This window comes from Methanosarcina sp. 1.H.A.2.2 (assembly GCF_000979975.1).
Classification (GTDB): Archaea; Halobacteriota; Methanosarcinia; order Methanosarcinales; family Methanosarcinaceae; genus Methanosarcina.
Genome location: NZ_JJQL01000007.1, coordinates 57,672 through 114,603, shown reverse-complemented (window position 1 = coordinate 114,603; position 56,932 = coordinate 57,672). Strand labels below are relative to the sequence as shown.

58 protein-coding genes (1 of these 58 running past the window's edge) are annotated in these 56,932 nt (G+C 45.3%); 25 read left to right on the top strand and 33 right to left on the bottom strand.

Translation table 11 applies throughout. The features are described from left to right. Window positions 1-435: 435 nt before the first annotated feature. A complete protein-coding gene (thiC, locus tag EO93_RS01605) occupies window positions 436-1,722 on the top strand; it encodes a phosphomethylpyrimidine synthase ThiC (protein ID WP_048131560.1) in 1,287 nt (428 codons plus the stop codon). 199 nt (window positions 1,723-1,921) lie between these two features. Here the strand turns inward: thiC and EO93_RS01600 are convergent, their stop codons facing one another. The 3 genes from EO93_RS01600 to EO93_RS01590 form a co-directional block, all read right to left on the bottom strand. Beyond that, a complete protein-coding gene (locus tag EO93_RS01600; RefSeq protein ID WP_082107529.1) occupies window positions 1,922-3,148 on the bottom strand; it encodes a DUF4367 domain-containing protein in 1,227 nt (408 codons plus the stop codon). A gap of 59 nt (window positions 3,149-3,207) precedes the next feature. After that, window positions 3,208-4,311, bottom strand: coding sequence for an outer membrane lipoprotein-sorting protein (locus EO93_RS01595; RefSeq protein ID WP_048160888.1), 1,104 nt, complete (start codon window positions 4,309-4,311; stop codon window positions 3,208-3,210). Between the two features lie 101 nt (window positions 4,312-4,412). Beyond that, a complete protein-coding gene (locus EO93_RS01590) occupies window positions 4,413-5,330 on the bottom strand; it encodes an outer membrane lipoprotein carrier protein LolA (RefSeq protein ID WP_048160810.1) in 918 nt (305 codons plus the stop codon). A gap of 246 nt (window positions 5,331-5,576) precedes the next feature. Between EO93_RS01590 and EO93_RS01585 the strand changes: the two genes are divergently transcribed. Next, window positions 5,577-6,053: a methylated-DNA--[protein]-cysteine S-methyltransferase gene (locus tag EO93_RS01585; protein WP_048131556.1), complete on the top strand. Its 477-nt coding sequence runs from the start codon at window positions 5,577-5,579 to the stop codon at window positions 6,051-6,053. A gap of 109 nt (window positions 6,054-6,162) precedes the next feature. Here the strand turns inward: EO93_RS01585 and EO93_RS01580 are convergent, their stop codons facing one another. Further along, window positions 6,163-6,675: a DUF1616 domain-containing protein gene (locus tag EO93_RS01580; RefSeq protein ID WP_048160886.1), complete on the bottom strand. Its 513-nt coding sequence runs from the start codon at window positions 6,673-6,675 to the stop codon at window positions 6,163-6,165. 121 nt (window positions 6,676-6,796) lie between these two features. Between EO93_RS01580 and EO93_RS01575 the strand changes: the two genes are divergently transcribed. Both EO93_RS01575 and EO93_RS01570 read left to right on the top strand, forming a co-directional pair. Next, window positions 6,797-7,585 carry an S-adenosyl-l-methionine hydroxide adenosyltransferase family protein gene (locus EO93_RS01575; RefSeq protein WP_048160807.1) on the top strand — a complete coding sequence of 263 codons (789 nt, stop codon included), beginning with the start codon at window positions 6,797-6,799 and terminating at the stop codon, window positions 7,583-7,585. A 64-nt stretch (window positions 7,586-7,649) separates the two neighbouring features. Beyond that, window positions 7,650-9,146: a HEAT repeat domain-containing protein gene (locus tag EO93_RS01570; RefSeq protein ID WP_048160805.1), complete on the top strand. Its 1,497-nt coding sequence runs from the start codon at window positions 7,650-7,652 to the stop codon at window positions 9,144-9,146. 163 nt (window positions 9,147-9,309) lie between these two features. Here the strand turns inward: EO93_RS01570 and EO93_RS01565 are convergent, their stop codons facing one another. The 11 genes from EO93_RS01565 to EO93_RS01520 all read right to left on the bottom strand — a co-directional run bounded on the left by EO93_RS01565 (window position 9,310) and on the right by EO93_RS01520 (window position 18,398). Next, complete coding sequence (locus EO93_RS01565; protein ID WP_200898069.1) at window positions 9,310-10,302, bottom strand: radical SAM protein; 993 nt, start codon at window positions 10,300-10,302, stop codon at window positions 9,310-9,312. Between the two features lie 448 nt (window positions 10,303-10,750). After that, entirely contained in the window at window positions 10,751-11,059 is a 309-nt protein-coding gene (gene rpl12p / locus EO93_RS01560) for a 50S ribosomal protein P1 (protein ID WP_048131553.1), read from the bottom strand. A 50-nt stretch (window positions 11,060-11,109) separates the two neighbouring features. Continuing rightward, the gene (locus tag EO93_RS01555) at window positions 11,110-12,147 is read right to left on the bottom strand and encodes a 50S ribosomal protein L10 (protein WP_048131552.1); all 1,038 of its coding nucleotides are present in this window, start codon (window positions 12,145-12,147) and stop codon (window positions 11,110-11,112) included. Next, a complete protein-coding gene (locus tag EO93_RS01550) occupies window positions 12,148-12,789 on the bottom strand; it encodes a 50S ribosomal protein L1 (protein WP_048131550.1) in 642 nt (213 codons plus the stop codon). Between the two features lie 234 nt (window positions 12,790-13,023). After that, a complete protein-coding gene (locus tag EO93_RS01545) occupies window positions 13,024-13,509 on the bottom strand; it encodes a 50S ribosomal protein L11 (protein ID WP_048131549.1) in 486 nt (161 codons plus the stop codon). 122 nt (window positions 13,510-13,631) lie between these two features. Continuing rightward, window positions 13,632-14,090, bottom strand: coding sequence for a transcription elongation factor Spt5 (locus tag EO93_RS01540; protein WP_048131548.1), 459 nt, complete (start codon window positions 14,088-14,090; stop codon window positions 13,632-13,634). Next, a complete protein-coding gene (locus tag EO93_RS01535) occupies window positions 14,087-14,302 on the bottom strand; it encodes a protein translocase SEC61 complex subunit gamma (RefSeq protein WP_048131547.1) in 216 nt (71 codons plus the stop codon). Before EO93_RS01535 ends, EO93_RS01540 begins: the two co-directional genes overlap by 4 nt. Window positions 14,303-14,729: 427 nt before the next feature. After that, on the bottom strand, window positions 14,730-15,854 hold the full coding sequence (gene ftsZ / locus EO93_RS01530; protein WP_048131542.1) for a cell division protein FtsZ: 1,125 nt from the start codon (window positions 15,852-15,854) through the stop codon (window positions 14,730-14,732). Between the two features lie 270 nt (window positions 15,855-16,124). Then, window positions 16,125-16,280, bottom strand: a complete 156-nt coding sequence (locus EO93_RS17155; RefSeq protein ID WP_156161199.1) for a hypothetical protein — start codon at window positions 16,278-16,280, stop codon at window positions 16,125-16,127. Between the two features lie 63 nt (window positions 16,281-16,343). After that, window positions 16,344-16,934 carry a DUF99 family protein gene (locus EO93_RS01525; protein WP_048131540.1) on the bottom strand — a complete coding sequence of 197 codons (591 nt, stop codon included), beginning with the start codon at window positions 16,932-16,934 and terminating at the stop codon, window positions 16,344-16,346. Between the two features lie 138 nt (window positions 16,935-17,072). Beyond that, window positions 17,073-18,398, bottom strand: a complete 1,326-nt coding sequence (locus tag EO93_RS01520; RefSeq protein ID WP_394297231.1) for a proteasome-activating nucleotidase — start codon at window positions 18,396-18,398, stop codon at window positions 17,073-17,075. A 30-nt stretch (window positions 18,399-18,428) separates the two neighbouring features. On the opposite strand from EO93_RS01520, the gene EO93_RS01515 reads away from it, so the two are divergent. Beyond that, on the top strand, window positions 18,429-18,914 hold the full coding sequence (locus tag EO93_RS01515) for a multiprotein bridging factor aMBF1 (protein WP_048160799.1): 486 nt from the start codon (window positions 18,429-18,431) through the stop codon (window positions 18,912-18,914). 188 nt (window positions 18,915-19,102) lie between these two features. On the opposite strand, the gene EO93_RS01510 is transcribed toward EO93_RS01515, so the two are convergent. Next, the gene (locus EO93_RS01510; protein ID WP_048131537.1) at window positions 19,103-19,945 is read right to left on the bottom strand and encodes a TatD family hydrolase; all 843 of its coding nucleotides are present in this window, start codon (window positions 19,943-19,945) and stop codon (window positions 19,103-19,105) included. A gap of 523 nt (window positions 19,946-20,468) precedes the next feature. Here EO93_RS01510 and EO93_RS01505 point away from each other — a divergent pair. Next, window positions 20,469-21,497: an isocitrate/isopropylmalate dehydrogenase family protein gene (locus EO93_RS01505; RefSeq protein WP_048160797.1), complete on the top strand. Its 1,029-nt coding sequence runs from the start codon at window positions 20,469-20,471 to the stop codon at window positions 21,495-21,497. Between the two features lie 223 nt (window positions 21,498-21,720). Here EO93_RS01505 and EO93_RS01500 read toward each other — a convergent pair whose 3' ends face one another. Next, on the bottom strand, window positions 21,721-23,043 hold the full coding sequence (locus EO93_RS01500) for an isopropylmalate synthase (RefSeq protein WP_048160795.1): 1,323 nt from the start codon (window positions 23,041-23,043) through the stop codon (window positions 21,721-21,723). Window positions 23,044-23,840: 797 nt separating this feature from the next. Between EO93_RS01500 and cbiT the strand changes: the two genes are divergently transcribed. From cbiT to EO93_RS17150, 8 genes are all read left to right on the top strand, one after another. Next, window positions 23,841-24,395: a precorrin-6Y C5,15-methyltransferase (decarboxylating) subunit CbiT gene (cbiT, locus tag EO93_RS01495; RefSeq protein ID WP_048131534.1), complete on the top strand. Its 555-nt coding sequence runs from the start codon at window positions 23,841-23,843 to the stop codon at window positions 24,393-24,395. Between the two features lie 78 nt (window positions 24,396-24,473). Beyond that, window positions 24,474-25,082, top strand: a complete 609-nt coding sequence (locus tag EO93_RS01490) for a cobalt-factor II C(20)-methyltransferase (protein WP_048131533.1) — start codon at window positions 24,474-24,476, stop codon at window positions 25,080-25,082. Between the two features lie 115 nt (window positions 25,083-25,197). After that, window positions 25,198-25,926 carry a cobalt-precorrin-4/precorrin-4 C(11)-methyltransferase gene (locus EO93_RS01485; RefSeq protein ID WP_048131532.1) on the top strand — a complete coding sequence of 243 codons (729 nt, stop codon included), beginning with the start codon at window positions 25,198-25,200 and terminating at the stop codon, window positions 25,924-25,926. An 80-nt stretch (window positions 25,927-26,006) separates the two neighbouring features. Continuing rightward, window positions 26,007-26,465 carry a cobalamin biosynthesis protein CbiG gene (locus tag EO93_RS01480; protein ID WP_235282814.1) on the top strand — a complete coding sequence of 153 codons (459 nt, stop codon included), beginning with the start codon at window positions 26,007-26,009 and terminating at the stop codon, window positions 26,463-26,465. 66 nt (window positions 26,466-26,531) lie between these two features. Next, window positions 26,532-26,885, top strand: a complete 354-nt coding sequence (locus EO93_RS01475; protein WP_048131530.1) for a cobalamin biosynthesis protein — start codon at window positions 26,532-26,534, stop codon at window positions 26,883-26,885. Then, window positions 26,854-27,654 (top strand): precorrin-3B C(17)-methyltransferase, encoded by an 801-nt coding sequence (gene cobJ, locus EO93_RS01470; RefSeq protein ID WP_048160793.1) that lies wholly within the window; start codon window positions 26,854-26,856, stop codon window positions 27,652-27,654. Before EO93_RS01475 ends, cobJ begins: the two co-directional genes overlap by 32 nt. Beyond that, entirely contained in the window at window positions 27,644-28,375 is a 732-nt protein-coding gene (locus EO93_RS01465) for a precorrin-8X methylmutase (protein WP_048160791.1), read from the top strand. The genes cobJ and EO93_RS01465 overlap by 11 nt, the downstream gene beginning before the upstream one ends. A gap of 145 nt (window positions 28,376-28,520) precedes the next feature. Next, window positions 28,521-28,658 carry a hypothetical protein gene (locus EO93_RS17150; protein ID WP_200898068.1) on the top strand — a complete coding sequence of 46 codons (138 nt, stop codon included), beginning with the start codon at window positions 28,521-28,523 and terminating at the stop codon, window positions 28,656-28,658. Between the two features lie 85 nt (window positions 28,659-28,743). Here the strand turns inward: EO93_RS17150 and EO93_RS01460 are convergent, their stop codons facing one another. The 4 genes from EO93_RS01460 to EO93_RS01445 form a co-directional block, all read right to left on the bottom strand. Next, entirely contained in the window at window positions 28,744-29,394 is a 651-nt protein-coding gene (locus EO93_RS01460) for a cytochrome c biogenesis CcdA family protein (protein ID WP_048160789.1), read from the bottom strand. Between the two features lie 170 nt (window positions 29,395-29,564). Beyond that, window positions 29,565-30,068 carry a co-chaperone YbbN gene (locus tag EO93_RS01455; protein ID WP_048160787.1) on the bottom strand — a complete coding sequence of 168 codons (504 nt, stop codon included), beginning with the start codon at window positions 30,066-30,068 and terminating at the stop codon, window positions 29,565-29,567. 404 nt (window positions 30,069-30,472) lie between these two features. Continuing rightward, window positions 30,473-31,315, bottom strand: a complete 843-nt coding sequence (locus EO93_RS01450) for an Mrp/NBP35 family ATP-binding protein (protein ID WP_048160785.1) — start codon at window positions 31,313-31,315, stop codon at window positions 30,473-30,475. Between the two features lie 61 nt (window positions 31,316-31,376). Continuing rightward, on the bottom strand, window positions 31,377-31,715 hold the full coding sequence (locus tag EO93_RS01445) for a DUF134 domain-containing protein (protein WP_048160783.1): 339 nt from the start codon (window positions 31,713-31,715) through the stop codon (window positions 31,377-31,379). A 215-nt stretch (window positions 31,716-31,930) separates the two neighbouring features. On the opposite strand from EO93_RS01445, the gene EO93_RS01440 reads away from it, so the two are divergent. The 7 genes from EO93_RS01440 to EO93_RS01410 all read left to right on the top strand — a co-directional run bounded on the left by EO93_RS01440 (window position 31,931) and on the right by EO93_RS01410 (window position 36,822). Beyond that, window positions 31,931-32,302: a NifB/NifX family molybdenum-iron cluster-binding protein gene (locus EO93_RS01440; protein WP_048131522.1), complete on the top strand. Its 372-nt coding sequence runs from the start codon at window positions 31,931-31,933 to the stop codon at window positions 32,300-32,302. 220 nt (window positions 32,303-32,522) lie between these two features. Next, a complete protein-coding gene (locus EO93_RS01435) occupies window positions 32,523-32,888 on the top strand; it encodes a NifB/NifX family molybdenum-iron cluster-binding protein (RefSeq protein WP_048131521.1) in 366 nt (121 codons plus the stop codon). Between the two features lie 44 nt (window positions 32,889-32,932). Further along, a complete protein-coding gene (locus tag EO93_RS01430; protein WP_048160782.1) occupies window positions 32,933-33,790 on the top strand; it encodes an ATP-binding protein in 858 nt (285 codons plus the stop codon). Beyond that, entirely contained in the window at window positions 33,787-34,731 is a 945-nt protein-coding gene (locus EO93_RS01425; protein WP_048160781.1) for an ATP-binding protein, read from the top strand. Before EO93_RS01430 ends, EO93_RS01425 begins: the two co-directional genes overlap by 4 nt. Before the next feature lie 165 nt (window positions 34,732-34,896). Beyond that, on the top strand, window positions 34,897-35,595 hold the full coding sequence (locus tag EO93_RS01420) for a DUF169 domain-containing protein (protein WP_048160780.1): 699 nt from the start codon (window positions 34,897-34,899) through the stop codon (window positions 35,593-35,595). 221 nt (window positions 35,596-35,816) lie between these two features. Beyond that, window positions 35,817-36,317, top strand: a complete 501-nt coding sequence (locus tag EO93_RS01415) for a DUF1847 domain-containing protein (RefSeq protein ID WP_235284069.1) — start codon at window positions 35,817-35,819, stop codon at window positions 36,315-36,317. Window positions 36,318-36,369: 52 nt separating this feature from the next. Continuing rightward, window positions 36,370-36,822 carry a DUF1284 domain-containing protein gene (locus EO93_RS01410; protein ID WP_048160778.1) on the top strand — a complete coding sequence of 151 codons (453 nt, stop codon included), beginning with the start codon at window positions 36,370-36,372 and terminating at the stop codon, window positions 36,820-36,822. A gap of 111 nt (window positions 36,823-36,933) precedes the next feature. Here the strand turns inward: EO93_RS01410 and hdrB are convergent, their stop codons facing one another. The 3 genes from hdrB to npdG form a co-directional block, all read right to left on the bottom strand. Then, entirely contained in the window at window positions 36,934-37,836 is a 903-nt protein-coding gene (gene hdrB, locus EO93_RS01405) for a CoB--CoM heterodisulfide reductase subunit B (RefSeq protein WP_048160777.1), read from the bottom strand. Between the two features lie 14 nt (window positions 37,837-37,850). Beyond that, complete coding sequence (gene hdrC, locus EO93_RS01400) at window positions 37,851-38,336, bottom strand: CoB--CoM heterodisulfide reductase subunit C (protein WP_048160776.1); 486 nt, start codon at window positions 38,334-38,336, stop codon at window positions 37,851-37,853. A gap of 616 nt (window positions 38,337-38,952) precedes the next feature. Further along, a complete protein-coding gene (npdG, locus tag EO93_RS01390) occupies window positions 38,953-39,660 on the bottom strand; it encodes an NADPH-dependent F420 reductase (protein ID WP_052734440.1) in 708 nt (235 codons plus the stop codon). Between the two features lie 539 nt (window positions 39,661-40,199). Here npdG and EO93_RS01385 point away from each other — a divergent pair. Then, complete coding sequence (locus tag EO93_RS01385) at window positions 40,200-41,852, top strand: S8 family serine peptidase (protein WP_052735355.1); 1,653 nt, start codon at window positions 40,200-40,202, stop codon at window positions 41,850-41,852. Window positions 41,853-41,966: 114 nt separating this feature from the next. Here the strand turns inward: EO93_RS01385 and EO93_RS01380 are convergent, their stop codons facing one another. Next, window positions 41,967-42,503, bottom strand: a complete 537-nt coding sequence (locus EO93_RS01380) for a DUF2284 domain-containing protein (protein ID WP_048135667.1) — start codon at window positions 42,501-42,503, stop codon at window positions 41,967-41,969. A gap of 155 nt (window positions 42,504-42,658) precedes the next feature. Here EO93_RS01380 and EO93_RS01375 point away from each other — a divergent pair, with 155 nt between their 5' ends. Then, the gene (locus tag EO93_RS01375) at window positions 42,659-43,879 is read left to right on the top strand and encodes a Xaa-Pro peptidase family protein (protein ID WP_048160773.1); all 1,221 of its coding nucleotides are present in this window, start codon (window positions 42,659-42,661) and stop codon (window positions 43,877-43,879) included. Window positions 43,880-43,955: 76 nt separating this feature from the next. Here EO93_RS01375 and EO93_RS01370 read toward each other — a convergent pair whose 3' ends face one another. From EO93_RS01370 to glnA, 5 genes are all read right to left on the bottom strand, one after another. Beyond that, complete coding sequence (locus tag EO93_RS01370; protein WP_048160770.1) at window positions 43,956-44,990, bottom strand: Coenzyme F420 hydrogenase/dehydrogenase, beta subunit C-terminal domain; 1,035 nt, start codon at window positions 44,988-44,990, stop codon at window positions 43,956-43,958. A gap of 6 nt (window positions 44,991-44,996) precedes the next feature. Beyond that, window positions 44,997-45,740, bottom strand: a complete 744-nt coding sequence (locus EO93_RS01365) for a hypothetical protein (protein WP_048135674.1) — start codon at window positions 45,738-45,740, stop codon at window positions 44,997-44,999. Between the two features lie 2 nt (window positions 45,741-45,742). Then, window positions 45,743-47,254 carry a glutamate synthase-related protein gene (locus EO93_RS01360; protein ID WP_048160768.1) on the bottom strand — a complete coding sequence of 504 codons (1,512 nt, stop codon included), beginning with the start codon at window positions 47,252-47,254 and terminating at the stop codon, window positions 45,743-45,745. Then, window positions 47,251-48,303, bottom strand: coding sequence for a glutamine amidotransferase family protein (locus EO93_RS01355; RefSeq protein WP_048160766.1), 1,053 nt, complete (start codon window positions 48,301-48,303; stop codon window positions 47,251-47,253). Before EO93_RS01355 ends, EO93_RS01360 begins: the two co-directional genes overlap by 4 nt. 915 nt (window positions 48,304-49,218) lie before the next feature. After that, window positions 49,219-50,562 carry a type I glutamate--ammonia ligase gene (gene glnA, locus EO93_RS01350; protein WP_048138014.1) on the bottom strand — a complete coding sequence of 448 codons (1,344 nt, stop codon included), beginning with the start codon at window positions 50,560-50,562 and terminating at the stop codon, window positions 49,219-49,221. A gap of 343 nt (window positions 50,563-50,905) precedes the next feature. On the opposite strand from glnA, the gene EO93_RS01345 reads away from it, so the two are divergent. Continuing rightward, window positions 50,906-51,385, top strand: coding sequence for a TspO/MBR family protein (locus tag EO93_RS01345; protein ID WP_048136052.1), 480 nt, complete (start codon window positions 50,906-50,908; stop codon window positions 51,383-51,385). A gap of 184 nt (window positions 51,386-51,569) precedes the next feature. Here the strand turns inward: EO93_RS01345 and EO93_RS01340 are convergent, their stop codons facing one another. Together EO93_RS01340 and tnpB are read right to left on the bottom strand one after the other, a co-directional pair. After that, entirely contained in the window at window positions 51,570-51,779 is a 210-nt protein-coding gene (locus EO93_RS01340; protein ID WP_048136050.1) for a DUF1059 domain-containing protein, read from the bottom strand. Window positions 51,780-51,941: 162 nt separating this feature from the next. Continuing rightward, window positions 51,942-53,057: an IS200/IS605 family element RNA-guided endonuclease TnpB gene (tnpB, locus tag EO93_RS01335; RefSeq protein ID WP_048160764.1), complete on the bottom strand. Its 1,116-nt coding sequence runs from the start codon at window positions 53,055-53,057 to the stop codon at window positions 51,942-51,944. Window positions 53,058-53,633: 576 nt separating this feature from the next. Here tnpB and EO93_RS01330 point away from each other — a divergent pair. Continuing rightward, the gene (locus EO93_RS01330) at window positions 53,634-55,190 is read left to right on the top strand and encodes a dicarboxylate/amino acid:cation symporter (protein ID WP_082105957.1); all 1,557 of its coding nucleotides are present in this window, start codon (window positions 53,634-53,636) and stop codon (window positions 55,188-55,190) included. A gap of 178 nt (window positions 55,191-55,368) precedes the next feature. On the opposite strand, the gene EO93_RS01325 is transcribed toward EO93_RS01330, so the two are convergent. Continuing rightward, window positions 55,369-56,932, bottom strand: partial view of an aldehyde ferredoxin oxidoreductase family protein gene (locus tag EO93_RS01325; RefSeq protein ID WP_048160762.1) — the 3' portion only. It continues 200 nt past the right edge of the window; only the last 1,564 of its 1,764 coding nucleotides appear in the window; its start codon lies beyond the right edge, outside the window — the gene reads right to left on this strand; it ends in the stop codon at window positions 55,369-55,371.

Here is a 56,932-nt window from a genome sequence, read left to right as displayed (position 1 = left end):
AATCTCTGTGTTTTCTGATCGCTGCACATTTTTTAAGCATTCTACAGGTCTTTTCCTGTACTTATTTTTTCTTCGGATCTACTTTTTCATCTCATTTTTCATCCTCATTTTTCATCCTCATTTTTCATCCTCATTTTTCATCTCATTTTTCAAGTTTCTTCTACTATTACTCTCTCCTCAACTCAACTTTACTTGTTATCTACTCAAAACAACTTTTAATAATTCTCTATGATATACTTATTTTTATCCGATGCTATCTATTTTCGGCATCTCTCTACAGCTAAGTAAAGTAAAGTTGATTAAGGTTAAAGTTAGTTTTTTAAATAGTGTTATATATAATTACTAGCCTTTTAGGATCTAACTCACAATCCCTTTACTTACTTATGAATCTTGCATGATGATCTTACAGATAAATGAAAGCTTGAGGTACTAAATATGACAATTGTGGAAGATGCACAAAAAGGAATTATCACTGAAGAGATGAAGATCGTTGCAAAGGACGAAGGACTTGACCCTGAATTTGTCCGCCGTGGCGTTGCAGCCGGAAGAATCGTTATTCCAACCTCTCCCTACAGACAGGTAAAGATTTGCGGTATTGGAGAAGGGCTCAGGACCAAGGTCAATGCCTCCATTGGTGTATCCTCAGACATTGTTGATCCAGAGATGGAAGTCCAAAAGGCAATCGCTGCAGAAAAAGCAGGCGCCGACACCCTCATGGAGCTCGGGACCGGTGGAGACTTCCTCGCAATCAGGAAAAAAGTCATTGACAGCATCTCCCTTTCAGTTGGTTCAGTGCCTCTTTACCAGGCTTTCATTGAAGCTGCAAGGAAGTACGGTTCAATCGTGCACATGACTGAAGACGAGCTCTTCAACGCAACCGAAGCCCAGGCAAAGCTCGGAACCAACTTCATGGCAATCCACACTGGTATCAACAACATTACCCTTGACAGGCTTAAAGCCCACGGCAGGTACGGCGGTCTCTGCTCCCGTGGCGGCGCCTTCATGAGCTCCTGGATGCTCCACAACGAAAAGGAAAACCCACTTTTCGCAAACTTCGACTACCTCGTTGAAATCCTCAAGGAACACGAAGTTGTCCTCTCCACCGGAAATGGAATGCGTGCAGGTGCAATCCACGACGCAACCGACCGCGCCCAGATCCAGGAATTGATTATCAACTCCGAGATGGCTGACAGGGCACACAAGCAGGGCCTGCAGGTCATTGTCGAAGGTCCTGGCCACGTCCCCCTCGACCAGATCGAAACCAACGTAAAGCTCATGAAGGAAATGAGCGGCCACAAGCCCTTCTACATGCTCGGTCCTCTCGTTACTGACATCGCCCCCGGCTACGACCACATCGTAACCGCAATCGGCGCATCCGTATCCGCATCATGCGGCTGTGACTTCCTCTGCTATGTGACTCCTGCAGAGCACCTTGCCCTCCCGAACCTCGAAGACGTCATAACCGGAGTCAAGACCTCCAGAATTGCAGCTCACGTCGGCGACATGATAAAGTACCCCGAAAGAGCAAGACAGTGGGACCTTGACATGGGCAGAGCAAGAAGAGAACTCGACTGGGAAAAGATGTACTCCCTTGCAATCGACCCCGAACACGCAAGAGCAGTCAGGACCAGCAGGGCACCCGAAGACACCGACGCATGCACAATGTGCGGCAACTACTGCGCCCTGAAGATCGTCAACCAGAGCTACAACCTCGCAAAATAAGCAAGTAGTCTCGCAAAAAAAGTAAGGCCTTTGGCCTTTACTTTCTTTTCTTTTCTTTTGTTTTTGTTTTTGTTTTTGTTATTTTCTGTTTTTTCTGTTTTTTCTGTTTTTGTTATTTTTAGTTTTTGTTGTTTTTCAGTTTTTTAGTTTTTCTATTTTTTCCCTGGGTTTTTTCCTGTATTTTTTGTGAATTCCGGATTTATGCTTTTTCCGAAATTGACTCCGCAATTTTCAGCAGTTCGTCTTTTTCGATGTAGGCTAAGAAGTTCAGTTCAACGTCCCCAATTTTCCAGCTTAACCGCTTAGTCCCTCTCTCCGGGTCTCCAGGTTCTTCATAATACTTCCCTTCTTTTCCGTTGATGGTGATATCTTCGGCCCCTTTCGTGAGCGTGGATTCCCTGAGCTCTCCTTCGTACACCTTTTCCGTAAGTACCATGACTTCGTCTTCTTCCCTATTAACATATGTCAGGGTGACCGTTTCGTAAACCTGTCCGTTAGGTGCTGCTTTCCCATTATTCCTTGACATTGAATGGCTGAAGGCATAGCCTTCGGGCAGGTATTCCGGGACCAGAGGTTCAAAACCGGCATGCTCTTTGATTTCTTCCAGGGGAACTTCTCCCGGTTTTTCCGGATCCTCCGTGAGCACTATCGGGGCCGATTCCACGGTAATTATTTCTGTCCCTTCAGGGATCTCGAACTCAAATTCGGAGTCCGGAATCCCCGTATTGATTTCCAGGTCAAGGATTTCTATTTTCTGCACCAGGTTTCCGTTGCTGTCATATGTTTCATACTTTAAAGGCATCCACATTTCTTTATCTATCCAGATTTTTGTCGGACCAAGGGAGATCTCTTCATTTTCATCTTCATTTTCATCTTCAGTTGCTTCTCCATCTTCATTTTCATCTTCATTTTCATCTTCAGTTGCTTCTCCATCTCCCAATTTCGGAACTGCCTCAAGCAGGTACGCAGGTCTACCGGCAACTGCCTCTTCACCTAACAGCGTAACCTCAGTCTGATTAAGGAAATACTCTATGCCGCTTATGTAGTCAGATTTCGTTTGCTCTTCGTATTCCGGGAGTTTTACTTTGTAAACCGTGTTTGTCTCCGGCATGTAGTCCCAGCTGAATTCTCCGTCCGAAACCGTAAGCTGTTCACCGTCTCCCCCTCCAATATTTTTTGAATAGGTCTTCATCATCCCCGGTTTTTTATACATAATTTCTATCTGACCTTCCCATTGGTTTTCCAATGTCTCTTCTCCGGCGCAGGAGGTGATGTACATGGTATACGAGTAATCCTGGATGCTGGCTTCTTTTTGCTGCATCTGTTCTGCGATATCTTCCACATTAAGTTCCTGTTCCTGACATCCAGACACAAAAAGGGTCATAGTTATGAGGAGCAGTACCGTCAGTACTTTTCTTGATGTCATTTTCATCATCGCCTGATTTTCATGTTTTTTCCTTATTTTTTTATTTATCAGGGCGTTTTTCAAGCATTTTCCCGTACGGATTCCGCAATTTTCAGCAATTCTTCTCTTTCCAGGGAGGTGGTAAGGCTCAGGTCAATATCCCCTATCTTCCAGCTCAGGATATTCATGTCCCCCAGGTCAAGGTACTTCCCTTCCATCCCGTTAATAGAAACTTCTTCTGCAGAATTCATGATTGAAGCTTCCGGGGCCTCGTTTTCGTGTACGGTTTCCGAAAGGAAAATATTATCTTCCTCCTCGTTTTCGTATCTCAGAAAAACAGTCTCAGAGGCCTGCCCTTCAGGGGCTATCAAGCTGTTGTTGGAGACCGTAGAATAGTTGAAGGCATACCCTTCGGGGAGGTATTCCGGAACCAGGATTTCAAATCCCGCAGATTCTCTGGCTTCTTCGAGGGTCATTTCCTCGAGAATTAATGAGTCAAAATTCAAGGTCTTTACCGTTGCCCCTTCCGGGACCTCGAATACAAACTCGGAGTCCGGGATCCCCTGATTGATTTCCAGGTCGCGGATCTCGAGTTCCATCATCAGGTTTCCGCTGCTGTCATACATTTCATACCTCAGAGGCATCCATGTCTCTTTGTCCACCCAGAGTTTCATCCCGTCTACAAACAGGAGTCCCTCTCCTTCCTCCTTCGGGTTTGCCTCCAGCAAGTATGCGGGCCTTCCGTCGATTTCCTCCATACCAAGCAGAGATACATCCGTTTTGTTCAGGAACTCGCCAATAATTCCTGCGGAATCTAACTCCCCCAATATAGGGGTATCCGGCATTTCCATTTTCATGACCGTATTTGTTTTCGGGTCATAGGTCCACATAAATTCCCCGTCCGAAACCACAATTGTTCCTGCTTCTTCTTCAGGTTTTATTATAACGGTTTTTGTCTTGTCTGGTTTCTTCTGCAGGGTCTGGATCTCACTTTCTCGTGTCTGATTTCCAATGTATGAGGTTATTTGCATCGTATACGAGTAATCCTGGATGCTGGCTTCTTTTTCCTGCATCTGTTCTGCGATCTCTTCCGCACTGAGTTCCCCGGTACAGCCCGATACAAAAAGGACCGGAACCAGCAGAACCAGTAATGTAAATTCTGTAAGTATTTTCCTGTCTGTCATTTTCTCCACCACTCTATTTCCCGGGTTTTTTGAATTCTTCCCATCCCATTGAAAGTTGAATCCTATTCTTCCTCCCTATTTTCCACCGTTGCCCCTTCTCTTCAGGGGCAAAGACCTATGATGAAACCTGAGGCAATCTGCCTGTCCCCATCAGGGCCTGTCAGGTTTTCAGGAGGATAGTATTTCCCGAACTCTCTGGTTTCTATCGTTGTCCCTTCCGGCACCTCGAATTCAAATTCGGAGTCCTGGATGCCCGTGTTGATTTTCAGATCTTGTATTTCATATTTTACTGTCAGGTTTTCGCTGCTGTCATATGTCTCATACCGGAGAAGCGTCCCTGTCTCTTTATCTATCCAGAACTTTTCCCTATATCCTGGCTGGTCTCCTCCTTCTTCTACATCTGCCTCTTTCTCTCCACCTTTTTCGTCCTCTGCCTCTCTTTTTTCCTCTCCTTTTTCTTCGGAGTTCTTTCCCAGCAGGTATGCGGGCCTGCCGTCTATCTCTTCTGTCCCGAGAAGGGATACACCGCTGTCATTCAGGAGGCCTTCAATGAACCCGGTACCACTGTTTTCTCCAGACTCTTTCTCTGCAGATTCTTTTTCCTCGGAATCTTTTTCTTCGGGTCCGGAAGTTTCAGGCAGTTTTACTTTTATGGTGGTGTTTTTCCAGGGGTAATAGGTCCACATGTACTCTCCGTCCGAGACCTCTTCTTTTTCAGTTTCTTCTCCCGGCTTTTTCGTTAGTATTCTGTACATGCCCGGTTTCTTGCACATGACCTCATATTCCCTTTCCAGGGCTTCCCCCTCAAAAAATAAGTTCAGGTGTATTGTACATGAGTAATCTTTGATATTGCCCTCTTTTTGCTGTATCTGTGCTGCAATTTCTTCTACTGTATGTCCATCCTCTTCTGTAAGTTCCTTTTCTACAGTGAGTTTCTCCCCGCAGCCCGAGGTAAATAGGGCAAGTGTCGTTGCGATAAGTACGACGATAAGTACGGGCAGTATTGTCTTTGTTTTCATTTTCTCCAACCTCCAGTTTTTTATTTACGTTTTCCTTTTGTTTTCTGGATCTTTTTTCTGTTTTCAGGCCAGTACTTCAAATTTTAAAGTTTGTTTATGATAAATCTTTCGAAAAAATATTATAAAATATATGTCTTAATTGTGAAATTTCTGCCTATTCATTGGAGAATTTTACAGGCCCTGCACTGAATAGGCATTTCTACCATAAACGATAGAACTACCTGTAACCGGCAGGAGAAAATAGAAATGTATTACCACATAATTGAATCCCCAATTGGCCCAATACTTCTGGCAGGAGACGAAGAAGGCCTGAAATACGTAAATCTCCGAAAAGGCAAAAAGAAAATCGAAGTTCCGGATAGCTGGGTGGAAAATGAGGATTTTTTCAGGGAAATTTCAGGGCAGCTTGAAGCTTATTTTGCAGGGGAACTCAAATCCTTTGACGTAAAGCTGGCTCCCGAAGGCACGGAGTTTCAGAAATCCGTCTGGAAGGCTTTATGTGAAATTCCTTATGGGGAAACCAGGACTTACGGGGAGATTGCAAAAAGCATTGGAAATCCGAAGGCTTCCCAGGCTGTGGGGCTTTCAAACAATCGGAACCCGATTTCGATAATTGTTCCCTGCCACAGGGTCATCGGGGCAAACGGAAAACTTACGGGCTATGCAAGCGGGCTGGATGTCAAGGAATTTTTATTGAAACTTGAAGAAAACAATTTGAAATAAGAAAACACAAAGATTATACTTCATTTCTCTGTAAATCCTGTTTAGCGATTTTAATCATTTCAGCTTTTTCTGGAAAGGCGGAATCTATGTTGAATTTCAGCCCAGCTGCTTATATCTCCGTTAACGGGGTTGAAACGTTTTCCGAGAGATTCTGCGATACGTTTATCCATAGACGAAGGTCTCTATAAGGCACGCTGATACCCTCTTCAAGTACATTCTTCTCGTCCTCATTGTAGAGAGAAAATCCAAGCGTCATATCCTTTCCCTCAAATGGGGGAGTTATGGTTACTGCTTTTTCCCAGGTCTCGTTGTCCCCGAGAGTTATATACTGCTGATCAGGGGGTAAAGGCAGAGCCGTGTTTTCAAGCTTAACTTCCATTGTATAATTGACTGGCTTCTGCTCATGGTTTACAATTCCCACTATTACAGTCCCGTTCTCTCCAAGTACGTAATCTGTTGGATAGTTTTCAGCCGTACCTTCAGGCCCCAGGATATAGAATTCGGTAAAAGGTTTCTGTAAAGATTCTGTCATCTGTTCGTCGTTCTTTTTTTCCTCGCACCCGGATGCAAGAAGAGCCAGGCTTATGAGAATCAGTATGAATAATATTTTTGTATGTTTCATTTTCTCCACGCTTTTTCTATTTCCCTCTATATTTTCCAATGTAGGACTGTATCTTCTCACATCTTAATATTATTTTTCAATCCGCCATAGTGTAAAATAGCAAAAAAGCCGAATAATATTCATGTCTGTCATCACCCTTACCACTGATTTTGGGGACCTCTACCCTGCAGCCATGAAAGCCGTGGTCCTGCGTATCAACCCCGACGCGAAAATCGTTGACATAACTCATTCGATCTCAAGGGCCGGTATCCGGGAAGGCGCTTTTGCCCTTTACTCCCTTGTCCCTTATTTTCCGGTAAAAACCGTGCATGTGGCAGTTGTCGACCCCGGGGTCGGGACTTTCCGCCGCGCCCTTGCCATAAAAGCCGGAGAGACTGGCCGTGAGCAGTTTTTTGTGGGGCCTGACAACGGGCTCCTGATCCCTGCAGCTCGCTGCCTGGGGGAGATGGAAGTGTATGAAATTACAAACAGGGACCTGCTGCTCAAATCCGGGATTTCCGCGACATTCCACGGCAGGGACATCTTTGCACCTGTGGGAGCCCACCTCTCAAAAGGTATGCCAATCGAGGGTGTCGGGCATAGAGTCTCGGATTTTGTGGACCTTGATTTCGGATATTTTGGAGTTGACGGGCCTTTTCTTATGGGGAAAGTTGTTTTTGCTGACAGTTTCGGAAATGTGATTACGAATATCCCGGAAGATGCCATTCTGCAATTCTGCACTTTTGGCTCGAAGGTAGAAGTAAACGGCCGAAAAGTCCCCTTTGTCCGGAGTTATGGTTTTGTCGGACAGGAAGATGCACTTGCACTTATAGGCAGCCACGGTTTTCTGGAAATTGCGATAAACCAGGGAAGTGCTGCGCTTCAGTTCGGGCTCAGAGGCGGGGACCCCGTGGCAATTAAAATTTTATAAGTAGCCTCGCCTTCAGGCGGGTGAATATTTATAGAATATTCTTTATACAAACTGCCCGTTAAGTATGAAATTAACTGATGTAAAAACGTACAAACTGGAATTCTTTTTCTTTTCTATTCTGATTGTTCTGAGCTATGTCGCTCTTTCCGGAAATGATCCCGGAGCCAGGGCCGGAAGTATGAATAATTACTTCTGGATGCCCTCTGCAGTTATGCAGTCTATAGCTGCAGTATATGCCGTGTTTATTGCCATTTTTGCGCTGTCTCTGCAGAGGAACCAGGACAGCATCCATTCGATTGCAAACCGGTTAAAGCCTCCTCTGAAAATCGTATCCTACGCGGCTGCCGGGAGTATATATCTCAACGGGCTGATGCTTATCATTTTCAGCTTATATTCTCCCCCGGAAGCGAAGATAAAACTCATGCTTTTCACTTCTCTGTTTTCATTAGTAGCCTCCCTTGTCGCCATCGTTTATCTGTCCCTTGAGATGTTAAGTGATGTTTCCGGGCTAAAAACTTCCTCCGAAAAATTTGCTCACCTTTCTAATCTCCTTCGGGAGCTTGAGGGCTGGGGCTCTTCAGGGCAAGTGGAACTCAGTGCCGAGGATATGGAGTTCTGCATCCAGGCCCTTGAAGATGAAAAACCGGATGTCCGGATGGTTGCGGCTCAGCTTCTGGGCTTGTTGGGGGATGAACAGGCAGCAGATGCACTCTTAAGAAAATTGGCAGATAAAAACTCCCGGGTCAGGGAAGCTGCAGTTGAGGCTCTCGGTCGTGTTGGGGGTGAAAAAACCGTCGATGTGCTTGTTGAAAAGTTTGAAGATAAAGATCCTGACTTCAGGCTGCATTCCATCCGGGCGCTTGCCAGGCTCGGAGATGAAAGGGCAGTTTACCCTCTTGCCAGAAGGTTGGACGATAAAGTCCTTGAGGTCAGGGTCGCTGCAGCCGAAGCTCTCGGAAACCTTGGGAGCCGGAACGCGGTAGATGCCCTTCTCAAAAAGCTGGAAGACCCTCAGATGGCAGGCACTCCCGTAGAACTTCAAAAACATATCATGGTCGCTCTTGGGAAAATCGGGGATAAAAAAGCCCTGGAAGCCATTCTTTCCAGATTGGATTCTCCCTACCCGGAAATCAGAAAGCATGCCGCAGAAGCTCTTGGAAACCTGGGGGACGAGAGGGCGGTTTCCCACCTGGTCAAAAAACTGGCTGATCTCAGCCCTGAAGTAAGAAACGCTTCTGCATACGCCTTGGGAAAACTCGGAGACAAACGTGCGGTTGAGCCTCTCATCGGAATACTTGAAGAAACCGACCCCGAACTCAGGATTACTGCCGTATATGCACTTGGAAACCTCAGAGTTCCGCAGGCAGTAAGCTCTCTTATCAAAATGCTGGATGACGATAATCCTTGGGTAAGAAAATGTGCCGCCGAAGCCCTCGGAAAAAGTGGAGATAAAAGAGCAATCGAAGTCCTCCTCACAAAATTAAATGACATGGACCCCGAGATCAGGAGAATTGCAGCCGGAGCCCTTGGAATTATTTCCGAAAACCAGGATTTCAGGTGAAAAATGATCAAAGGGACAAGAAACATTTTGTACGGTATTCCGGTTGCCCTGTTTTTCATTCCCTATGCCCACACTGTTTTTTCGTCCTCTTGAGGGAGCGCAGCGACCGAAAAGGACACCGCCCTCCCGAGGCGGGACTCGGGCGAGACGGAAATCGGGCATTTCACATCCACTCGTAATGCATCAAAACTTCAGGATTGAAGCTCTGCATCAGGCTATTTTCAGTATACCCAAAAAAGAGGCAGCCCTCGCAATTCTGCACTATTTCTTTCCTGCGCTGTGTAGAATCTTCCCATACTTTTTCAAATCCGTCCTTCATAACGTTCCCGAGAGGTTCATGCTGTACCCGGCAGGTCTCGGCAGTCCCGTCATGCGTGACATTGATAATAATGCCGCTTGCCCTGCATCTGTAATCCATTTTTCCATCCCTTACCATTTTGAGGTAGGTTTTGGAGTTAATAATGGGGAAGCCCTCTTTTTTCAGCTCGATTATTCTGTCCACAACCCGGCGGAATTTTTCTTTGTCACGGATTCCTATTTCGCTCCAGATCTCTTCGCTGATTCCGGGAAACTCGTGTACAGGCTCAAATGATATTTTTACACCCAGTTTTTTCGCAAGCAAAATAAGGGTTTCAATGTCGTCCAGATTTTTTCCTGTGAGTACGCAGTTCAGCAGGATTGGATTTTTCTGTTTCTGGTGTTTCCTTACCTCGATAGCCTTTTTTAAGCCTTTCAGCAGGGTTTCAAAATCCATTCTCCGGATTTCTTTATAGCTTTTTATCCCATCTACTGAAACCGAAAGGAAATCCACATCTTCAAGCTCTTCTACTCTTTCGTAGAGCAGCTTTCCGTTTGTGACCATGGATGTGACCATCCCGAGTCCCTTTGCGTGAGCCATTATCAGGGGCAGGTCCTTTCTGAGAAGGGGTTCAGTCGTCCAGGCATTATAAACTCCTATTCCGAATTTTTTCGCATCATCGAGCAGCTTGAAGACCTCTTCTCTTTTTGGTTCTTTTCCGGGCTCTTTCCAGTATTCACAGAACTTGCAGCTCATATTGCAGCTGGCATTTACGCCGTGAGAGATGACAAAAGGGCGCTTTTTAATCCTTATCTGCCAGAGGGCTTTTGAAGCCAGAATGGGGTCGAATCGGGACATAGAGATCTCTTTCTGTTTTTTACAATAGCAGTTTTTCCATTCAAGATTAATTCCTCTATTCATGAGCTTTTTTATTATAACTTTTTTGTAAGAGAAGCTGAATAGCAGGAGAACTAAAGAGATTAAAATGTTTAAGAGAAGGTAAGAAAATAATCACTTAATTGGCCAGAAACATAATCTTAAACGTTAGTATGGAAAAACAGCTTGGAGAAGTAACCTTAAAAATAGCTGAACATTGAATATCTGAACAGGGAAACAGTTAAGCCTTAACCAAATCCGAACTATGGGAATATTTATTAGAAATACTAATTCTTGTTTTCAAAACGATTATTTTTCAAAACGATTATTTTTTAAAACGATTATTTTTTAAAACCACTAAAAATACTTTGAAAGTTTTGAACTCCAAAAAAAAGAATGCTCGCCATGAGGCGAGCTATGGGTATTGAAATCACCCGAAGAGGGCGCCGAGACCGGCCATTCCGTCTTCTTCGGAGGTGTCTTCTTCTTCTGGTTCCTCAACAGCAGCTTCTGCTGCTGCAGGGGCTGCTGCTGCTGGAGCTGCTGCTGCTGCGGGGGCTGCGAATGCGGCCTTTGCGATTGCTTCTTCGATGTCCACGCCGTCAAGGGCTGCGACAAGGGCTTTTGCCCTGGCTTCGTTTACTTCTACACCAGCTGCCTGAAGAACGGCAGTGATTGCTTCTTCGGAAATTGCTTTACCTGCGTTGTGCAATAAGAGAGCTGCATATATATATTCCATCATTGATCACCTAATTTTCTATTATCGTAAATTGTAAATCGTAAATTTGTTTATCCGAAAAGGGCGCCGAGTCCGGCCATTCCGTCTTCTTCGGCATGGTCTTCTTCTTCCTCTTCAGGTTCTTCTTCCTTCTTTTCTTCTGCTGCTGCTGCCGGAGCTGCTGCTGCGGCTGCGCTTGCGGCTGCTCCGAGAACTTCCCTCAGATCTTCATCCACAGCAGCTGCGTCCTTATCTGCAGCTTCGGATGCAACAGAGGTCATCTGGACATGTGCTTTTGCCAGCAGGGCGTCCATGACTCCCGGTTCAAGGATAACAGCATTGACACCAAGGTTCTTTGATTCTGCATGTGCTTTTGCCAGCAGGGTGCCGATTGTTGCGCTTGTCGGGTATGCAGTGTTGACTGAGAGGTTGAAAGCATTCTGAACTGCACTGATAATGTCAGAGAAGTACTTGCCTTCATCAATTGCAAGGAGTTCCGGCCCGTAAATTGTCCCTTCATCGTAGGCGGCTCTCATGTCAAGCCCTACAATGAGTGGGAATATTTCCAGCTTTGCGAGCATGGTGGCAAGCTTCTGCGGGACTGCCTCGCCTGCTTTACAGACAACCTTAGTTTCCTTTATTGCTACTTTCCCGGCTTCTATTGAGGCGGGAATCCCTGCGCTCTGGAATTCACCCAGAATCGGACCAGGTGGGAAACTGGTGGGGCCCTTCTGGACAATTATATCCACAGGAGCTATTGCGCCTCCTTTTATTGGAGAAGGTGTCTTTGTCTGCTCAAGCAATTTGTAAAGCTTGAAGGGACTTTCATTGGTAAATACCAGAGCAGTCTGTTTGTCAAGGTATTTATTCATCTCGGGAATGGTTTCCCCGAGCTGGTTTAAAGCCCGCTCTGTGAGGGTGTTCCTGGAGACTTTGAGCACCGCAACGTCCTTAAGGTCCCGGCGAATCTTCTGGATCTTGGTTGCAAGAATGCCTTCGATCCCTACCATCCCGAAAACTTTGTGGGACTGGATGAGTTCCTTTATGTTTTCTATTTCATCCTTTTTCCACTGCGGGACGTGCTCGGTGTGATGCCTTTCTTCTGCCATTTACACCACCCTCTCTGATTTCCCCATGGTTGTCGTGACATAGACCGTTCTGAGGTTGTGCTTGCCCTTATCGAGGACACGCTCAAGCCTGGCCATAATAGTCTCAATATTCTCGGCAAGGTCATCAGGATTCATAGTCCTTCTGCCGACAGCCACGTGGAAGGTAAGTCTGTCTTTTGACCTGAGCTTGACTGCATTTTGCTTGCTCTGGATCAGTTCGCCTATATCCTTGTTCGGCATGAGTGGGATAGGCATCTTGCCTCTGGGTCCCAGAACAATACCAAGGTTCTTACCGATTATCGGCATGAACTGAGTTTCTGCAATAAAAAGGTCACATTCGTTTGCAAGAGTTCTGGCTCTGTTTTTGTCAGCTACCAGCTCTTCGAGCTCAACATCAGAAATAACATACGCAGCACCGGCAGCTTTTGCCTTCAGGCCAACGTCACCCTTTGCAAAAACACCGATCTTCAGCTCTTTTCCGAGCCCGTGCGGAAGAATTACTTCTTCATCGACTCTGTTCTTCGGTTGGTTCATGTCAAGGTTCTTTAAGTTAATCGCCAGATCCACGCTTTCCGAAAAATTGCGTTTTGGCGACTCCTCAATAACTTTCTTGACAGCTTCCAGTATAGTCTTTTCTACCATCTTGTTCCTCCCCGTAGTGTTTGAACTTAATGTCCAGACAGCCACTCCGGCTTACTACGGTGGTTGTAGGGGCTCCCATCCGGGTCTGTTACTCTTAACAGTAAGCCACCAATAACTTTCTCTAAGCTATTCCAGTAGAACACTGTTCAAGGCTCTTGTGCTATTAGTGGTATCCAATTTAAAACTATTGGTGTGTAGCAGACCACGGATTAAAAGGTAAAGGGAGAAGAAGGTTTACCATTCCTCGCTTGCAAGCAAATCGTCAAATTTGCCTTCATCGAGTGCTTTCTGGCAGTCCTTAGCCTTCATGCCTTCTACGTTCACGCCCATAGGGACACAGGTGCCCATTACCTCTTTCATTGTGGCTTTGAGGTCATAAGCAAGCACGTCTTCCTTTTTCATACGGGCGATCTTTGCAACCTGCGGGATGGTTAGGTTTCCAACAACCTCGCTTCCTGCATTTCCTGACCCTTTCTGGATCCCCAGTTCTTTCATGACCAGGGATGCGGTCGGGGGAGTGCCTACCTCGATCTCGACGTTTTTCTTGTCGTCAACAATTATCTTCACAGGGACCTGCATTCCATTGTAGTCCCTTGTTTTTGCATTGATCTTTTCGACCACGTCTTTTATATTGACCCCGAGCGGACCAAGTGCCGGACCTAATGGTGGTCCGGGATTCGCTTTTCCTCCGGGGACAAGTGCTTCAACAATACTTGTCATCTGAGTCTCACCGGTTTTTATAGTATCAATTTTGTAGATTTGTTTCAATCCACTCTGAGTACTGGTGATTTTTGTTTATTAATAAGCTGGAATGTTTCAGGCGTTTCCATCCGATTTCTGGCTTAGTCTTTCTCTTTTTTGAGTATTCTGACGGTGTCGCCGCGAATCGTGATGGGGATCGGAACCACAGCATCGAAGAGTTCCACAGTAATTTCCTCATGCCCTTCGTCAACCCTTTTAACCCGGGCTTTCTCTCCCTTGAAGGGTCCAGAGGTGACCTCAATTATAGCCCCTTCCTTGATTCCGGTCACTATTGGCTTGGGCTTAAGGAAATGCTCGATTTCAGCGATTGAAGAACTCCCTTTAACAATGGCTCTTGCATGTGGAATTGTCTGGATTGCCAGTTCCACGATTCCGGATGTGGGGGACTCGACAAGGACATATCCTTTGAGCTCATCAGGAGCCAGGATTGCTCTTATGTCCAGTCTCTCTTTCTTCGAAATCCTTGCAAGGGCTGTTGCAACTGACCTTTCCTGGTTTGCCGTGGTTTTGATTACGAATATCTGGGAATCCTCACTCATTGGGCCACCCACTGGGGCAACATTGTCAGCAGTACATAGATAATAAATCCAATTGCGCCCACAGCCAGTATGCCGGCACCTGCAACTTTGGCAATGGTCAAGAACTCTTCCCTGGACGGTTTTTTCGTAAGTTTCAGGACCCTCAGGTGTGCCCGGATTGCCTGACCAACGCTTTTTGTGGTTATTTTCGGTTCAAATGTGGATTCTGCCAATTAATTCACATCCAGGTTTTTATATACATCTTTATTTTTATCTGGAGTTTTACGCGCGGCTCTTCCCTTGTATGCTGCATCTCCGAAATTTGCTTTTATATCACAGAATATCGGATTTTATCTTTCAGGAAGGACGGGCGGATTATATTATTAATTCCTATTATATGAAGATATCACTGGCACGGTCTTTGTAACATCCAAAAATTTAGACGCAGGATTATTACTCACGTAAACCCCTTATCGTGTCAGTAAATATTTATTCATTTTTGATGCCGAATTGTATCGGCATCATACTGCATTTACCATAAAAATAGTTTTCGATTGGATTTATATTCCTACGTTCCTTCTTTTTCCTTTAAGAGGAGGAAAACAGTGTTTTTTCCAACCGAGCGTTTTAACCCATTTTACTGTTTCATTCCTGATCTGATCACTCTACGAAGTCAATTCCGTACTTATATGTAATGTTCTTATCGTTCCCGTGGCCGTAAATCTGGGCGGAGGTAACTCCTGTGACCACGATCATGGTACGTACTGTCTGTTCGAGGTCAGGATCGATCTGCGCACCCCAGATCAGGCGGGCATTGCTGTCTATGCGGCTGTAGACTTCCTGAACCACACTCTCAGCTTCCGAAATGGTCATGTCAGGGCCTCCAACCACGTTAACAAGAGCAGAGGTCGCACCTGATATGTCCACGTCAAGGAGCGGGCTGCGCAGAGCTTTCTGGACAGACTCGACAGCTTTGTTCTCGCCGTCTGCCTCTCCAAGCCCTATCATAGCAACGCCTCCGTTTTGCATCACAGTTCTGATATCTGCAAAGTCAAGGTTGACAAGTCCGGGCTTTGTAATCAGTTCGGTTATGCCCTTTACTGCTCTCATAAGGACTTCATCCGAGACTTTAAAGGCAGCCTGAAGCGGAAGTCTTGGGACCACTTCAATCAGCTTGTCGTTGGGGACAACGATAACTGTGTCGGCAACATCTCTCAGACGCTCGAGGCCGGCTTCAGCGTTTGTCCTCCTTACATGCCCTTCCACGCTGAACGGGAGGGTTACGACTGCAATCGTAAGGGCTCCTGCATCCCTGGCTGCCTCAGCCACTACAGGCGCGGATCCGGTTCCGGTTCCTCCTCCAAGGCCTGCGGTAATAAAAACCATATCTGAGCCCTGGACGATCTTGTTAATCTCATCAATACTCTCGATTGCAGCATCTTCTCCTATCTGGGGGAGACTGCCGGCTCCAAGTCCTCTAGTTTTCTTTCTCCCTATGAGAATTTTTTTGCCGGAGCGTATATGAAGAAGGTGCTGAGCGTCAGTGTTCAGAGAAACAAGGTCTGCTCCCTGGATGCCTTCGCCCATCATGCGCTGGATGCTGTTTGAACCGCCGCCTCCGCAACCTACTACTTTGATAGTTGTTTTAAGGCTTCTCAGTATTTCTTCAAGTTCAGCATCCACTTCTAAATTTTCATTAGAGTAATCTGGATTTGAGTACTCTCCCTGCCCGGCGCGTCCTTCCAGGGCAGATCGAGCAAGGGCTTCTTCCACAATGGACCTCATACTACTGTTTTCCTCCATTCTGCTGGGATGATCATTTAACGGATTGTATTAGAAACAAGTATACTACAACAAGGAACAAATTATTTTAACCATCACATATACAGTTTCCAATTTAATAGTTTTCCTTTTCCAGTTTTTGAATTTACACTGTATATGCTTAATAATTTTATTAATGTTACTCTATTTTCCTGTTTGATTTTATATTCCTTGCTCTTCGGGATTATCTGGTCTGTTTCTCTTTTCTGCCCGCACTTCTTTAATTTATTTGTCTCAAATGTATATTTTTTTATTTTGTATAATTTTTGAGGCTGGTTCCTCTATTTTTATCTTTCCCTTTTTTCCTGATTTTTTTCCCTGTTTCCCCTTAATCTCATATCCCGCCCGGAGCTTATTTCTGCTAAATCTTCTGCTCAGGGCTCTGCTCAAGATTCTGGTGGTTCTCTGCCCGGATCTTCTCCTGGAGTCCGACAAAAACGTTTATGTTTTCAATTATGCTTTTCCTCTTGATTCCCCAAAGATGATACCTGTTGCAATTAGATGGGCAACTCTGAGAGGCTCCGGAATATTACTTCTTATTGAAGTGAGGCGGACTATCTTTTCTGCGCTTTTTATCCCTATTCCGGCTTTCTGGATATAAGTTGGAGTTCCGTTTTTTTTCGTTATCAGCTTTTCTATTTTGCCGGCTTTTTTTATTATGTCCCAGCGCACATCTCCATCGGAAAAATGCCTGAGGGCAGATCGGATCTTTTCAAAATCCGGGTAGGAACGCATGATTACAATAACAGGAAGTCCTGTCTCTCTGTAAAGTTCCTCTATATCAACAACATTAAAGCCTCCGTAAGTGATTCCATCAAGCATGATAATTCTGAGCTGGCCGTAATGCCTGCTATTCTTTATCATCGTGCTTATCACCTCGGTAGCATCAAGTCCGTCTCTGGTGATCTCCGAGCGCAGGACTCCGTCTATCCAGTCTCCTCCTCTAAAAACAGTTCCTACTATCATTACCCTTTCATTAAGAAGCGCAGAGTCGTCTATGCCCAGAATTCTGATTTCGGGTTTGATGTGAAAATCTGAACTCACAGGTATCTTTATGTCTGAATTACAAAAATAGTTTGCCGGTTCCCCATGACGCCACTCCCAGCAGAAATCAACGGGAAACAGGAATTTTCCGGTAAAAATGGGACACCCTTAAAAGGTCTTTTGTGACTCCCTGTTTTTTTACACGAACATTGTCGTCTCAGGAGGGCTGCTAGGCATCATTTTTTGCGTATCCGCAGCCACAGATACCTTACCCACTGCTTCGAGGAAATCTTCCATTTCAACGAGTTCCTTATCTTTTCTGACCGCGAACATGCCTGCTTCAGTGGCAATTGCCTTCAGATCTGCTCCGCTCATCCCTTCGGTAGCTTTTGCGAGCTTTTTAAAGTCGATTTCTCCCGCAAGAGTCATCCTTTCACAATGGATTTCGAGGATTTTTCCTCTGGCTTCTACTCCGGGCATCGGAACATGGACAAGCCTATCAAAACGGCCTGGCCTGAGAATTGCAGGGTCAAGGACATCCGGTCGGTTTGTTGCTGCAATGATCCGAATGTTCTTTCTCTTGTCAAAGCCATCCATTTCTGCAAGAAGCTGCATCAAAGTTCTCTGAACTTCTCTGTCTGCGCCAGTCGTCTCGTTTAAACGCCTTGCAGCTATCGAATCCAATTCATCGATAAAGATGATACTGGGAGCTTTTTTCCGTGCCATCTCGAAGATTTCCCTTACCAGTTTGGAGCCGTCCCCAATGTATTTCTGTACAAGTTCAGAACCCACAACTCTGATAAATGTCGCATTGGTTCTATGGGCTACGGCTTTTGCAAGCAGGGTTTTTCCCGTGCCCGGAAGCCCGTAGAGTAGTACTCCTTTCGGGGGCTCAATCCCTATCCGGTCAAAGCGTTCAGGCTCAATTAGCGGAAGTTCTACTGCTTCCTGAAGTTCCTGAATCTGCTCCTCGAGACCGCCTATCTGATCATAATCCACTTCAACACTTTCGATAACCTCCATTGCGGCAACAAAAGGTTCTTCTGTGGAAGGGATAACCTCTGCAATGGCAAGTGTATGCTGGTTCAAGGCAACCTTTGCCCCTGGCAGCAGTTTTTTCTCGTCAATATATTGTGAGACGTTAACCAGAAACTGAGGCCCGTTACTGCTGCGGACAATTATACGGTCATTCTTGATCACATCAATAACCGTACCAATGATCAACGGAGAGGTCTTCATGCGATCAAGCTCTGACTGAAGCTTTCGTATTTCTCTCTCATACTTGATCTTCTGGTTCTCTAAATAGCGTTTTTCGGACTCTATCTGGCTACACTGCTCTTCCAGAAAACTGTTGCGGCTTTCAAGTTGCCTCACTCGGTCCTGGACGCTTTCAGTTGACTCCCCCAGCTCTCCAGGCTCGATTCCGTCATACACAGATCCGGACTTCACAAGGTGACTGCGCATGCTTTCATCCTTACTTTTGGTACTTTCCGTCATGGAGCTCCGAATATTATTTAAGTTCATACCGTATATAGCGTTTTCGAAGTGATCAATATGCAGTGCGAAATATGTGGTGCAGAGATCCGTGAAAAGCCTATATCCGTTACAATTGATAACAGCGAACTCCAGGTCTGCCCGAAATGTGCACCGTACGGTAAACCCGTTGATAAACGGACGCCCGTATCAAGGAAAGTCTCTCCGGTAGTTCGTACGGTATCACGAACTGAAAAGAGGCCAAAGAAGGATTTCTTCGATATTTTAAAAGATGAACTTCTGGACAACTACGATCAGATTATCCGAGACGCCAGAGACGCCAAAGGCTGGTCTCTTGAAGATCTGGCTGAAAACATCAAGGAAAAAGCATCCCTGATCAGAAAGATAGAGCGAAGCGAAATAGTACCCGAAGAATCTGTTAGAAAGAAACTGGAACATGCCCTTAATATCAAACTCACCGAACGCACGGATGCCGCAGGGCAGGAAGTCTCTCACATGAGGAAAGATACTACTCTTGGCGACATAGTAAAAATTAAGCGCAAATAAGTGTGGGTTTTAACTGTAAAGGTTTTAATTGAGGTTTTTTTTCCAGCAGTAACAATCGTTTCCGGCAGGTTTTTCCTTCCGGAAACAATTCTAATGGAGAGATTTTTCATTCTAATAGGTTTTCCTTTAAGCTTCTTGTAATTGTTTTGTCCTCTGCTTTTTTACCCGTCTTAATCTTCGGAGTCGTGTTAAAGCTCGATCTCTATATCATAAACCTTTTCAGGATTTTCCTTATGAATGGTCCAGAAAGGTTCTTCCCCATGCGTTTCAATTAGTTTCATGGTCCTTTTCGGGATCGTCTTCGGGCCAAGTACCGCACCCGGCCTGTCAGGGTCATCAATATAATCAGTCTCCATCATAAAGCGAGTCCCTTCTTCAAGCGCCTGCTCGATTGCTCCTTTAACCGATATGACCCCTGGAAAAATCCCAAGTTCTTCACACGTATTTACAAGGGGAGGAGAGTAATGTTTGACTACCCTGTACATTTTTATTCCGGTTTTTTTTGCCCTCTCTGCTATATCCTCAAGTTCGGGCTTTCCCACGCTTTCCGTATGGAGCTGGACTGCGCAGTCCTGTTCTTTTCCTAGAGAAAATGCGTGTTCCATTATCTCATTCGAGGCTGCCCATATCTCTGGGGGTACGGGATAGTGTGGGCGTCCTGATTTTATTCCAACCGCAAGACCTCTTTCCACATATCCGGCAGCAATCTCAAGGCCTTTTTTCATGGTTTCCGTAGCTTCTGATAGTTCCATGTATTCCGTAAGCTTTGAGATCTCAGCAGGGTGGACCCCTAGAACCGGAAAAGCACCAACTCCAATCTCGCGGATTTTTGATGCGATTTCCACGGTTTCGTCAAAGACCGCAAGATAATCCTCAGGTTTCCTGACCGCAATTCCAAGGGACCAGCTGGGTTTGGCGACCAGGATTATATGCGTCCCGCCTGATCTCTGAAACTCTTTTACGGCTTCAAGCCCTCTGGCTCTTGGGTCTATATGCATATGGTTGTCGGTAATCGGAATTTTTGCAGGCATGTTTATTCCTCGAAAATGTCCTGAAAACTCTCTTCAAAACTCTCTTCAAACTCTCTTCAAACTCTCTTCAAACTCTCTATTCAGTAGCCTGAATTCTAAATCTCTGGAATTTTTATGAAGGGCTTTCTGGATTGTAATACTATAATCTGAATACTAATTGAGCTCTTTGTTGTTTTGTGCGGGTCTCATCATAAAAACCAATGAGGCCGTGAATTGAGAATCATCCCATCCATAGAGAATGACGAAGAGCCACTAATATGTGCAGGCAACGGTTTAATTTGAACACTGTACCTATCTTTGTAGGGCACGAGGACAGGATTATATTCTGTGGACCCGTATCTATTTTCTGGATGCATTATTCTATAGTACTATTATATTATTACCCAAAAGTTGAAATATGAGCCTTACGTTGAGTACGCGGCGAGACTCAATTATTCTTCCCAAATTCTTCAAAAGTTTCCCCTTTTTAACTTTTCAATCGCTACGGTTCTTTTAACACGAACCTTATAGATCTGGTGATAACATGACTAAAACCGCAGCAGTAATCAAAGGTGACGGGGTAGGCCCCGAACTTGTGGACGCAATGCTTAAAGTTGCAGAATCCGCTGGTACTGATATCGAATTCGTGATGTGTGAGGCAGGAGCAGGCTGGTGGGAGCAGCATGGCGGCAATTCCCTTATCCCTGATGAGACCTGGCAGACCCTTGACAGCTCTGATGCCTGTTTCAAGGGCCCTACCACAACTCCCGGAGGAATCGGTTCTCCGAGAAGTGTGGCTGTATCCATCAGGAGAAAGTACGACCTCTATGCAAATGTCAGGCCAATAAAGACCTTCCCGAACTCAAGTGCACCTCTCGGGGATGTCGAGATGGTCTGTGTGCGTGAAGGAACGGAAGGGCTTTACATCGGAGAGGAAATCCAGCTCACAGACGATGTTTCCATTGCAATCAGGAAAATTACCCGCACGGCATCCAGCAAGATTGCCCGCTATGCCTTTGAGGACGCTAAAAGGAGAGGTTACGACACTGTTGTGCCTATCCATAAAAGCAATATCCTGAAATTAACCTGCGGCTCTTTCTTAGAAGAAGTCGAAAAGGTTTCAAAGGACTACCCGAACATTGAGGTCTGGCCCTATCATATTGATAACATTGCCCAGCAGCTTATCAAGAATCCCCAGATCTTCAACAAAAAGGTCCTCCTTTCCACCAACCTCTTCATGGACGTTATCAGTGAAGAATGTTCAGCCCTTGTTGGCAGTATCGGGCTCATTTATTCTGCAAATATTGGGGACAATTTTGCAATGTTTGAACCGGCTCACGGCTCAGCCCCTAAGTATGCAGGTCAGGATAAAGTAAACCCTGTTGCAACGGTGCTTGCAGGAGCCTGGATGCTGGACTACCTTGGTGAAAAGGAGAAGTCAGAAGCCATCTTCAAAGCCACTGAGCGCGTAATCTCCGAAGGCAAGTATGTGACCTATGACCTTGGAGGCAGTGCAAAACTCAGTCAGATGACAGATGAGATTGCAAAATACACAGCAGAAATCCTGAAATAAGGATCTTGAGCATCTGAAAAATGAGACTCTGAATGCAACCGAAGCAAAATAAATGATGAAGGCTGATATAAGGTTTAATAAAACTGATCTAAGATCTGAAGAACCTTATACCACTTTATCTAATTCTTTTTCGTTTGCTTTCTTTTTGTCTTTTATTGACTCTTTGTCCTTCGGTTTCTGATTTTTTTCTGTTATCCCGTATCTTCTGCTCTCTTTCGCGACTTTAATCCTTTTCTTCTTCCGGTTCCTGGATTTTTCCTTTGCTTTTTAATTTTCCTCCGCCCATATGTGCAGGGTCACAGATTGGCTGGTAGAGGAAGTATTTCTCAACGTAAGCAAGGAGCTCTTCATCTGAGATACAGGAGACTCTTTCTTCTTTATCGTAGAGTTTCTGGATTTCGGTCTGGATCTTAAGCAGTCTCCTGTCATTTTTTTCGACTATGGTTTCGACATCAAGGAGGTTGTTTAAAGTTTCCTGGATCTTGTGGCGTATTACCTCAAGGCCCGAAGAGTCACCTATGAGGAGAAGCCTGGTGCCTCCTACCAGTTCAGGGGGGTAGGGTTCATAGTTGAAGGGATTCTTCAGGACCCCTGCGGCATGAATTCCTGATTCGTGGGCAAAGATATTTTTCCCGACAACAGCTTTGTTTCTGGGGACTCTGAGCCCGAGTTCTTTTTCCATAAACTCTGCAAAACGGGTAATAGGTTCAAGATTATATTTATCAAAACCTTCAACTCTGTCTGCCAGGAAGAGCAGGATTTTTTCCATCTCGCTGTTTCCTGCACGTTCTCCTATGCCCAGGAAGGTTACACTTGTCCAGTTGGCCCCATGCCAGAAACCTGTAATTGAACTTGCTGCCCCGAATCCGTAATCATCGTGGATATGAGTTTCTATATTCTTGACCCCAATCTCTTTTTTGAGGTGCTGGATAATTTTCGGAATTCCGTAAGGTTCATCAATATTCATGAACGGCATCCCATATCCAACGGTATCGCAAACTCTTATTATGCAGTTAGGGTCGATCTCCATAATCTTTTTTACCAGAGGGAAAACAAAACCGTAGTTGTCAGCTCTCGTCATATCTTCCAGATGAGCCCTTGTACGAAGCCCGTGGTCCACTGCATACTGAAGGGCATCCAGATATTTCTCTTCAGCCTCCTCCCTCCCTGAAAGCCTCATCTTTGAATGAATGTGCGTATCCGAGACAGACATCAAAATCCCGGTCTCTTCAAGTCCATCTACTTCCAGAATTTTGTCAATGTCAGCTCTTGAAGCCCTTGCCCATCCTGTGATTTCAGGACACTCATATCCCCTGTCGAACATAAGTTCAACAGCATCTCTGTCTCTTTTATTGAATACAAAGGCTTCAAGTTTCTCAATCCCTATCTCGTGCAGGTATTCATAGATTTGAACTTTGTGTTCTCTGCTCAAGACTATTCCCGGCATCTGGGAGCCGTCGCGAATAGTGCTGTCACTTATGAATATCTCGTTTCCATAAGGCAGCTTTAGCTTGGGCAGATCTTCATATGATTCGTAAATTTTCATCTATTATCCTCCTTTCTTTCAGGTGGCAGAGCCCTGCATCGAGAGAGCGGGCTTACACTGCGGGGGTTTTTCCTGTCAAAAAGATGCTGTTATGTATACAGAGTAAAAAATCAGATATTAACCCGAAGACGTTCCGCTTCTTGTTTAAAAAACATTTTATTCGGGGAATACCTATCGTTTTTTCTTAAAAGGGCGTTTTAACTTTTCCTCAAAGAGGCACTTTATCAGGAGTACCGGAAACTTAACTATCATGTGTTGTTATAGTTAAAATCTCTTTCTTTCAAAATTACTACATGTATTCTTAAATTTATACAATAAAAATATTTTGGACGTTCTCTACATTGCAGGAAATTTTCGTTCTCTCACTTCTTTTCAAAACCTTTTTACCCAGTCTTTGAAGAATACCCGCTTAAAAAGAATACTCAGTTCATTTTCGAAGAATTCCTGTTTAAGTTTTTGAAGACTCATTTTTTAAGGTACGGCTCAAAACCAGTACAAACTTTTCTATATGTTTTTTCTGATTCTTTTTGGGCTTCATTAAAGTTTACTTTCCTTTACTGCCCTTCTTGCCGATAATAAGGTATATCTACAGCAAGTTATATTTATAATCGGGTAAATCTGAAACATCTAATTTATGAAAGTCTTTCTATATGCATCTGCATATGGTTTGCACCTGACAAAAATAGTATATTGAAGGCTCGAACTATCACATCAAGATTTAATATAATTTTCAAATTATATCGCCATATATTTAATTCATATTCAATATATTTGCTTTACTTTTCCCGAGGTAGAACATGTCCGAAATAGTAAGTGTTAGCGGCGGTCCGACTAAACCGGAAATAATTGCAGTTTCCCTTTCCAAACTCGGACTGCAGGATGGGGATCGGTTTGCAGATGTAGGCTGCGGTACGGGTTCGGTCTCTATTGAAGCAGCCCGGATTACCCGGAACCTGACTATCTATGCAATCGATGCACGTAAAGAAGCTCTCTTTGCTACGGAAGCGAACTTTAAGAATTTCAAGATCGAAAATGCCAGGATCTTAGCCGGTGAAGCCTCGGATCTCCTTGGCTCTGGGGGGTCTATCGATTCAATTGACTGCGCTTTTGTTGGTGGAACTAAAAACATTGACACCGTACTTGAGAAGCTTGTTGAAAAAAAAGCCCGCAGCATTGTGGTAAACGCAGTTCGCATTGAAACCGTTGTCAGAACGATCGAGGCTATGAAGAGACTGGGGATTTTTGATGAGGTAGTCCACGTTGCAGTCTCGAGAAGTGCCCCGATTGCCGGAGAGACTATGTTCAAACCCGAAAACCCGGTATACATAGTTGTCGGAAAAAAGCAAGCCTGAAAATTATCCTTTAATCCCCATCAGTTTAATGAAATCACGTTTTACATTTACCTATTAAAAAAACTATGGAGCTATAATATGTTAATAGGAGTAGGACTTGGTCCCGGAGACTCTGAGCTTCTGACCCTGAAAGCAGTGGATGTTTTGAAAAACAGTGATAAGGTATATGTTCCAGGACGCCTGGCAAAAGACCTTGTAGCCCCTTATGCGGATGCCGAAATCCTTGAGTTTCCCATGATAAGGGATATCGAAGTCCTGAACGCCCTCTGGAAAGAAAATGCAGACCGGGTAGCAGAAGAGTCAAGAAAAGGGACAGTAGCTTTCGGGCTTATAGGTGACCCGAACTTTTTCTCTACTTTCACCCACCTGAAAAAGGTCATGAACAGGCACTACCCGGATGTTGAGACTGCAACAGTGCCGGGAATAAGTTCAATCACGTCTTTTGCTGCAAGGACTAATGTAGCAGTTGAGAGTTCCTTTGAGGTAAGTGACGGTTCTGAAATCGGGTATAAGATCCACCTTAAAGCCACACAGCCTAGAAAGATTATGGAACAGCTCGAAACTGAAGGGTACAGAGAGTTTATTTTTGCAGAGAGGCTCTTTTCGGATAATGAACTGATTATCAGTAAGAAAGAAGATATCCCGGAAAAAGGGAACTATTTCAGTATCATTTACGGAAAGAAATGAATCCACTAAAATGAAACTTTTAATGATCGTTATACAACTTTGAGTATCGGCATACGAGTTTGAATTTCAGCATATAACTTTGAACCAGTTACAGAAAAGCAAAGGGAATGGTCAGATGGAAAGAAAAGTATATTTTGTAGGGGCAGGCCCTGGAAACCCCAAACTGATTACCGTATTGGGGCGTGAGATGCTTGAAAAAGCGGATCTTGTTATATACGCGGGTTCCCTGGTAAACCCCGAAGTCCTTAACTACACGAAGGGAGAGAAAGTAGATAGTTACGGGCTTACCCTTGATGAAACCACGAAACTAATTGCCGATGCCGTGGATGCAGGAAAGTTCGTGGTACGCCTTCACAGCGGAGACCCCTCTCTTTACGGGTCTGTTATAGAGCAGATGGAAGAGTTGAGAAAATACAATATCGGAGTCGAAAGGGTAGCAGGCGTCTCGTCTGTCTTTGCAAGCGCAGCCGCTCTGGGCACCCAGCTTACTCTCAACGGTGTTTCCGATACTCTTATCATCACCCGCCCTGCGGGAAAAACCCTGGAAAAAGACCTTATTCCCGAGCTTTCTGCCTATAATACCACCATGGCAATTTTCCTTGGTACCCAGAAGATCAGGGAAATTATGGAAAAAGTCCGCTGCCCGAAAGATACGCCTGTTGCAGTTGTCTTCCATGCATCCTGGGAGGATGAAGAAGTCATCACAGGGACTGTAGAAGATATTGCAGATAAGGTTAAAGATGCAGGGATCAAGCGCTCGGCAATGATAATTATCGGTGGGGTTGTTGACCCTAAAAACTACAGGAGGTCCTACCTATACGGAGTGGCCCAGGAACCGTTGTAATTACCTTTGAAAGGAACAGGGAAATTGCATCACGGATAGCAGAGCATCTTGAAGCCGACCTTCTTCTCTATGAAAAAGGCGTGTTCAGGAAAGCCTTTGAAAACTACGGGGCAATCGTTGCAGTCTTTGCTACAGGCATTGTAGTGAGGGATATTGCCCCTCTTCTCGATAATAAGTGGTCGGACCCTGCAGTGGTCGTTGTGGACTCAAACCTGAATTTCGCAATTCCCCTCCTTGGAGGGCATCACGGGGCAAACGAGATTTCCCGGAAGATTGCGGAATTGGGTGCAGTTCCTGTGCTCACCACAGCTACTGAGGTTCACGGTAAACCCTCTGTTGAGGGAATTGCTGATAGGTTTGGCTGCGAGATCTTTAATAAAGAGTCCACAATCGCTGTAAACTGTGCACTCCTTGACCAGCAGGTAGAGGTGCTTGAGGTTAAGGGGCCCAGGATTGTTATTGTGGACGAGGATGTTTCCGTGCTTGTGAGAAATAAACAAGCTGCTGAAGTAAAGGACGGCAGTGCCGGAAACAGCTAACAATTTACGCTAATAGCTGACTAAATTACGAAACTGCATGAAAAAGCAGTGGATAAAAGATTACTGATGATTATCGGAATCGGAACCCGCAGGGGCATAACAAAAGAAGAAGTCATTGACGCCGTAAAACAGGCGCTTGATGAGTGCAGCCTGAGTCTCAAAGAGATCACGGGCTTTGCCTCTGCGAAACTTAAAGAAAATGAACAGGGGCTGCTGGAAGCAGGAGAATTGCTCAGTATTCCGGTTAAGTTTTTGCCGGACGAAGTGCTGAACAGCTACAACCCTCCGTCCTCATCCCAGGCTTCGCGCTTTGGGTTAAAAGGGGTTGCAGAGCCTGCAGCTCTTGCTCTCTCGGAAAAACACGAATTGATTTTCAGGAAGAAAGTCTATGGCAGAGTCACAATCGCAATCGCAAGATAAGGCATCCGGCGGAAAACTCTACGTTGTAGGGATCGGACCGGGCTCCGTGGAACAGCTGACCCTCAAAGCCCGGGACGTAATCCTCAATGCTGATTATATTCTCGGGAACAGTACCTACCTGGACCAGATGGAAAGTCTTCTCGGTACTCAGGAGGTAATTCGAAGTTTTATGGGAAAAGAGGTTGAAAGAGCCCGAAAAGCCGTGGAACTTGCAAAAACCGCAAACGTGGTCATGCTCAGCGGGGGCGACACCAACGTCTACGGCATGGCAGGCATCGTGATGGAGGTCGCTGAACACGAGAACCTTGACGTGGACATCGAAATCCTGCCCGGGGTCACAGCAATCCTTGCCGGGGCAAGCATTCTCGGTGCACCCGTGGTGACGGACTTTGCGGTGATCAGTTTAAGCGATCTCTTAACTCCCTGGGAAGTCATCGAAAAGCGGCTTCATATGGCTGCAGACGCTGATTTCGTGATAGGGCTCTACAACCCAAAGAGCCGCAAGAGACAGTCCAACTTTGCAAGGGCAATCGAAATCATCCGCAAGTACAAGGCCGATTCCGTGCCTGTGGGGCTTGTCAAGAATGCCATGAGAGGCGAAGGGGAGGACCAGATCGTGACAACCCTCGGGGAAGTCATGGCATCTGAGGACTGGGTGGACATGAGCACAGTCATTCTCGTAGGCAACGGAGATTCCCGGACCTGGAAGTCTCCGAAAAAGGATCTCATCATAACACCCAGGGGGTATCATAAGAAATATGACTACTGAAAAAAGCAGTGAAGGGAAAGCAGGGGCTCTCGAAAACCTCGAAGAGTTTACCGAGCTTACAGTGGAAGTAGACCCCGAACTTGTGGGCATTTGCAGGGACTCCGGCGCAAGGACTGAAGAGGCCAAAGCCATCTATATGAAAAGCCGGACAATGATCCAGGAAATCGTCGGGAATAACACCCCCGAAGACCGTTTCCGTCAGCGCTGCGTTATTGCCACCGGAGACCTCTCCGTTGCAGACATCATGCGCTTTAACAATGACCCCATCCCTGCCGGGGTTGAAGCAATTAAAAAAGGTGCCCCTATCTTTGTGGATATCAATATGGTAAAAGCCGGGATCACAAAAGCCGGGCACAAATCCGAAATCATCTGCGTGCTTGACGAAGACCGGGACGCTGCAATCGCTAATAAGTACGGGATAACCAGGACTTCGGCAGGTTTCCTTGCTGCCAGAGACAGGCTGGACGGAAGCATTATCGCAATCGGAAATGCGCCTTCTGCCCTCATCATGGTCTGCAAGCTGATCGAAAAAGGCGTGAGGCCTGCTCTTATAATCGGGCTTCCTGTTGGTTTTGTAAACGCAGCCGAATCCAGGGAAATGGTCAGGGACCTGAAAATCCCCATCCCCTCAATCAGCTGTGTCGGGACCAGGGGAGGGACTCCGATGGCAGTTGCCTGCGTAAACGAGCTCGTAGCAATCGCAAGGGAAAGTGAAGAATAACACTTTCTACTTTCTTTTTTTCCTTTTATCTCAGCTCATTTTTTGTTTTCTCGCCGGCTTTTTAGTTCCTGCTTGCCTTACATGATCTCGCCCTTTAAGTCTACAGTTTCACCGGGAATAAAGAGAGTATTAATTTAAGGTAACGATGGATAAACAGATTACAAACACAGTTACAATGGAGATTCCGCATAGTCACTCCTTAGTCGACATAAGATTGTACAGTAAGGACTATGAGTCAGGTGAAATTGTCCCTATTTCCATGGACACTGAAGCAATCGCATGAGAAGAAACAGGTCTAATTTACTGTTTCCTTTCCAAATTTGTGTTTCAAATTGTGTTTGAAATGTACGCATTCTGTTTACGAAAACTTAAAGTAACCACCTTAAGTGGTTCTGGTAGACCATCGAGAACCCTACAAGGATAAGCACTATTCCGGCTCCCTTTTTGAAGGCTACGTCATACTTTGATATGAGCTTTATTTTCGAAGTGGAGAGGTGAGCTGAGTATGCGAGTAGTAGCATGGGTACCGCAAACCCTGCAGAATAAATGGAAAGGGTTAGTGCACCGGTAGCAGCGTTTCCTTCCAGGGCTACCATGGTCAGGATTGAGGCAAGGATCGGTCCCACACAGGGGATCCAGAGCACTCCGAGGGAAAGCCCTAACAGAAAGCCAGAGATCGGTCCTTCGTCTTTCATTCCTGCAAGAAGGGGGAATCTTGCAAAGGCGTTAAACAGGCTTATATCAAAGAGTATTGCAAGACCCATTGTGATAATAAGAATCTCTGCAAGGATTTTCAGCTGCCCTATGTACGCCTGAAAAGCTGCTCCGAAACTGGAGGTCACAACTCCCATGAGGGTAAAGGATATCGATACTCCAAGTACTATAGCAAGGGGTCTTAACTTTCCTTTTCCTGTTGAGCTTGCAAGGACTGCAGGAAGAAGGGGGAGGATGCATGGGGACAGGACGCTGAGTACTCCTGCGCCAAATGCAGCTAGAGGGGAAATCGCTTCATAATACATGGTCTGGTTCGCTGTTTTTCAGTTCGGTTTTTTATTTTAGTTTTTTACTTTAGTTTTTTATAATACTGCTTTTTTATCCGGAAATCTATTTTCAGTCCAAACTCCGTCGAAAGCCTGAATTTTCAGCCGATGCAGGATGTTTGAAGCCGTTTTTCCGGGCAGGTCACTTTTTATTCTGCATTTACGTTCTCATAGTAAAGAATAGCCCTGTCAAGGAGCTCTTCGTACACCTGCTTTTCTCCAAGTCCCATAACTCTTGCCTGGAATCTGTCTGTGGTAACGTTTCCATCTTCCTGCATGTAAACATATTCTCCGTTTTCAATGCCTACGACTACAAAGGAATCCGGGATATAAGCTATTCTGAAATATGCTGCTAGGTGAGGGCTCTGATCTATATCTGCAGACATGACCATGGCTCTTCCTCCGTATTCTGCAGCCAGCTCGCTCAGGATGGGTTTCATCTGCCGACACGGTCCGCATCTCTCAGATCCAATTTTCAATAAAACCGGGCCTTCCTGAATGGATGTATTTATCTGTTCCAGATCGGTTATTTCTACAACAACACTTTTCTCCTGGATTTCCTGAGTACTTGTGGAGTTGTCCGGGTTTTCAGTACAGCCTGCCGTAAAAAGCACAGCTGTAAGCAGGATTAGTAATATAATTAATTTATTCATGTTCTCAACATTGGTTGTTCTTTTTATAGTTCATTAGGCTTTCTGTATTGATAATTCTCTCTTATCACAAATAATTTTATTTCTACTGATTCTGAAAGCCTGAATTCTGCAATAGAATTATCCATAACACTCAAATAATTAACCGTAAACTACGGTACGAATTATCTGTAAATACCTATATGTGAATATCTATCTGCGGACCACTCGATTAAAGGGATTCGATAGGATAAATATCAATAACTATATTAGATTCCTGTGGCAGGAATGGAATCCAAAATCCGGGAAATACATTATATAAACAAAAAAATAAAAAGAAAAATAAAAAGGATCTATTCCGATAAAGGAATGCAATTCCGATAAAGAAACTTAATAATTATGAATTGTGTAAACCTTTTTACTCTGCCTTACTTTTCCTCAAGGATTTTTTCTACTGCATTCACGACATTTTCGAAATTCTTCTGCCACTCCGTGCTGTGTTTAAGCTGGTCCTGAACGATCGTACCCTTGTCTTCCATTTCTGCGATTTTGGGCTCTATAGGAAGTCTGGCAAGGACAGGGACATTAAAGTCTTCTGCGGCTTTTTCAACGCCTCCACTTCCGAATACATCTATAGGCTTATTGCAGTGAGGGCAGATAAGCCCATGCATATTGTCCACAAGCCCTATTATAGGTACATTTAGTTTTTCCGAGAATGTGATTGATTTCCGAACACTGATAAGGGCTACATCCTGAGGGGTTGTAACAAGCACGGAACCGTCACAGTTGGGGATAAGCTGGGCTACACTCAGGGGTTCATCTCCCGTTCCCGGCGGAAGGTCGATAAGCAGAAAGTCAAGCTCCCCCCAGTAAACTTCTTCCAGGAACTGCTTGATTGCTCCCATTTTGGCAGGTCCCCTCCAGATTATAGGTGAGTCTTTGTTTTCGAGCAGGAAACCAATAGACATTATTGAGAGGTTGGGAAGCACCTGAATTGGGATAATTCCTTCTTCATTTACTTCAGGTCTTGCGGACTCCAGCCCGAAGATAGTAGGGACAGTCGGACCGTGGATATCACAGTCAAGAAGACCGACCCTGTGTCCGCGGAGGGCAAGCCCGACAGCGAGATTTGCGGCAACCGTACTTTTTCCTACTCCGCCTTTCCCGCTCATTACCATTATCTTGCGTTTGATGCGCCTGAGGCTGACTACGATTTTTGGCTCCTCGGGCTTTTTCGATAAGCTTTCCAGTGATTGAACCTTATCTTTCATTTTTTATCGCCTGTGTAAAAATTCCGCATTTTTCAGTTTTTCCCCGTTTCAAATCTCTCTTTTACGCGTCAACATCATCTCTAATGTCAGTACCCTCAGCCCTGATATAGTTACCGCCTTTTATCTCAATCGCTTTTCCTGTGCTGAGGGCGAGTGCTACTTTCATTCTGGCGGCTTTCAGGTCTTCCCAGAACGCTCTTCTTGATATCCCTACCCTGGTGGCTGCGTCCTCCTGTCTAAGGTCTTCAACATCCACAAGCCTCAGGGCTTCAAGTTCTTCTACTGTGAGGGATACCACTTCAAGATCCGAAAGTGGAACCCCCCTGGGCTTGAAATATGTGACATCAGGGGTTTGCTCAACGCGCCTCGGGCATTTTGGTCTTCCTCTGCATTTTTTCATAGGTTACTTATGTACATTGTTGAATAAATATATAACAATTTCTCTTTTCAAATAGAAAACTATAAATATTTACACTCATATGGGTGAAATTGTACTTTCTATATCTCTGACTTCTCTGCGTTTGTGCGGGGCTGATATGCCTCCACTTTATTCGAAAAATCTACAGAGAAATGTATGGTTTGAGAGTCAGCGGATTTTATATTGGAGCATAAAATATGAAAATCTGCATAAGTGCCTTTGGAAAGGATCCTGATTCTGAAGTGGACCCTCAATTCGGAAGATGCAATTATTTTGTGATCATTGATCCGGAGATAGGGTCAGTAACATCAATCAAAAATCCCGGGTCCGAAGCCTCCGGTGGCGCAGGGATCCGGGCAGCAGAGGAAATTGCGAGCGCAGGGGTAGACACCCTCTTAACGGGAAGTGTGGGGCCGAACTCTTTCTCCATACTCTCCGAAGCAGGTATTGAAATCCATTCTGGAATCAGAGGTACGGTCTCCTTTGCCCTTCGAGAGTATCAATCCGGAAAGCTTTCCCTCCTTGAGAGCCCGAACGCTTCCACTCATATCGGTATGAGGAAGAGTTGAGTTAAAGGTCCAAACTAAGGACCCGTCACAGAAAAAACTATGCACATGGTTCGATTGGATGCCTTGATTTTCAAGATCATTATCACTAATTGCAAACCAACTCTGTGATAAATATACATAATTTATTTTGTGACAGTTACTAAGAACAAAATCTCATAAATAAGAAAAATTTTGTAACAATATTTTCTGTGAAATGTCTGGAAATTTAAAGGTGAGCTATATGAAAGTATGTGTACCTACAAGAGATAACAACGGCATGGAAGGAACTATAGAACAGCACTTTGGAAAGGCTCCCACTTATACTATCCTGGATACTGACAGTGGAGAAGTTTCCGTAATCCCTAATACTAGCGAGCATATGGGTGGAGTAGGCCTGCCTCCTGAGTTCCTTTATAAAAATGGGGTGAATATTATGCTTTGTTCGGGACTGGGATACAAAGCTGTCAAGATGTTTGAGTCTTATGGAATCAATGTTTTCGTGGGTGTCGAAGGTACGGTTCAGGATGCGATCGGAGCCTGGAAAGCAGGTCAGCTCCGTAGTGCCAGTGCCGAAAACACCTGTGCAGAACACGAGCACCATCACTGAGAGATGGGCTCCTCAGTTTATGTAAGGGTGAGAAGGCGCAGCTCATGAAAATTGCAATTGCAAGCGGCAAAGGCGGTACAGGGAAAACCACGGTTGCAGTAAACCTTGCTCTTGCTCTCGAAGACGTGCAGCTTTTTGACTGTGATGTGGAAGAGCCTAATTGCAACCTGTTTCTGGATTTTGAACTGGAGCCTGTAGAAGAAGTAACCTGTCTGGTTCCGGAAATTAATCCTGATAAGTGTACTCTTTGCGGGAATTGTGCTGATTTCTGTAAGTATAATGCTCTGGCTGCCCTTCCCATACAGATCATGTTCTTTCCTTCCCTCTGCCACGGCTGTGGCGGCTGCAGCCTTGTCTGTCCGGCAGGAGCCATAGAAGAAAAGCCCAGGTCTATCGGAAGGATCGAAAAAGCATCATCTTCTCAAACCTCTCTTAAATTTCTCCGCGGTATCCTGAACATAGGGGAAGCTATGGCAACGCCGGTCATCAGGTCGCTTCAGCGGCATCTCGATGAAAGCAGACCTGCAATCATTGATTCCCCTCCCGGAACGGCATGTCCAGTCCTTGCCGTCATTGGGGGTGCGGATTACTGTGTGCTTGTTACAGAGTCGACTCCATTCGGTTTCCACGATTTCCTTCTTGCCCTGGAAGCTACAAGGGCTCTTAATGTTCCTGTGGGGGTCGTTCTCAACCGTGACGGGCTTGGAGATTCAAGGGTGGAAGAGTTTTGCAGAGCTGAAGGGATTCCTATTCTGCTCCGCATTCCTAATGATAGGATGATTGCCAGGCTCTATTCAGAGGGCATTCCCTTTGTTAAGGAAATGCCTGGCTGGAAGGAAAAGTTCGAAGATATGTTCGAAACGATAAAAGCACTGGCTTGTAAAAGTACGGGGGTACAATGAGGCAGCTGGCTATAATTAGCGGAAAAGGTGGATGTGGAAAGACCACCCTTACAGCTGCCTTTTCTTCTCTTTCCGGAAATGCTGTACTTGCTGATTGTGATGTTGATGCATCCGACCTGCCTCTTATCCTTAAGCCCCAGGTACTTAAAACAGAGGATTGCCTGGGACTGGAACTTGCTTCCATTGATCTGAATCTCTGTACTGGCTGCGGCATCTGCCGGGAAACCTGCAGATTCGGAGCAGTCCTTGAAAACTTCACGATAAATCCGTATGGCTGCGAAGGTTGTGCAGTCTGTACTGTCGCCTGCCCTGAAAACGCGGTTTCCCTGATGCCGAGAGTTTCCGGGCAGGCAGTTTCCTCCATAACCCGTTTCGGGCCAATGGCTCATGCAAAACTGGGCACTGGAGAGGAAGCAAGTGGAAAACTTGTGAACCTGGTCCGAAAAAAGGCCGTAGAACTTGCAGATCGATATTCCTGCAAACTCGTTCTTATTGACGGCCCTCCCGGCACTGGCTGCCCTGTTATGGCAGCAATTACCGGAACAGACCTTGTCCTTGTGCTTAGCGAACCCACTGTTTCCGGACTCCACGACCTGAAACGGGCAATCGAACTTACTGCATATTTCAAAATCCCGACTGTTGCCTGCATTAACAAATATGATCTCAACGAGAAAAAGGGCCTTGAAATTGAGGCTTTTTGCAGGGAAGCCGGAATTCCTCTTCTTGCCCGTTTACCTTATGCGGACATAACTACAGAGGCAATGATGATGGAAGAAACCGTGATCGAATATGCTGCTCATTCCGGGGACACCGGGGCTGTAGAGTTTGCAAATATTGTACGTAACCTCTGGGCAGAGATCGAAATAAGGCTTTCAGAAACTTTCAATAACGAAATATGCCCAAAAGCTTCCGGATCAGGGAACCTTAACTTTTCGGAATAATTTTAACTTAAATGTTAGAAAGTTAAATAATATGGCAACTGTTTACTAATATTGCAGTCTGTCCTTTGAATCTTATTCATAAACAGTTGACGAAGCTGGTATTAATTCGGCAGTGAATTAAATAATTCTATAGTGAGTTCAATAAGTAGTTGGTGAGGGAATAAAATGGATTATACTCAACTTGCAGAGAAACTGGTCAAGTTCCTTGACCTCAGGTACGAACCGGTGGCAGTGAAAGTTGTTAAAAAAGGAGAGCCTATGCCCGAAGGGTATAATGAGCCCGAGAAAAACCTCAGGCACTGCCAGTCTATCATGAAAGCCAGGAAAGGGGAGTCTTTCATAATTCCTGCAGGTAAACATGCCTGCGTGGTAGGAGCCTCAAGCCTTGGGATCATTCCTTCGCCTGAAAAGGTGGCTTCAGGAGAGTTCCACCATAACCTTGGGATGTTTGATAGTGTGGAGGCAGCAGCAGGAATGATAGCAAACCGTCCCGCTTTTGAGCCCGAAAGTAGAACCGCAACTGTTGTAGGGCCTCTGAAGGATGCAAAGGTCGAGCCCGATGTAGTTATTCTTGTGGACAGGCCGGAAACCGTTTACTGGATAGTCCCGGCAAGTACCTACTATAAAGGCGGGAGGGTAAACTTTAGCAGTGCAGCTTTTCAGGCAACCTGCGCCGACACAACTATCCTGCCGACCTTGACTGGGGAAATAAATATCTCTTTAGGCTGCTTCGGGTGCAGGAAAGCTACTGACATCGAAAATGATGAAATGCTTATGGGGATTCCTTTCAATAAACTTGAAAACATTGTTAATGCCCTTGAAAAACTCTCCGAAGGTCCGTTGCCGAAAGCAAGGCAGAAATAAATCCTTGATTTTTCCATTTTTTCTTTTCTCATTGAGTTTTTTCTTTTCTCATTGAGTTTTTTCATCTATTTTACTTATCATCAATTCTACCAGTACATTTTCTGGCTCTCATAGAAATATTTATACCTGCAAAGTTTATTTATGATTATAGTATCCTATTGGTGTTAAAAATCCCTTGGAGAAAAAGTGTGCAGTGTGCGTTGTGCAGAAATAAGGAATGTTTGATAGGCAAAAACTGCTCTGTTATCAAATCGAGACTCGAGTATAGCGGCGATGATCTTAAATCGATCCAGATGGCCGCCTGGCTTGAGTCAGACTCTGCAAAAAGGACAAAATTAGAAGAAATTGCAATTTACTCAAAGAGGCTTGGGTACAGGAAGATAGGAATTGCTTTCTGTATTGAGCATGAGAGGGAAGCAAGGCTGGTTTATGATCTACTTTCAAGATATTTTGAGGTGTTTTCAGTTTGCTGCAAGGTTTGCAGCCTCGAAAAAGAAAGTCTTGGTCTCAGAAAAACCGGCAATTTGGAATTTGAAGCTGTCTGCAATCCTATAGGGCAGGCCCTCCTCCTTAACGATGATCACACTAACCTGAATATCATGCTGGGGCTCAAGACCGGCTATGATATTCTCTTTGCAGAATACTCGGAAGCCCCTTCGATAACACTTCCGCTCCTGGAATTGCCCTATCTCGGGGATTCAGAAATTGATTTTATAGAATGAATTTGTAGAAATAATTCTTTTATTTTTGTGATTTTAAGCCCTGGAGAAATGCATGTCTGAAAAATCGAAATGTAAATCTGAAACTGACTCTAAACCCGATTCCGAACTCCTGAAAATCAGGGCTCATCACCTCTGTTGTATCCAGGGATTCCAGGGATATGGATACAGCCCGGCTTTTGTTGCCAATATGCGGGCTGTGATTTCGGATCTTGAGACTCTTCCTTCCAGACTTCTCAAGCTTGTAACTGTGTGTGATGCAATCTGCGTTTCCTGTCCCAGTAAAAGGGAATGCACCATTCAGGAATCTGCTCTCTCCCGCGGGATCAGGCAAATGGACCTCGTTGTTCTGGAGAAATTAAGGATAGATGACGGAACTGTTATAAAGGCAGATGAAGCCTTCAGGCTCATAAATTCAAAACTTAACAAAGCTTCGGATATCGAAGATGTATGTGGGGCCTGCAAATGGAGGCAGAAATGCCTCTGGTATATGCAGGAAGAAAGATAAGACGGTCTGGATTAAGTTCTCGAGGGGATGTCGAGTTCCCGGCTTAAAACACTTTCTTAACCTTTTTTTCTTAAACCTCTTTTTCAAGCGTTCTGCCTGATTTCCGGTTATTTACCTCAAGCCTGCGCTGATTTCATAGATTTTTGCAAGAAATTCAATGTTCTGGACCGCATTCTGTTCTATCCCCAGCTCGTCTGGAGAAAAGCCGAGAGCAAGGCCAAGGAGCTGGGAGTAATGGAGAACGGGGATAGAGTAGTCAGTTCCGAACTTCTCATTGACTGCAAGCTGCCCTTTGTCAAACTGAAGGTGGCAGAAGGGGCATGCATTGACAATACAGTCCACTCCTGCATTCCGGATGCAGGCAAGCTTATGTTCAAGCATTTCCAGGGATTCGGCAGCATGCCCTGAACGTACGCCTCCTCCTGCTCCGCAGCACATCATTTTGTCTGTATAATCCACACTTTTTGCACCAGTGGCTTCAACCAGCTCATCAAAGAATACCGGAGCTTCCGTTTCTCCAAGGTTTCTTTCCTTTGAGGGCTTGATCAGGTGGCATCCGTAATGAAGGGCTACTTTCAGGTCAAGGGGGGTTGTGATGCAGCCCTTGAGTTTTTCAGGTCCGAATTCCCTGTACAGAAACTCGATTATGTGCCTTACCTCTGCGGTCCCCTTAAACTCCATGCCTATCTCTTTGAGGCAGGTGTTTGTGCAGGCTTTCATTTCAGGGTCTTTTTTAAGTTCTATATTCGCGTCTGCCAGGGACCCATAGCAGCCGTTGCAAACTGTCAGGACATCCCTCTCCATTTTTTCCGAGAGGGCGATGTTTCGGCTGGCAAGGGCAAGCCAGGTTGCTTTATCAAAAGACTTGAACACTCCCGGGGCAGGGCAGCAGGAGGCTCCTGGCAGGTCGGATGCATCAACTTCAAGTTTTTGCAGGCAGAGTTTTGTTGCTTTCTCAATTCCCGGGTAGCGGTTGGGTACGATACAGCCAAGAAACAGCGATAGTTTTGCCATATTTTTCTGCCTCCTTATTTTTCAGCCACAAGCTCGTCGAATTTGCAGGTTTTGAGAAGGATTTTCAGCCCTTCAAGAGCTTCCGGATATTTCTGGACGGTTTCAGGTATCGGGTCCAGCCCGAGTTCTTCCCTTTTTTTCTTTGTTTCCTCATCGAGGGGGACTGCATGTCCGCACTCAAGCACCATTTCCGAAACACGGCGGTGTTCGGGAAGCATGAAACCTTCCCTGACTGCGAGCCTCCTTAACTCAAGAATAGCATCTGTAATTGGTATTCCGCGTGGGCAGCGCTCCTGGCATGTGTAGCAGGTTGTACAGAGCCACAGGGCGTCATCTGAGAGAACAGTAGCTCTGTTCTTGCGTGCATCTCGAATTATTCTTCGGGTATTGAGCCCGGTATGCCGTCCCGAAGGACAGCTTCCTGTGCATGTGCCGCAGTGCATGCAGGAAAGTACCTCAAGTCCTGCCGCCTTTAACACTTTTAGCAATTCTTCACTCATACAGGTTCACTGTCTGGTTTTGAGTCTGGTTTTTATATTGATTCTTCCGTTTTAAAAAAGCAAATATGATCGAAAGAAACAGATCGGAGTAAAACACTGAAATCAGAGTAAGACACTGGGATCAGAGTAAGACACTGAGATCAGAGTAAGACACTGAGATCAGAGTAAGACACTGAGATCAGAGTAAAACACTGCCCTCAGGGGTAGTTGACATAAATTCCCTACTATATGTTCGTATTACTCTCATAATATTTAACCTAAACTAAATCTATTCAGGGTTAAAATCCGAGATCGAGAGATGAACCACAGTTCCTGAATACTTATTGGAGATTTTATTGAAATCAAAAATAGCGTATATCTTTTCAGGAGTGGGTGTAACTTTATTTTTAAATATCATTTTTCAGGTCCGGTTTAACGTTCATGGGCAAAGGTTATATTTTTCTATGCCCCGTAAAATCTTTGATGGTTTCTAATATATTTCTTCTTATATAAAAATCAAGTTGCCTGCCGTAAAATCCCACATCCCCATATAGGTTTCTATTCTTTCCGTGCAGCTTTTGCCCTGATATGTTCTTCCGTTTTTTTTTTTTTTTTTTTTTTTTTTTTTTTTTATTTCTCAAGAGAAGTTTATCCCAAGGTCTTTAAGCCCATTCAGTTTTGCAAGATTGATCAGTAAAGGTGTCAGAGATTCCATGGTGTTTGCCTGTTTAAGAGGGCCGCCGTCCAGGGGTTTGAGGCAACCCATATGCCGTGTAAGCTCCATAACAAGTTTCTTTGCGTCGGCATCGTCGCTGCATACAAGCGCATCGTGTACGGCTGTGCATTTAACAACATCTTTGAGCTTTCCTGCAGGGATGTTGTGGAAAGCTGCAACAACTCTGGCAGATTCCGGGGCATTTTTCTTAATTGCAAGGGCTGCTGAGCCTTCTTCCGGAGGTTTGTATGCCATAAGGCCCCCTTCTTTTACCATTGGAACCACAGGTGAAATAAGAATCTTATTTTCAATGGCCTCTTTTATCTCTTCCAGCAAAGGCAAAACGTGGTCAAAACGGATCGTAAGTATTATTACTTCGGCTGCCTGCGCGGCATCAAGGTTGCTCATGCCGGTAATTGTTGTCCTTGATGTATCAAACCCGCAATTTTCAAGCTCTGATAAAGCTTTTTTTGCAGCCTCATCTGCAGTTTCCAGAGACCTGGACCCGATAATTATCTCATTCTTCACACCATCAGGCATAAGGTTTTGAAGGGCAAGCCTTAGCACCATTCCTTCTCCGATGTTGCCGGTTCCTCCAAGAACAGCTATTTTAAGCTTTTCAGAATTCAATTTGAACAAGACCTCCAATTTGCTATGTCTTCCCATAACATATGTCCGGAAGTTAATATATCTTCTGTCTTCACTCATTTAATTATAATACGTAATGTTATGGTTAAATTATTTTATTAAGTAATTCCTGTTTTTGTAAAGCACTTAATAATTTAGTTTCTCATTAGATGTCGTTTATTTTTAATTCTTGTTCTAAATTCATATTAATTATTAGTGGAAATATTTATAATGTATATCGATATATGTTAAAATAAGTTGATTCTGTTCAGTTCTTGCTGCAGGAATTACTTCGCATATACCTGTATTCTGTTTGCATCCTTAACTTACCATATAAGCAACATCGGGGGGTAGTGTATCTGGGGAGTTACACCAGGAGAGTATTGTACCTGTCAATATTAGTCATAGTCTTTACAGGCATATTTTCTCATTTCAATTTTATAGTACGTGAAGGAGTCGGATCTCTCGAATCTGAACCGGAAACTTCTGGTCTAACTTCTGGTTTATTATCTTCCGGACTGGTTTCATCAGATTCAGGAGTATTGCGCCCGCTATCATCTCTTTCGGAACCGCCGAAAGGAAATTCAGGCAGAATCTACAACGAAGAAGTCGAAGAGAATCTTACTGCATATGTCCGGCTTTTTCCCGGTACGGATGCAGGGGTGCTGGACTCCTGTTCCAGGGTTGAAGAATGGGATGAAGAATCCGGTATTGCTGCAGTTTGCGTTAAACTGGAATCATTTGAAGAACTATCCTCTCTTAAAGGAGTACATTCAGTCCAGCCTGCTATTTCTCCTGTTATAAGAAAGGTGGACCGGGAAGAAAAAACAACTTTTTCTTCTTCTTCTGAAGAGTTCTGGAAACCGGACGGTGTAACAGGAGCCGGAATTAAAATCGGGATAATTTCAGATGGAGTAGAAGGCATATCTGAAGCCATGGCATCGGGAGTTCTGCCTGAGGATGTACACGTACTTTCTCCCGGAAATGGAAAAGAGGGTACTGTAATGCTCGAAATAGTCCATGAGACAGCTCCTGGTACGGAACTGTATTTCCATAGTGCAGGCCGCAATAAGCTTGAGTTTAACAGGGCTGTTGATACCCTCCTTGCCGAAGGTTGCCGGATTATATGCGATGATGTGGGCTGGCCTGATGAACCTTTCTTCGAAGATGGAATTGTAGCTTCCCATATTAAAGAATTAATAGAAAGCCAGGACATTCTCTATGTGAGCGCAGCAGGTAATGACGCAGGCCGCCATTATCAGGGCATGTTTTTCGATAACGGGTCAGGCTGGCACGATTTCAGTTCCGGGGCCAGCACTTCTAATAATATTTCCATGGACGTCCCCCCAGGTGAGAAAGTTACTGTGGTCCTCCAGTGGAATGACCCCTGGAATTGTTCCGAAAACGACTACGACCTTTACCTCTATGACTGCTGCAGCGGAAACGAAATTGCTGCAAGTGAAAAGGCTCAGAGTGGCACAGATACCCCTCTTGAATATATCAAATACGTCAACAGGGAGGAAGCTGTACAAACACTGGGTATTTCTGTCAAAAAACATTCAGGAGAGGATAGGGTACTGGAAGTTTTTATTTACCCTAACTCCTCCGTAAAGGTTCATCCTGACAATCTGGTTGAGGAGGACTCGGTTTTCGGGCATCCTGCTGTTCCGGGCGTTATCTGTGTTGGGGCGGTTGATTCAGGAAATCCGGAAAACAGGGAGATCGCAGCCTACTCTTCCCGCGGGCCTGTAAGCATCTACTATCCGGAACCAGAACTCAGGAACAAGACCGACCTCAGTGGGCCCGGCAGTGTGAGAGTTTCAAGCATAAACGGAAAGGGCAGCTTCTTTATGGGTACAAGTGCTTCCGCCCCCTCTGTTGCAGGGGTCGGAGCTCTTATCTGGAACATGTACCCCGAAAAGACCGGCAGTGAAATTCGCGAGATCCTGTGTTCCTCAGCCGAAGATCTCGGAGAACCGGGGTACGACACTATTTTCGGGTACGGTTCAGTTAACGACCGCACAGTCCACCTTCTTGAAAACCTCTCTCCCGGCGGCAGTTTATTATTGGAAAAATCCGAAGCTTCGCCTGTGGAAACAAAAGGAATCTTTATACTGAAACTTTCCATGCCCCTTGAACGGATCTACTCTCTGGCAAATTTACCTGCCAGAGCAGCAGTAAAGGGATCTCGTTGATGGGGAACAGGCTGAAAAAGGACGTCAGGATACTATTCAAAGGCTGTGAGTTTTTAATTAGGGGCTATAACCTGAACTCCATTAACTTAAACCCGCTCAGGCTCACCCTAATTTTCACTCCAGCAGTAAAATCCCAACACATGCAGTTTTTTCAGGCTTGCAGAACTCAAGTACAAGCCCTGCCCCTTCCATTGCCTTCTGGACATTTATTCCGACAGCCTCAGGTGCAAAGCGCCTCATTTCCGGCTTTACGCATTTTTCAAGGTTGCAGACCTCACATTCGTTGCAGGAACCGGGCCTTAAGAGCTGGGCGAAGATGAAGCCGTTCCTGAAAGCCTCCTGTTCGAGCTCGTACATTTTCCTGAAAGAGGTTTTCCGGAGTTCTCCCCAGGCTTTGAGGGCGTCCTCCCCGGAGGCTTCGTGCTCTTCCATAAGGAGAAGTGCATTTTTGTATTCCTGCAGGACTTTTCTGAAATCCTCAATAGAAAGGATGTGGGGAGGGCAGCTCAACCGTTTCCCGTAGCTCCGGCAGCCATAGGCGCATTTCAGGGCTATCCGGTTTTCCACCGGGATATCCGCTGTATCCAGTAGATAGGCTTTAAGTCCCAGGTTTGAGGCTTTTTCAATCAAGCTGTTGAAATTTTCTGACAAATCCAATCCCCTAACTTCTAACTTTTGAATTCGTGCTTGATATAATTTAGTAACTACGCCCTGATAACTTTACCCTGAAAAGTTATGGGAACACTTTTCACTACCCAGGTTACACTTCTATAATTGGTAGCAGATAACTTAGTAAAGGGATACCCATGACGAAGAAAGTACCTTTTACTGAACTGGAATACCGTATGACCCGTTTCAGAAAACGGATGGACGCATCAAATCCCGACTGGGAAATCGCTGTCATCTTCAGCAAAATTAACCTTTACTATTTTACCGGTACGATGCAGGACGGAATGCTAATTGTCCCGAGGGACGAAGAGGCAACATTCTGGGTCCGGCGCAGTTATGAAAGGGCTCTGGACGAATCTTTATTTTCCAATATAGAACCCATGAATAGTTTTCGGGACGCTGCAGGAAGTGTAAGTAAGGTCTGTAAAGCAGGCAATGAAAGTAAGCTTCCGGACGCGGTATATCTGGAAACTGAAGTAGTCCCTATAGCTTTATACCAGAGGTTTCAAAAATACTTCCCCTTTAAAAATGTTAAATCCGTTGATACTCAGATTGCCTCTGTGAAAGCTGTAAAAAGCGAATATGAGCTGTCCCTGTTGCGAGAAGCCGGCAGGATCCATCAGCATGTGCTCGAAGACCTTGTGCCTGAGATGCTGCGGGAAGGGATGAGTGAAGCGGACCTCGCAACCAAATTGTTCTCAGTGCTGGTAGAGGAAGGGCACCATGGAGTATCCCGCTTTGGCATGTTTGATACGGAGATGATTCTGGGAAATGTCTGTTTTGGGGAAAGCTCCATTTATCCTACTTATTTTAACGGGCCCGGCGGAAAGCTCGGATTGTGCCCTGCAGTCCCCCTGCTCGGGAGTCGGGACCGGAAATTGAGGAAAGGCGACCTGGTCTTTGTTGATGTCGGGTGCGGGGTTGAAGGTTACCATACGGATAAAACCACGACATACATGTTCGGCTCTTCCCTTCCGCAGTATGCCATAGATATCCACAATAAATGCGTGGCTATCCAGAACGAAGCTGCAGCAATGTTAAAACCCGGGGCTATCCCCTCGGAAATCTACAATACCATAATGAATGGGCTTGATGAGGAATTCCTGCAAAATTTCATGGGCTTTGGGGGCCGTAAAGTGAAATTCCTCGGGCATGGGGTTGGCTTATTGATCGATGAAACCCCTGTGATTGCAGCCGGGTTTGATGAGCCCCTGCGGGAAGGAATGGTATTTGCCCTGGAACCCAAAAGAGGAATTGAAAACATCGGAATGGTGGGAATTGAAAATACCTTCATAGTAACTTCTGATGGTGGAGAATGCATTACAGGGAACAATCCGGGCTTGATTCCTGTATATTGATTTAGAAATCAGAATCTAAAATAAGAAAAAGAAAAGATGGAGCCGAGCTCCATCCAAAAGCTGTTTTTTGAAGTAATTATTCCTGTTTTCTTGCCATCTTCTTTGTGGCAAGCTTCTCGATGATTCCCAGATTTACTTCGCCGCCTACGCTCAGCTTCCCATTGGCAACCGCGCTGTCAAGGAGGTGCTGTCCTACAAGGGTGCGGACGACAAGAGTGGTGTAACCGTCAGGGCTTCCGACCGAACCTGCTGAGATGTCTGCTTTGAGGGCGGTAAAGTCCGTACAGACGTTGCAGCCTGGGCGGATGGTGTCCTCAAGTTCGGCAAGGGGGATCACGTACTGGGTCCCGTCGTTGAGGGTGATTTCGAGTTTACCCTTAACATCAATGCGGCAGACCTTCATGGGTTCGAGGGCGTACTCGCTTTTCAGCTTGCCTGCAATCAGCTTTTCGTAGTCGAAGCTTTCGGTACAGAAGAGCCCGAGCACGAAGCGGATGGACTTCTTGTAGGGGCTGACCAGCTGGTGGTCGGTCTCAAGCATCTTGCGGACAGCCTGGACCACACAGGGAACTCCGACAACTGCAATGTTCCTGTGCTTCTGGGTAACAACGGCTTCCTTAAGTGCTGAGACCAGGGGTACCCACCAGTTGTAGCGGCTTCCTGCCTGCCCGATGAGGGCTTCACTTCTGGTAATTACCATGGAGTGTGGCTTGAGGGTCCAGGGGTCTTCGGTGACCGTAACCACAGCATCTACAAGGCCTGTTTCCAGGGCGTTTGCAAGGATTGCGGTAACGGCTCCTCCGCTCTGCTTTCTCGGGATGTCGAATTCTGCCTTTCCGGTAGTGATATTCAGGTAGTCTCCAAGCAGGCTTGAAGACTGTTCATCGAGCCTTGGGCAGACCTCATAGCAGGCCCCGCAGGGCACGTCATCAACAGCGGCTTTACAGTAGCCGTTGCTTTTCGGAGTTGTGGAATCGCCGCCGGTTTCAAAGTACAGGGCGTCAGCAGGACAGACTGCAATGCAGGCCCCGCAGCCTGAGCAGAGGCCGGTGTCCCAGACTTTTGATTTCAGGTCAAGGTAAGTCTTACTGATTTGTTTCTTTTCTGCCATTTCTGATCACTCCCAGACGTATTTGCTTGCAAAAGGCCGGCTGCTTGCAGGTCCGATCCTTGTGTAATTGGTGTCCAGGAACTCTGCGGGGTCATATCCGAATTGCTCGCAGAAGCTCTTTATGATCGGGGCTATGCGTTCCAGGTCGGCTTCCGTAAACTCGAACTTCTTGGCTCCGACTCCCAGCAGGTAGTCATCCACTTCTCCGCGAATGATTATTTCTCCGCCGTGAATCCCGCTGCCTATGCCCCTGTCGGTCATGGATTTCTCCTTGCCGATTCCGAGCACAAGCACAAGGCCTCCTGCCATGTATTCTCCGAGGAAGGAGTGGGCTGTGCCGCCTACGACAAGTACGGGCCTGGCTTCCACTTCATATTGCTTCATGTGGATGCCGCCGCGGTAGCCTATGTTGTTCTTTATAAAGACCTTGCCTCCCCTCATGCTGTGGGCGACGGCGTCTCCTGCGCTTCCGTGGATCACAAGCATACCGCTGTCCATGGTGTTTCCAGGAGCGTGTTCGGCGTTCCCGTGGATTATGCAGGTGGGTCCGCTCATGAACATCCCCAGGTCTCCTCCGGGGACCCCGTTGATTATGATGCGGGTATTGCCTCTAACTCCGTCCCCTATAAAGCGCTGGCCGAGCACGTTATCGAGGATGATCTCCTCTGCTCCGTCAGCAACTGCTGCCCTTATTTTCTGGTTTAAGGGGGTGTAGTGCATGTCCTTAGCATCAATTCTTACCGTCTTCATATTCAGGCCCCCGCTGGCTGTACGTCCAGGATTTTAAGCATCCCTTCGTCCAGCATATATCCGCGCAGGCGGTCCCTGTTTCCACGCAGGCTTTCAATACTGTTGATGCCTGCTGCACCCATAAGTTCGCTGAGTTCCAGGGTCCAGCCGTGTATCAGGTTTGAAACCTGTGCTGCTCCCGCTTCGGGGTCAAGCCTGCTCACAAGGTCCGGGCGCTGGGTAGCAATGCCCCAGGGACAGAGGTTTCTGTAACAGTTGCCACAGACTCTGCATCCCAGAGCGACCAGGGCTGCAGTTCCTATGTAGACGGAATCCGCTCCTAGCGCAATGGACTTGGCAAGGTCGGCGCTGTTCCTTATTCCGCCGCTCGCAATGATGGAGATCTCGTTCCTTACTCCCTGTTCCCTGAGTTTCTGGTCAACGCTGGCGATTGCAACTTCGATGGGGATTCCCACATGGTCCCTGAAGACCTTCGGGGCTGCCCCGGTCCCTCCGCGGAACCCGTCAATGACCACTGCGTCTGCAGAGGACCTGGCAATGCCTGCGGCGATGGAGGCCACGTTGTGCACTGCTGCAATCTTAACAAAGACCGGTTTCTTCCATTCGGTTGCTTCTTTCAGGCTCCTGATAAGCTGGACAAGGTCTTCAATGCTGTAAATGTCATGATGAGGCGCAGGGCTGATTGCATCGCTTCCTAGGGGGATCATACGGGTCTTGGAGACTTCTTCGTTTACCTTTTCTCCGGGGAGGTGCCCTCCTATTCCCGGCTTTGCTCCCTGTCCGATCTTGATCTCAATGGCAGCGCCCCTTTCGAGGTAGTCGATGTTCACACCGAAACGGCCTGAAGCGACCTGGACGATCATGTGGTCCTGGTAGGGGTAGAGCTTCTTATGCAGTCCACCTTCTCCTGTCCCCATGAAGGTTCCGGTTTCGGCTACGGCTTTTGCCATGCTGAGCTGAGAGTTAAGGCTGATGGCTCCGAAACTCATGTGTCCGATCATGATGGGGGTGTCGAGTTTCAGGTTGGGGGCCAGCTTTGTTTCAAGCTCAACGTCTCCACTCTCGGTTTTTCTGAAATTGAGTTTGGACGGCTTCTTCCCTATATAGGTCCTGAGTTCCATGGGTTCTCTCAGGGGATCGATGCTCGGGTTTGTGACCTGGCAGGCATCAAGGAGAAGGCGGTCATAGATAATTGGCAGATCTCTGGCGTTTCCCATCCCTGAAAGGATGATCTTTCCACTGCGGGCCTGGTTGATGATATCTTCCCTGGCTTCCCGGGTCCAGATGGGGTGGGAACGGTAGTCGATGGGTTTTTCCGTAATATTAATTGCGTCCCTCGGGCACATTGCAACACAGCGGAGGCAGGCGGTACATTTCCTGGACTCTATCAGGATCCTGTCGCCTTCTCTCCTGTATACGCCGTAGGAACAGTTTTCAATGCAGCGCCCGCAGTCCATACACTGGTCGCGGTCGATGCTGACTTTAAATTTTGGGGGTACGCTTCCGAGCGTCATTCGATAAACCTCCCTATGATGGGTTCTCCTGCCCTGGGAGTGTAGATATTCTTTACTTCGGGGTCAAGGGTCCTTATTGCGGCTTCTTCGCTGGATATGTAAAGCCTGCTTCCGTTTTCGCCAACGACCAGGGGGCGCAGTTTAATCCTGTCAGTGAAGCCTACAATACCGTTCTCTGTCCCAACTACAATAGCAAAAGGCCCGTTCATAAGGGCAGACCCGTAGGTAAGGCGGATTGCTTTGTTCAGTTCGGCTTCCTTTGCAGGCATACGGTCGATATCGTCCCAGAAGGGGGGGGCAAGGGCCTTGACAATCATTTCATGGGAGAGCTCATGCTGTCTTCCGAGCAGGTCAAAAAGGTAAGCTACAACCTCTGTGTCGGTAAGTGCAGTGCATTTATAGCCGTAACCCTCCACATAGCGCTGGTTTGTGCCGTAAGAGGTTATCTCCCCGTTATGTACCACTGACCAGTTAAGAAGATTGAAGGGATGGGCTCCTCCCCACCAGCCCGGTGAATTTGTCGGGTAGCGGTTGTGGGCAAGCCAGATGTAGCCTTTGTAGTCCTCTATCCTGTAGAAGTTTGCTACATCTTCGGGCCAGCCGGAAGCCTTGAAGACTCCCATGTTTTTCCCCGAGGAAAAGATTGTGGCTCCTTTTATGTTGGCATTTACTTCCATGAATATATGCGTTACAACATCGTTTTCAGAAGCTACTCTCCCCTCCATCAGGTTTTCTGAGGGTTTAAAGAAGTATCTCCAGGGAATATGGACCTTTTTTAAGCCTGGCTGGGGGGTGGTCGGGATCTCTTCCTGGTGAACGATTTCTCCCCACTGCTGGAGGATTTCATCAACCTTCTTTTTTGGTTCTGCCATGTTGTCAAAGAAAACATGAAGAGCATAACAGTCTGCATATTCGGGGTAAATCCCGTATGCAGCATAGCCTGCCCCGTCTCCACTGCCTCTTTCGTTCATGAGACTGAGGGCGGCTTTTATGCTCGATCCGTCCATTCTGGACTTTTTTCGATCTATAAAGCCTATTATTCCACACATTTTGATCACTCTAGGGATGAATAAAAATGAACATAATGCAAATGTATTTTGTTAATGTCTTCCTGGATGATTTCTGCGGCTCATTTTTGAGAAATAGTTCTAAAAATTTGCCAGCTGGAGAAACTGGGTTTCAGGGGATATTTTATAAGTTTTCGTAAGTTAAAGGAATATTCTTCGTATATTAATTTAATCTTTATTATATAATTAATTTGAATTCATGACAGCTTTCCTGCCTCTGCTTTTGGTTATTTTAAAGAAATTGAAAGGGTCGCCGCTAAGGGAAGTAAGTAATTTAGTACCTATTTGACAATATATATATGTTTCTTTTTTCAGGATCAGACCTGCTTACAGTAACACTGCAAAGCATGACGTTTTAACGCTTTATTTTTCTTTCTTCCTGCGTGATATTGTTTGTATTGTTGGGCCTCTAAGCAGTTTACAATGATGTCCTGCTCAGAGCTGCCAGCCTTTTTTGCGTAAGATGAATTTTATATACCGCCGCCTGCCAAAAAAGTAATAAGCCATACTTGAAAAGGTTGAACTGAAATTGCAGTATTTATTAAGGAAAGCATTTTTATACTGAAATCCTTTTTAGGTTCTGTTTTTCTGAAGAAAATTTAAACTCAATTTCTCTCAATGAAATGAATTCCCATTTTTCGACGAAGCTTCTTTCCCTTTTTCAATCAAGTGGGTGTTTTTTTAGAATCCCGGAGCACACCTGCCGGATAAAGTGTGCCTCCTGAATCCTTATTGAAATGTTTCTCTTTGTTTTCATAAAACCTCAGCAGGAAATCCGTTAAATCTTTCGATTTAGCGGATAGTTGACTAAACGATTTTCCGGCGTGCTGTAAACACTTCAGGATGATTGACTAAACGATTTTCCGGCGTACTATAAACACTTCAGGACGATTATCCTTACAGCATGTGGAGGTATTTGTTAAGTTCCCAGGGGTGGACCATGGCTTTGTATTCGTCCCATTCTGCGATTTTTGCGCAGAGGTAGTTTTCAAAGACATGAGGTCCGAGCACTTCCTTTACGAACTCGCTCTTTTTCATTTCATCCGTTGCTTCTTTGAGGTTAGCAGGGAGGGATATTATACCTTTTTCCTGGCGCTCTTTTTCCGTGAGATGGAAAATATTCACGTTGGTTGGCTCTCCGGGATCGGTCTTGTTCTTAATCCCATCAAGGCCGGCTCTCAGCATGAGGGCGAAGGCCAGGTACGGGTTGCAGGCCGGGTCCGGGCACCTGAGTTCTACCCTGGTCCCGTTGCCGCGGGTTGACGGAATCCTTATCAGGGAGCTCCTGTTGCTGGCGGACCAGGTGATGTAAACCGGGGCTTCATATCCGGGGACTATTCTCTTGTATGAGTTTACCACGGGGTTTGTTACTGCTGCAAATTCCCTTATGTGCTTCAACAGCCCGCCTATATAGTACATTGCATCTTCGGAAAGCTGGGTAGGGGTGCCCGGGTCATAGAAAGCGTTTTTTCCATTTTTGAAGAGGGACTGGTTGCTGTGCATGCCTGAACCGTTTACTCCGAAGAGGGGCTTTGGCATAAATGTCGCATAGTATCCTTTGTGATAGGCAATGGACTTAACCACGTACTTGAAAGTTACTACATTGTCTGCCGTGCTAAGTACGTCGCCGAACCTGAAGTCTATTTCGTGCTGTGAGGGTGCTACTTCGTGGTGGGATGCTTCTATCTGGAATCCCATGTGTTCCAGGGCATAGTCAATGTCTCTGCGTACGTCCTGTGCACGGTCAAGGGGTGCGAAGTCGAAGTATCCGCCCTGGTCGGTAAGTTCGGTTGTAGGGTTTCCGTTTGCATCAAGCTTGAAAAGGAAAAATTCAAGTTCCGGTCCGACGTTCATTGAGAAGCCCATTTTCTCGGCTTCTTTGATTGCGCTCTTCAGGACGTATCTGGGGTCTCCCTGGAAGGGTTTCCCATCAGGGAGGTATACGTCTCCGAGAATTCTTGCGACTGCGCCTGTTGCGGGTCTCCAGGGGAGGATCCTGAATGTTGACGGGTCAAGCACGAGTTTCATATCAGATTCTTCGATTCTTGTAAAGCCCTGGATCGAAGATCCATCAAACATTACGCCGTTTTCAAAAGCTTCTTCCAGTTGTTCTACAGGAATTGCCCAGCTTTTGATGATGCCGAGTGTATCCGTAAACTGAGTCCGGATAAACTTTACGTCTCGTTCCTTTACAGTCTCTAATACGTCTTCTTTAGTCGTACACTTTTTCATCTGCACCATTTTATTCCATCCTCACCAGGCATTAGGTAATCATTTACCGACCTAATATTATATATATATTTCTATGTTTTGTGGCATAGACTGCGCTTAAAGCTCCATATATATCTAAAAAGTTTCTAAAATTATTTGTGAAATCCATCCCCCCTTCACTACGTATATTTCTAATATCCTGTATATAAATTTCATTCCAGAAGGACTGAATTTCTAAATAGGGTTTAAATTTTAACTTTCCGCTCTGGAATATTTTCCAACATACTTCAAAAGATATGAAAAAACAAATTAAATATTCTTCGGACCTTACAATTAATTAGTGTTGAAGTACAGTATCTCTTTGGGGTCTTATATGTTTAAAGTGAATGTATTCAGGCTTCTGGTCTCCATAATTATCTGCCAGTTCGCGGGGGCAATTGGTGCTATATTTACATCTTCTTCTCTTGAAAGCTGGTATCTTTTGCTTGAAAAGCCGGCTTTTAATCCTCCCTCCTGGGTCTTTTTCCCTGTCTGGACAACGCTTTATACACTTATGGGAATCTCCCTTTATCTTGTGTGGGAAAAGGGGCTGCAGCAAAAAGAAGCCAAAGTGGGTATTTTCCTTTTCGGATTACAGCTGGGCCTTAACATACTCTGGTCTCTCCTGTTCTTCGGACTGCAGTCTCCTTATACTGCCTTTCTTGAGATTCTCCTGCTCTGGCTTGCAATCCTGCTGACGGCTATACAATTCTTGAAGATTTCAAAAGCAGCTTCCTATCTCCTTATCCCTTATCTTCTCTGGGTCAGTTTTGCGGCGCTGCTTAATTACCAGATCTGGGTCCTTAACCCATGAGTGTATGTTCCCATGAGTATCTATTTCAGATAAGGATTGAGTCCGTTAGTATTACAATATGGGCTCAGCCCGAGTCCTGTTCTTTACTGAATTGCTGAAAACCGCATTCACAAAAAAACTCTGAAAAAAAGGTCTATACCCGGGAGACCCAGGGTAAGCTGTGAAGTTCGTGGAAGCTTAAATATTAGAGGGCACCGCAACCGCAACTTCTTCCTAGAAGGGTTGATACACGATGCTTCAGGTGGTGAATGTCATCTTCGGACATCTTTTCAAGTTCTTCTTTATGTTCTTTTTCTATGTGGTCAAACATAGTTTTTTCGACTTCTTCCAGCTCATTACCAGTAGCCATAAAGTTGCACTTGAATCCCAGATCGCCGCACTTAACAATTTTCATGGTAGCTCCTCTTGCAGTAAAAACTGATCAAAATAATCTTCTTCTATTCAAAGTGAACTACCCCTCCCTGCTTTCTGATGAAAGCGAGGAAGGGGCTTCTTGCTTCATCCCTCGAACTACTGTTCGCAAGTCCACAAGCCCATCCCCTGCGTTCCGCAGGTGTCAGATAACTATAAGATTTTGATCTTGAAGAGAGAATTTTTTGATATTGATTGCAGCATTTATGTCTCTGTCATGCTTTGTTTTGCAATCAGGACACGTCCACTCTCTAACATCAAGAGTTAGATTTGAATTATAATATCCACAAACATTGCATAATTTAGAAGATGGCTCAAATCTTCCTATTCGTAAGATGGTTTTTCCGAACCATTGAGCTTTATACTCTAATTTGGTTACAAAACTACTCCACGAAGCATCGGAAATAGATTGAGCCAGACAATGATTTTTTACCATACCTTTAACATTCAGAGTTTCCAGTGCTACAGCTTGGTTCTCGCTAATCAGTCTAAAAGAGAGTTGATGTTGAAAATTATTTCTCTGATTGCTAATAGTTTCATGGATTTTTGAAAGATGCTGTATAGCCTTATTCCTATTCTTAGAACCTTTAACTTTTCGAGAGACTCTTTTTTGGAGAACTTTCATTCTTTTTAGAGAATTTTTAAGATATTTGGGATTTTCAACCTTTTCTCCATTTGATAGAACCGCAAAATCTTTGATGCCTACATCAATACCTATTGTAGTTGATTCTGAAAAGTTCTGCTTATTAGGAATATCGTTTTCATTATCTACAAGGATACTGATATAATATTTTCCTGTACTTGATCTTGAAATTGTTGCGGTTTTAAGTTTGCCTTCAAACCTTCTATGAAGTATGGTTTTGACTTCACCTATTTTTGGAAGCTTAATTATCTGCTTCTCGAAATCTACAGAGTAATGTTGAGGCATCTGATAAGACTGGACTGGATTTTTCTTAGATTTGAAATTGGGAAATCCAGATTTCTCTCTAAAGAATTTCGTAAATGCTGATTCTACATTTACTAGAGAGGCAAGTAGAGCCTGTGAATTAGCTTCTTTCAACCATTCGTTAGAAGGTTTTACTTCATGGACTAAAATGTGCTGTAAATCAAACCTTGAGATTGATTTCTTGGTTTGTTCATAAGTTTTTATTTTCTGTTCTAAAGCCCAGTTATAGACAAATCTACACGCGCCAAAATGAATTTTGATCATTTCCGTTTGTTTTTGGTTAGGGTAGATTCGGTATTTGTAGGCTTTTAACATACTATATATTATACAGTTTAAAGAGACATATAGGTTTTGTTAAGCTTATTATGGTGAGGTTGACGGCTTTCATCCCCCACCTGTCGCTTCGCTCCGAGGAAGGGGACTTCCCGCCTTAGAGTTAAAATCATTATTTTCTTCGGATAAATCTATCTGAGAACCGTTAACTGGTAGCTGTTATTTTGAAGCTTCTGAGATGGATACAAAACTGCAGAAAATCAAATCCTGAAGCCCGAGAAAAAGGAGAAGAACAAAAATAAAACTAAAGGGAGTTTATAAAAAAATAATCTCAAAGTGAAACCTCAATGTGATCTACAGGTCTTATGAAAACCGCCATATAATACCAGTTTTGGCGCCTTTTCTTTAGACCTATTTATAATTCCTATTCAACTATATTTTAAGAGATTTATGTTTAGGGAACCAGCTCAACTATAGAAATTATGAGGTATTTTTCTAAGCTTTTATATAATTTAATGTGAAAGTAATATACAATTGAATCAAATGTACAATTGAATCAAATTTCTTAAAGAAGAAATAATCTTTTAGAGTCCCTAACGATTTTTATTGTGATCCCCCATGAAAAGTAAAGACCACCATTACATCCCGAACCCAAGGGAATTCACGCATGAAATCGCAGAGGAAACGAAAGTACTTCGCCAGGGAATCACTGACGGAATCACGCGTATTTATTACCCTATAGATTTCAGGCACAACCATTCCCTTAAAAACCTGAGCAATCAGCTTCGTGATTTACTTGATAAAAAGCTCTGGCTAAAGATCCTCATAAGCATGATGCTCGGAGTATTTATGGGGCTTTTTCTTGGGCCTTTTGGAGGGTACGTTGATCCCGTTTCTGCAGAAATTGTGGGGGAATGGATTGCTCTTCCGGGTTATATTTTCCTCGGGCTTCTGAAGATGATTGTAGTCCCACTTGTTTTTGCCTCCATTATCCTTGGGGTGGCTTCAAGCCAGAGTATGAGTGCCCTCAAAAAGACAGGGCTTTCAACAGCTGTTTATTTTGTGATAACGACTGCAATTGCAACTGCTATTGGTATTGGAATGGCGCTTTATATCCATCCCGGGCAGTTTATAAGTGGAGACCTTATTGAGAGTGCAATGGGGAGCGAAGTTCAGGTAGAATCCATTGGTTTGAGTTTCGATCCTTCGGTTCTGACTCTTCCCTCATCGCTTATCGGAAGTCTCCTCCCTTCGAATCCTCTTGGGGCTATGGTTAATGGAGAAATGCTGCAGGTCGTAATTATCGCAATCATAATAGGTGTGGCCCTTGTTTCCCTGAATAAAAGTCAGTCAACGCCGATGGTCGATTTCCTGAACTCTGTGCAGGCTGTCTGTATGACAGTGGTCAAATGGAGCATGACTCTTGCCCCGATTGCAGTTTTTGGGCTTCTTACCAAGTTTACTATCAAACTGGGCATCGAAGCCCTTCTCGGAATGATGGTATATGTGGGCACAGTGCTTGCAAGCCTGCTGCTCCTTATGTGCCTGAACATCCTTATTGTCACCGTTGTTGCAAGGTATAACCCCTTTGAGTTCCTTAAAGCCATCCGGGACGTTATGCTCCTTGCTTTTTCTACTTCCAGCTCGGCTGCAGTTATGCCCTTATCTATCAAAACCGCGGAAGAAAAGTTGGGGGTCAGGTCTTCAATTTCACAGTTCGTAGTCCCGCTCGGAGCCACAGTAAATATGAATGGGACTGCGCTTTATCAGGGCGTAGCCACAGTCTTTCTGGCTGAAGTCTTCGGGATAGACCTCGGGCCTTTACAGCTCCTTGTCGTAATGGTCATGGCTGTTGCAGCTTCCATAGGGACGCCTTCGATTCCGGGGGTGGGAATTATTGTCCTTGCCATGATTCTCAACAGCGTCGGGATTCCTACAAGCGGGATAGCTCTTATAATGGGAGTGGACAGAATTCTTGACATGACCAGGACTGCAGTGAATGTAGCGGGAGACCTTGTGGCCTGCAAGGTTATGGACCGCTGGGTTGGAGGAGAAGTTAAAGAAAAGGCCGATGAAACAGCCGAAATAAAAGTTGAGAAAGCCCCTGAAGAAAAAAAGGAGGACAAAGTTAAGTCAAATAAGGATATTACAGCATCTGAAAGCTCAAATATCTAATTCCTGAAGTAAAACTCTTTTTCCTGACCCATGGGGGTTTCTACCAGTCAATGGGTTCGGAAAACACGCCCCTGGACAGCAGGAGATGCGGCAACGAACATAACTTCAGGGGTTTTGAACTTATAAGGTTTTTAACATTGAGTTGAGGTTTTTCAGGCTGTAGCAGCTTCGGGGGGACTTATACTCCTCTTTTTTCCCTATACATTTCAATTGCTTTCCTGACCCTTTCTTCTTCAAGCTTTCCTGTAGTAGAGATTGTCTCAAAAAACCTTTTCGGGATACTAAAGTTTTCGAACCTGAAACCGAATTTCTTTTTTAATTCGTACTTTTTCCTGAAGATATCCTTTCCAAGTTCTTTGAGTTCCTCTTCGGTTTTTTCGATCCCTATACATTTAAGGGCCTGAACCATATTTTCGTATGTGTAGACATTTCTGGCAAAGAGGCAGGCAACCATGCAGTTCAGGACACTTCGGCGGTCTTCTTCATCGATTATGTAGTCAACAATTTTCTCGTCCGAAATCGGCTGGTTAAATGCTTTCTGGTCTGCGGAATAACCTGCATTATCCAGGTGGGAGTGCCGGAAGCCTACAGTAAGTCCCAGGATGTTTCCAAGCCCTGTATGGTATCCGGGAATTTCCAGCCCACCAAGCTGGATTGCGAATTCCTCGCCTCCGTACTTTTTTGAGGCATAATCCACACCTTTTCCGAGTGCTGCATAGAATTCGTTAGGAGCCTTGACTACAAGCTCTATTGCCCGAAGGTACGCTGCTTTATCTCCCCAGGAAAGTTTGAGCCCCAGGGTCTCTTCAGTGGAAATCTTTCCGCGCTGCTGCATCTCCGTAGCCCAGGCGAGTACAACTCCCATGCTGATTATATCGACCCCTGTTTTTTCGCAGGCATCAATCAACTCAAGTACGGCTTCCGGGTCTGTAACTCCAAGATTTGAGCCAAGTGCATAGATTAATTCGAAGTCATAGGAAATGTTAAGGGTTTCATATTCATGGGCTTTTGAGAAAGAGCGCTTTAGCATGGCTACATGGACGCAGCCTATGGGACAGCCGGCGCACGACACCCGCCGGATCAGGTATTTCTCCGCAAAATTCTCCCCTGAGATATTTTCTACACTCTCAATGGAGGTTGCCTGCAGGTTCCGTGTTGGAAGGCCTTTAAGTTCGTTTAAGACCAGGATGTTTTCGCTCGTGCCGAGGTTGTGGTATTTTTCCATCAGCCCTGTTTTTACAATCGTTTCGTAAAGTTTTCCGTACATTTTCCTGTAGGCATTATGGTCAGGGCTTTTAATTTCCCTGTTTCCTGCAACCAGGATCGCCTTAAGTTTCTTTGCTCCGAAAACTGTCCCGAGCCCGAGGCGCCCGAAATGCCTGTAAGTATCAACGTTTACACTTGCATATGTGATTCCTTTTTCTCCTGCAGGACCGATCCTGACAATGCTGCGCCTTCCTGCTCCGGGCTCTACCCTGCGGAGGACCTGCCCCACATCAATTGCAGAAGAGAGGTTCCATATGGAAGATGCGTCCCTGAAAGTAACCTTATCATCGTGTACAGTGACATACACAGGATACCTGGAAGAGCCTTTGATAACGATTGTTTCGTACCCGGAATAACGCATGGACATGGCCAGGTGCCCTCCGGCGTAGGACTCTCCGAGTTCTCCGTTAAGGGGGGAGCGGAACAATGCGACAGTTTTGGTACAGGTAGGATACACGCCTGAGAGAGGACCTGTG

Coding starts and splice junctions, on each gene's coding strand:
- thiC (WP_048131560.1), top strand. CDS start 436: ATGACAATTGTGGAAGATGCACAAAAAGGAATTATCACTGAAGAGATG.
- EO93_RS01600 (WP_082107529.1), bottom strand. CDS start 3,148: ATGACATCAAGAAAAGTACTGACGGTACTGCTCCTCATAACTATGACC.
- EO93_RS01595 (WP_048160888.1), bottom strand. CDS start 4,311: ATGACAGACAGGAAAATACTTACAGAATTTACATTACTGGTTCTGCTG.
- EO93_RS01590 (WP_048160810.1), bottom strand. CDS start 5,330: ATGAAAACAAAGACAATACTGCCCGTACTTATCGTCGTACTTATCGCA.
- EO93_RS01585 (WP_048131556.1), top strand. CDS start 5,577: ATGTATTACCACATAATTGAATCCCCAATTGGCCCAATACTTCTGGCA.
- EO93_RS01580 (WP_048160886.1), bottom strand. CDS start 6,675: ATGAAACATACAAAAATATTATTCATACTGATTCTCATAAGCCTGGCT.
- EO93_RS01575 (WP_048160807.1), top strand. CDS start 6,797: ATGTCTGTCATCACCCTTACCACTGATTTTGGGGACCTCTACCCTGCA.
- EO93_RS01570 (WP_048160805.1), top strand. CDS start 7,650: ATGAAATTAACTGATGTAAAAACGTACAAACTGGAATTCTTTTTCTTT.
- EO93_RS01565 (WP_200898069.1), bottom strand. CDS start 10,302: ATGTCCCGATTCGACCCCATTCTGGCTTCAAAAGCCCTCTGGCAGATA.
- rpl12p (WP_048131553.1), bottom strand. CDS start 11,059: ATGGAATATATATATGCAGCTCTCTTATTGCACAACGCAGGTAAAGCA.
- EO93_RS01555 (WP_048131552.1), bottom strand. CDS start 12,147: ATGGCAGAAGAAAGGCATCACACCGAGCACGTCCCGCAGTGGAAAAAG.
- EO93_RS01550 (WP_048131550.1), bottom strand. CDS start 12,789: ATGGTAGAAAAGACTATACTGGAAGCTGTCAAGAAAGTTATTGAGGAG.
- EO93_RS01545 (WP_048131549.1), bottom strand. CDS start 13,509: ATGACAAGTATTGTTGAAGCACTTGTCCCCGGAGGAAAAGCGAATCCC.
- EO93_RS01540 (WP_048131548.1), bottom strand. CDS start 14,090: ATGAGTGAGGATTCCCAGATATTCGTAATCAAAACCACGGCAAACCAG.
- ftsZ (WP_048131542.1), bottom strand. CDS start 15,854: ATGAGGTCCATTGTGGAAGAAGCCCTTGCTCGATCTGCCCTGGAAGGA.
- EO93_RS01520 (WP_394297231.1), bottom strand. CDS start 18,398: ATGAACTTAAATAATATTCGGAGCTCCATGACGGAAAGTACCAAAAGT.
- EO93_RS01515 (WP_048160799.1), top strand. CDS start 18,429: ATGCAGTGCGAAATATGTGGTGCAGAGATCCGTGAAAAGCCTATATCC.
- EO93_RS01510 (WP_048131537.1), bottom strand. CDS start 19,945: ATGCCTGCAAAAATTCCGATTACCGACAACCATATGCATATAGACCCA.
- EO93_RS01505 (WP_048160797.1), top strand. CDS start 20,469: ATGACTAAAACCGCAGCAGTAATCAAAGGTGACGGGGTAGGCCCCGAA.
- EO93_RS01500 (WP_048160795.1), bottom strand. CDS start 23,043: ATGAAAATTTACGAATCATATGAAGATCTGCCCAAGCTAAAGCTGCCT.
- cbiT (WP_048131534.1), top strand. CDS start 23,841: ATGTCCGAAATAGTAAGTGTTAGCGGCGGTCCGACTAAACCGGAAATA.
- EO93_RS01490 (WP_048131533.1), top strand. CDS start 24,474: ATGTTAATAGGAGTAGGACTTGGTCCCGGAGACTCTGAGCTTCTGACC.
- EO93_RS01485 (WP_048131532.1), top strand. CDS start 25,198: ATGGAAAGAAAAGTATATTTTGTAGGGGCAGGCCCTGGAAACCCCAAA.
- EO93_RS01475 (WP_048131530.1), top strand. CDS start 26,532: ATGATTATCGGAATCGGAACCCGCAGGGGCATAACAAAAGAAGAAGTC.
- cobJ (WP_048160793.1), top strand. CDS start 26,854: ATGGCAGAGTCACAATCGCAATCGCAAGATAAGGCATCCGGCGGAAAA.
- EO93_RS01465 (WP_048160791.1), top strand. CDS start 27,644: ATGACTACTGAAAAAAGCAGTGAAGGGAAAGCAGGGGCTCTCGAAAAC.
- EO93_RS17150 (WP_200898068.1), top strand. CDS start 28,521: ATGGATAAACAGATTACAAACACAGTTACAATGGAGATTCCGCATAGT.
- EO93_RS01460 (WP_048160789.1), bottom strand. CDS start 29,394: ATGTATTATGAAGCGATTTCCCCTCTAGCTGCATTTGGCGCAGGAGTA.
- EO93_RS01455 (WP_048160787.1), bottom strand. CDS start 30,068: ATGAATAAATTAATTATATTACTAATCCTGCTTACAGCTGTGCTTTTT.
- EO93_RS01450 (WP_048160785.1), bottom strand. CDS start 31,315: ATGAAAGATAAGGTTCAATCACTGGAAAGCTTATCGAAAAAGCCCGAG.
- EO93_RS01445 (WP_048160783.1), bottom strand. CDS start 31,715: ATGAAAAAATGCAGAGGAAGACCAAAATGCCCGAGGCGCGTTGAGCAA.
- EO93_RS01440 (WP_048131522.1), top strand. CDS start 31,931: ATGAAAATCTGCATAAGTGCCTTTGGAAAGGATCCTGATTCTGAAGTG.
- EO93_RS01435 (WP_048131521.1), top strand. CDS start 32,523: ATGAAAGTATGTGTACCTACAAGAGATAACAACGGCATGGAAGGAACT.
- EO93_RS01430 (WP_048160782.1), top strand. CDS start 32,933: ATGAAAATTGCAATTGCAAGCGGCAAAGGCGGTACAGGGAAAACCACG.
- EO93_RS01425 (WP_048160781.1), top strand. CDS start 33,787: ATGAGGCAGCTGGCTATAATTAGCGGAAAAGGTGGATGTGGAAAGACC.
- EO93_RS01420 (WP_048160780.1), top strand. CDS start 34,897: ATGGATTATACTCAACTTGCAGAGAAACTGGTCAAGTTCCTTGACCTC.
- EO93_RS01410 (WP_048160778.1), top strand. CDS start 36,370: ATGTCTGAAAAATCGAAATGTAAATCTGAAACTGACTCTAAACCCGAT.
- hdrB (WP_048160777.1), bottom strand. CDS start 37,836: ATGGCAAAACTATCGCTGTTTCTTGGCTGTATCGTACCCAACCGCTAC.
- hdrC (WP_048160776.1), bottom strand. CDS start 38,336: ATGAGTGAAGAATTGCTAAAAGTGTTAAAGGCGGCAGGACTTGAGGTA.
- EO93_RS01375 (WP_048160773.1), top strand. CDS start 42,659: ATGACGAAGAAAGTACCTTTTACTGAACTGGAATACCGTATGACCCGT.
- EO93_RS01370 (WP_048160770.1), bottom strand. CDS start 44,990: ATGGCAGAAAAGAAACAAATCAGTAAGACTTACCTTGACCTGAAATCA.
- EO93_RS01365 (WP_048135674.1), bottom strand. CDS start 45,740: ATGAAGACGGTAAGAATTGATGCTAAGGACATGCACTACACCCCCTTA.
- EO93_RS01360 (WP_048160768.1), bottom strand. CDS start 47,254: ATGACGCTCGGAAGCGTACCCCCAAAATTTAAAGTCAGCATCGACCGC.
- EO93_RS01355 (WP_048160766.1), bottom strand. CDS start 48,303: ATGTGTGGAATAATAGGCTTTATAGATCGAAAAAAGTCCAGAATGGAC.
- glnA (WP_048138014.1), bottom strand. CDS start 50,562: ATGGTGCAGATGAAAAAGTGTACGACTAAAGAAGACGTATTAGAGACT.
- EO93_RS01345 (WP_048136052.1), top strand. CDS start 50,906: ATGTTTAAAGTGAATGTATTCAGGCTTCTGGTCTCCATAATTATCTGC.
- EO93_RS01340 (WP_048136050.1), bottom strand. CDS start 51,779: ATGAAAATTGTTAAGTGCGGCGATCTGGGATTCAAGTGCAACTTTATG.
- tnpB (WP_048160764.1), bottom strand. CDS start 53,057: ATGTTAAAAGCCTACAAATACCGAATCTACCCTAACCAAAAACAAACG.
- EO93_RS01330 (WP_082105957.1), top strand. CDS start 53,634: ATGAAAAGTAAAGACCACCATTACATCCCGAACCCAAGGGAATTCACG.